The 57283-nt window shown below is 65.1% G+C and carries 51 protein-coding genes, 1 tRNA gene and 1 pseudogene (1 of these 53 cut by a window edge); 25 read left to right on the plus strand and 28 right to left on the minus strand.

Going from position 1 to position 57283, the window contains the following annotated elements:
* Window positions 1–322 precede the first annotated feature (322 nt).
* Both F1735_RS11365 and F1735_RS36475 read left to right on the plus strand, forming a co-directional pair.
* Window positions 323–520 (plus strand): hypothetical protein, encoded by a 198-nt coding sequence (locus tag F1735_RS11365; RefSeq protein ID WP_222852975.1) that lies wholly within the window; start codon window positions 323–325, stop codon window positions 518–520.
* A pseudogene (locus tag F1735_RS36475) lies at window positions 457–840 on the plus strand (IS481 family transposase); the annotation flags it as partial. The gene F1735_RS11365 and the pseudogene F1735_RS36475, both read left to right, overlap by 64 nt.
* Here the strand turns inward: F1735_RS36475 and F1735_RS11370 are convergent.
* Together F1735_RS11370 and pdxH are read right to left on the minus strand one after the other, a co-directional pair.
* Window positions 799–2055, minus strand: coding sequence for a class I SAM-dependent methyltransferase (locus F1735_RS11370; protein WP_167237028.1), 1257 nt, complete (start codon window positions 2053–2055; stop codon window positions 799–801). The pseudogene F1735_RS36475 and the gene F1735_RS11370 sit on opposite strands and share 42 nt — an antisense overlap.
* A 50-nt stretch (window positions 2056–2105) precedes the next feature.
* Complete coding sequence (pdxH, locus tag F1735_RS11375) at window positions 2106–3320, minus strand: pyridoxamine 5'-phosphate oxidase (protein WP_167237029.1); 1215 nt, start codon at window positions 3318–3320, stop codon at window positions 2106–2108.
* Window positions 3321–3570: 250 nt separating this feature from the next.
* Here pdxH and F1735_RS11380 point away from each other — a divergent pair, with 250 nt between their 5' ends.
* The 7 genes from F1735_RS11380 to F1735_RS11410 are packed head-to-tail and all read left to right on the plus strand — an operon-like array spanning window position 3571 to window position 8226.
* Window positions 3571–4422: a tRNA threonylcarbamoyladenosine dehydratase gene (locus F1735_RS11380; protein WP_167237030.1), complete on the plus strand. Its 852-nt coding sequence runs from the start codon at window positions 3571–3573 to the stop codon at window positions 4420–4422.
* Between the two features lie 60 nt (window positions 4423–4482).
* A complete protein-coding gene (locus tag F1735_RS11385; protein ID WP_167237031.1) occupies window positions 4483–5061 on the plus strand; it encodes an FKBP-type peptidyl-prolyl cis-trans isomerase in 579 nt (192 codons plus the stop codon).
* A gap of 28 nt (window positions 5062–5089) precedes the next feature.
* On the plus strand, window positions 5090–6022 hold the full coding sequence (cysK, locus tag F1735_RS11390) for a cysteine synthase A (RefSeq protein ID WP_167237032.1): 933 nt from the start codon (window positions 5090–5092) through the stop codon (window positions 6020–6022).
* A 1-nt stretch (window position 6023) separates the two neighbouring features.
* Entirely contained in the window at window positions 6024–6473 is a 450-nt protein-coding gene (locus tag F1735_RS11395; RefSeq protein ID WP_167237033.1) for a hypothetical protein, read from the plus strand.
* A gap of 15 nt (window positions 6474–6488) precedes the next feature.
* Window positions 6489–7088, plus strand: coding sequence for a hypothetical protein (locus F1735_RS11400; RefSeq protein ID WP_167237034.1), 600 nt, complete (start codon window positions 6489–6491; stop codon window positions 7086–7088).
* Window positions 7085–7738, plus strand: a complete 654-nt coding sequence (locus F1735_RS11405; RefSeq protein WP_167237035.1) for an SMI1/KNR4 family protein — start codon at window positions 7085–7087, stop codon at window positions 7736–7738. Before F1735_RS11400 ends, F1735_RS11405 begins: the two co-directional genes overlap by 4 nt.
* Entirely contained in the window at window positions 7735–8226 is a 492-nt protein-coding gene (locus F1735_RS11410) for a hypothetical protein (RefSeq protein WP_167237036.1), read from the plus strand. The genes F1735_RS11405 and F1735_RS11410 overlap by 4 nt, the downstream gene beginning before the upstream one ends.
* Before the next feature lie 68 nt (window positions 8227–8294).
* Here F1735_RS11410 and F1735_RS11415 read toward each other — a convergent pair whose 3' ends face one another.
* The 7 genes from F1735_RS11415 to F1735_RS11445 all read right to left on the minus strand — a co-directional run bounded on the left by F1735_RS11415 (window position 8295) and on the right by F1735_RS11445 (window position 18158).
* A complete protein-coding gene (locus F1735_RS11415) occupies window positions 8295–9230 on the minus strand; it encodes a GGDEF domain-containing protein (RefSeq protein WP_167237037.1) in 936 nt (311 codons plus the stop codon).
* The gene (locus tag F1735_RS11420) at window positions 9227–14653 is read right to left on the minus strand and encodes a PAS domain S-box protein (RefSeq protein ID WP_167237038.1); all 5427 of its coding nucleotides are present in this window, start codon (window positions 14651–14653) and stop codon (window positions 9227–9229) included. The genes F1735_RS11415 and F1735_RS11420 overlap by 4 nt, the downstream gene beginning before the upstream one ends.
* A gap of 224 nt (window positions 14654–14877) precedes the next feature.
* A complete protein-coding gene (locus tag F1735_RS11425) occupies window positions 14878–15903 on the minus strand; it encodes a cation diffusion facilitator family transporter (RefSeq protein ID WP_167237039.1) in 1026 nt (341 codons plus the stop codon).
* Entirely contained in the window at window positions 15900–16217 is a 318-nt protein-coding gene (locus F1735_RS11430) for an ArsR/SmtB family transcription factor (RefSeq protein WP_166898040.1), read from the minus strand. The genes F1735_RS11425 and F1735_RS11430 overlap by 4 nt, the downstream gene beginning before the upstream one ends.
* 68 nt (window positions 16218–16285) lie before the next feature.
* Window positions 16286–16801 (minus strand): hypothetical protein, encoded by a 516-nt coding sequence (locus tag F1735_RS11435; protein WP_167237040.1) that lies wholly within the window; start codon window positions 16799–16801, stop codon window positions 16286–16288.
* Window positions 16802–16807: 6 nt separating this feature from the next.
* Complete coding sequence (locus tag F1735_RS11440; protein WP_167230067.1) at window positions 16808–17539, minus strand: hypothetical protein; 732 nt, start codon at window positions 17537–17539, stop codon at window positions 16808–16810.
* Window positions 17540–17675: 136 nt separating this feature from the next.
* Window positions 17676–18158 (minus strand): CinA family protein, encoded by a 483-nt coding sequence (locus F1735_RS11445; protein ID WP_445081574.1) that lies wholly within the window; start codon window positions 18156–18158, stop codon window positions 17676–17678.
* 315 nt (window positions 18159–18473) lie between these two features.
* Between F1735_RS11445 and F1735_RS11450 the strand changes: the two genes are divergently transcribed.
* Genes F1735_RS11450 through F1735_RS11460 form a run of 3 tightly spaced genes read left to right on the plus strand, consistent with a single transcriptional unit; the run spans window position 18474 to window position 23661 of the window.
* Window positions 18474–19055, plus strand: coding sequence for a YfiR family protein (locus tag F1735_RS11450; RefSeq protein ID WP_167237042.1), 582 nt, complete (start codon window positions 18474–18476; stop codon window positions 19053–19055).
* Complete coding sequence (locus tag F1735_RS11455) at window positions 19052–21079, plus strand: hybrid sensor histidine kinase/response regulator (protein ID WP_167237043.1); 2028 nt, start codon at window positions 19052–19054, stop codon at window positions 21077–21079. Before F1735_RS11450 ends, F1735_RS11455 begins: the two co-directional genes overlap by 4 nt.
* Window positions 21076–23661, plus strand: coding sequence for an EAL domain-containing protein (locus F1735_RS11460; protein ID WP_167237044.1), 2586 nt, complete (start codon window positions 21076–21078; stop codon window positions 23659–23661). The genes F1735_RS11455 and F1735_RS11460 overlap by 4 nt, the downstream gene beginning before the upstream one ends.
* Before the next feature lie 6 nt (window positions 23662–23667).
* On the opposite strand, the gene thiL is transcribed toward F1735_RS11460, so the two are convergent.
* Together thiL and F1735_RS11470 are read right to left on the minus strand one after the other, a co-directional pair.
* Window positions 23668–24636, minus strand: a complete 969-nt coding sequence (gene thiL / locus F1735_RS11465; protein ID WP_167237045.1) for a thiamine-phosphate kinase — start codon at window positions 24634–24636, stop codon at window positions 23668–23670.
* A 307-nt stretch (window positions 24637–24943) separates the two neighbouring features.
* Window positions 24944–26149 carry a hypothetical protein gene (locus F1735_RS11470; protein WP_167237046.1) on the minus strand — a complete coding sequence of 402 codons (1206 nt, stop codon included), beginning with the start codon at window positions 26147–26149 and terminating at the stop codon, window positions 24944–24946.
* Window positions 26150–26460: 311 nt separating this feature from the next.
* On the opposite strand from F1735_RS11470, the gene F1735_RS11475 reads away from it, so the two are divergent.
* The 5 genes from F1735_RS11475 (at window position 26461) to F1735_RS11495 (ending at window position 33401) form a co-directional block, all read left to right on the plus strand.
* Window positions 26461–28773: an NADP-dependent malic enzyme gene (locus F1735_RS11475; RefSeq protein WP_167237047.1), complete on the plus strand. Its 2313-nt coding sequence runs from the start codon at window positions 26461–26463 to the stop codon at window positions 28771–28773.
* A gap of 328 nt (window positions 28774–29101) precedes the next feature.
* Window positions 29102–30148 carry a GDP-mannose 4,6-dehydratase gene (gene gmd / locus F1735_RS11480; RefSeq protein WP_167237048.1) on the plus strand — a complete coding sequence of 349 codons (1047 nt, stop codon included), beginning with the start codon at window positions 29102–29104 and terminating at the stop codon, window positions 30146–30148.
* 10 nt (window positions 30149–30158) lie between these two features.
* Window positions 30159–31094: a GDP-mannose 4,6-dehydratase gene (locus F1735_RS11485; protein ID WP_373888503.1), complete on the plus strand. Its 936-nt coding sequence runs from the start codon at window positions 30159–30161 to the stop codon at window positions 31092–31094.
* A complete protein-coding gene (locus tag F1735_RS11490; RefSeq protein ID WP_373888505.1) occupies window positions 31091–32224 on the plus strand; it encodes a glycosyltransferase family 4 protein in 1134 nt (377 codons plus the stop codon). The genes F1735_RS11485 and F1735_RS11490 overlap by 4 nt, the downstream gene beginning before the upstream one ends.
* 31 nt (window positions 32225–32255) lie before the next feature.
* On the plus strand, window positions 32256–33401 hold the full coding sequence (locus tag F1735_RS11495; RefSeq protein WP_166898025.1) for a glycosyltransferase family 4 protein: 1146 nt from the start codon (window positions 32256–32258) through the stop codon (window positions 33399–33401).
* 180 nt (window positions 33402–33581) lie between these two features.
* Here F1735_RS11495 and F1735_RS11500 read toward each other — a convergent pair whose 3' ends face one another.
* Both F1735_RS11500 and F1735_RS11505 read right to left on the minus strand, forming a co-directional pair.
* Complete coding sequence (locus tag F1735_RS11500; RefSeq protein ID WP_167237050.1) at window positions 33582–33872, minus strand: DUF4351 domain-containing protein; 291 nt, start codon at window positions 33870–33872, stop codon at window positions 33582–33584.
* A 92-nt stretch (window positions 33873–33964) separates the two neighbouring features.
* Window positions 33965–34588, minus strand: coding sequence for an Rpn family recombination-promoting nuclease/putative transposase (locus tag F1735_RS11505; RefSeq protein WP_167237051.1), 624 nt, complete (start codon window positions 34586–34588; stop codon window positions 33965–33967).
* Window positions 34589–34849: 261 nt separating this feature from the next.
* Here F1735_RS11505 and F1735_RS11510 point away from each other — a divergent pair, with 261 nt between their 5' ends.
* Complete coding sequence (locus F1735_RS11510; RefSeq protein ID WP_167237052.1) at window positions 34850–35635, plus strand: substrate-binding periplasmic protein; 786 nt, start codon at window positions 34850–34852, stop codon at window positions 35633–35635.
* Between the two features lie 4 nt (window positions 35636–35639).
* Here the strand turns inward: F1735_RS11510 and F1735_RS11515 are convergent, their stop codons facing one another.
* The 7 genes from F1735_RS11515 to F1735_RS11545 form a co-directional block, all read right to left on the minus strand.
* Window positions 35640–36680 carry an RNA methyltransferase gene (locus F1735_RS11515; protein WP_167237053.1) on the minus strand — a complete coding sequence of 347 codons (1041 nt, stop codon included), beginning with the start codon at window positions 36678–36680 and terminating at the stop codon, window positions 35640–35642.
* Between the two features lie 77 nt (window positions 36681–36757).
* Entirely contained in the window at window positions 36758–37720 is a 963-nt protein-coding gene (locus F1735_RS11520) for a hypothetical protein (RefSeq protein ID WP_167237054.1), read from the minus strand.
* Between the two features lie 78 nt (window positions 37721–37798).
* Window positions 37799–38563 (minus strand): hypothetical protein, encoded by a 765-nt coding sequence (locus F1735_RS11525; protein ID WP_167237055.1) that lies wholly within the window; start codon window positions 38561–38563, stop codon window positions 37799–37801.
* A 41-nt stretch (window positions 38564–38604) separates the two neighbouring features.
* Window positions 38605–39126 carry a curli fiber surface-exposed nucleator CsgB gene (locus tag F1735_RS11530; RefSeq protein ID WP_167237056.1) on the minus strand — a complete coding sequence of 174 codons (522 nt, stop codon included), beginning with the start codon at window positions 39124–39126 and terminating at the stop codon, window positions 38605–38607.
* A complete protein-coding gene (locus tag F1735_RS11535) occupies window positions 39123–40007 on the minus strand; it encodes a CsgG/HfaB family protein (protein WP_167237057.1) in 885 nt (294 codons plus the stop codon). The genes F1735_RS11530 and F1735_RS11535 overlap by 4 nt, the downstream gene beginning before the upstream one ends.
* On the minus strand, window positions 40004–40435 hold the full coding sequence (locus tag F1735_RS11540) for a curli assembly protein CsgF (protein ID WP_167237058.1): 432 nt from the start codon (window positions 40433–40435) through the stop codon (window positions 40004–40006). Before F1735_RS11540 ends, F1735_RS11535 begins: the two co-directional genes overlap by 4 nt.
* A 40-nt stretch (window positions 40436–40475) precedes the next feature.
* Window positions 40476–40934 carry a CsgE family curli-type amyloid fiber assembly protein gene (locus F1735_RS11545; protein WP_167237059.1) on the minus strand — a complete coding sequence of 153 codons (459 nt, stop codon included), beginning with the start codon at window positions 40932–40934 and terminating at the stop codon, window positions 40476–40478.
* Window positions 40935–41283: 349 nt separating this feature from the next.
* On the opposite strand from F1735_RS11545, the gene F1735_RS11550 reads away from it, so the two are divergent.
* The 5 genes from F1735_RS11550 to F1735_RS11570 all read left to right on the plus strand — a co-directional run bounded on the left by F1735_RS11550 (window position 41284) and on the right by F1735_RS11570 (window position 46886).
* Complete coding sequence (locus F1735_RS11550) at window positions 41284–41499, plus strand: hypothetical protein (RefSeq protein WP_167237060.1); 216 nt, start codon at window positions 41284–41286, stop codon at window positions 41497–41499.
* Window positions 41500–41829: 330 nt separating this feature from the next.
* The gene (locus F1735_RS11555; protein ID WP_167237061.1) at window positions 41830–42528 is read left to right on the plus strand and encodes a hypothetical protein; all 699 of its coding nucleotides are present in this window, start codon (window positions 41830–41832) and stop codon (window positions 42526–42528) included.
* Window positions 42529–42600: 72 nt separating this feature from the next.
* Complete coding sequence (locus tag F1735_RS11560; protein ID WP_167237062.1) at window positions 42601–45099, plus strand: hypothetical protein; 2499 nt, start codon at window positions 42601–42603, stop codon at window positions 45097–45099.
* A gap of 10 nt (window positions 45100–45109) precedes the next feature.
* Window positions 45110–46126 (plus strand): hypothetical protein, encoded by a 1017-nt coding sequence (locus F1735_RS11565; protein ID WP_167237063.1) that lies wholly within the window; start codon window positions 45110–45112, stop codon window positions 46124–46126.
* Window positions 46127–46163: 37 nt separating this feature from the next.
* On the plus strand, window positions 46164–46886 hold the full coding sequence (locus tag F1735_RS11570) for a hypothetical protein (protein ID WP_167237064.1): 723 nt from the start codon (window positions 46164–46166) through the stop codon (window positions 46884–46886).
* Between the two features lie 128 nt (window positions 46887–47014).
* On the opposite strand, the gene F1735_RS11575 is transcribed toward F1735_RS11570, so the two are convergent.
* Window positions 47015–47101 (minus strand) — tRNA-Leu (locus F1735_RS11575).
* Between the two features lie 425 nt (window positions 47102–47526).
* Between F1735_RS11575 and F1735_RS11580 the strand changes: the two genes are divergently transcribed.
* On the plus strand, window positions 47527–48591 hold the full coding sequence (locus F1735_RS11580) for a DUF418 domain-containing protein (protein WP_167237065.1): 1065 nt from the start codon (window positions 47527–47529) through the stop codon (window positions 48589–48591).
* A 12-nt stretch (window positions 48592–48603) separates the two neighbouring features.
* Here F1735_RS11580 and F1735_RS11585 read toward each other — a convergent pair whose 3' ends face one another.
* Window positions 48604–49347: an SDR family oxidoreductase gene (locus tag F1735_RS11585; protein ID WP_167237066.1), complete on the minus strand. Its 744-nt coding sequence runs from the start codon at window positions 49345–49347 to the stop codon at window positions 48604–48606.
* Window positions 49348–49455: 108 nt separating this feature from the next.
* Between F1735_RS11585 and F1735_RS11590 the strand changes: the two genes are divergently transcribed.
* Window positions 49456–50343 carry a LysR family transcriptional regulator gene (locus F1735_RS11590; protein WP_167237067.1) on the plus strand — a complete coding sequence of 296 codons (888 nt, stop codon included), beginning with the start codon at window positions 49456–49458 and terminating at the stop codon, window positions 50341–50343.
* A gap of 33 nt (window positions 50344–50376) precedes the next feature.
* Here the strand turns inward: F1735_RS11590 and F1735_RS11595 are convergent, their stop codons facing one another.
* The 6 genes from F1735_RS11595 to F1735_RS11620 all read right to left on the minus strand — a co-directional run.
* Window positions 50377–52098: an ArnT family glycosyltransferase gene (locus F1735_RS11595; RefSeq protein ID WP_167237068.1), complete on the minus strand. Its 1722-nt coding sequence runs from the start codon at window positions 52096–52098 to the stop codon at window positions 50377–50379.
* Between the two features lie 93 nt (window positions 52099–52191).
* Complete coding sequence (locus tag F1735_RS11600) at window positions 52192–52461, minus strand: type B 50S ribosomal protein L31 (RefSeq protein WP_054268338.1); 270 nt, start codon at window positions 52459–52461, stop codon at window positions 52192–52194.
* 431 nt (window positions 52462–52892) lie between these two features.
* Window positions 52893–54155: a transcription termination factor Rho gene (gene rho, locus F1735_RS11605; protein WP_054268339.1), complete on the minus strand. Its 1263-nt coding sequence runs from the start codon at window positions 54153–54155 to the stop codon at window positions 52893–52895.
* A gap of 144 nt (window positions 54156–54299) precedes the next feature.
* Window positions 54300–54626, minus strand: a complete 327-nt coding sequence (gene trxA / locus F1735_RS11610) for a thioredoxin TrxA (RefSeq protein WP_126076315.1) — start codon at window positions 54624–54626, stop codon at window positions 54300–54302.
* 188 nt (window positions 54627–54814) lie between these two features.
* Window positions 54815–55318 carry a response regulator gene (locus F1735_RS11615; RefSeq protein ID WP_167237069.1) on the minus strand — a complete coding sequence of 168 codons (504 nt, stop codon included), beginning with the start codon at window positions 55316–55318 and terminating at the stop codon, window positions 54815–54817.
* Between the two features lie 115 nt (window positions 55319–55433).
* Window positions 55434–57283, minus strand: the 3' portion of a protein-coding gene (locus F1735_RS11620) for an ABC transporter substrate-binding protein (RefSeq protein WP_167237070.1). 2026 nt of this gene lie beyond the right edge of the window; only the last 1850 of its 3876 coding nucleotides appear in the window; its start codon lies off the right edge, out of view — the gene reads right to left on this strand; its stop codon occupies window positions 55434–55436.

Consider the following 57283-nt stretch of genomic DNA (forward strand, 5'->3'; position numbering starts at 1 on the left):
GAATGTTTTAGCGCGAGGACATCGCGTCTTAGCCTGTGGAGAGTCGGCGCAGTCAGGCCGCTCGATGAAGCAGGAACCCACCGAAGCGACCCGTAGATCATCACGCGGCGCCGTAGGAATCCCCTTCTTTTAGGGCGGGGAGGATGTCAACAAACGGCGGAAATTGGCCGAAAGCGGGAGTTGCCTGTAGTCGATTGTACCGTACAGGTACACCCTGTCGAACCACGTGAGCGGGTCAATCTTTGCTGTCTCAACAGGGTTGTTTTATGTTTCCGAGATGCTAACTTTGAAGGGTCTACATCCTAACGGGACAAACCAAGCCATGGCGCTCTACGGAGATGCCCGCGGTTCCAGCAGCGACCAGGATTTCACCCTGCAGGAGCAGGCGCTGCGCGTCGCCGGTCGGGATGTCGCGAGGGCCGAGAAGGCGAGTGGCACCAGTCGCGCCGGCCGCACCGCGCCGGCCACGGCAAGCCGCGACTGTGGCCGCATGCCGAGCTGGAGCGCTATTGCGAGCTGATCGCGGCGCTTAAACTGCGCACCACCAACAAGGCCGGGCGCCACCTTTCCACCGGGCGGGCCACCGAGCTGATCGAGGACGACGGCGTGGAGACGGCGCAGGGCTTGGTCAAGGCGCCGAAGGGCCTGCTGCGGCGTCCGGCCGTCAATCGCCATCTTTCGCTCTTGCGCCTCGATCCGTCGAAGGGTGTGCCGACCTTGATGCTGTTGAGCGTGGTGGACGACCGTAGCGGCGTCTGCTGCCAAGAGTACCAGTGCGTGTACGGCGAGGACGCCGAGTCAACGCCACGTCGCCTGCGCGTACATGTAGCGCCGCGACCATGGCAGCGCGGCCGGATCGCGTCCCGCCCTGCCGCACACGATCTGGTACAAACTGATCCAGTCATGGGTGAACGCATGCGTGCATCCGGCCAGGTACACCTGCCAGATGCGAAAGCGGCGCGCGTCCGTCAAGCCTTTGATGCGCTCGGCATTGGCCTCGAAATTGTCGGTCCACAGGGCGCACGTGCGCGCGTAATGGCGCCGCAGGTTTTCCACATCGCGCACCTCCAGCCCGCCTTCCTGCATGGCCTTGACCACCGTGCCCAGGTGCGCCAGCTCGCCGTGCGGAAACACGTACCGGCGGATGAAGTCGCCGCCTCCGTGCGGCACCCCCTGGCCGTCCGGATTGGTCGTGGTCAGCCCGTGGTTCATCGCCACCCCGTCGGGCGTGAGCAGCGTTGCCATGCGCCGAAAGTAGGCGGGCAGCTGGCGCACGCCCACATGCTCGAACATGCCCACGCTGGTGATGCGGTCGAACTGGCCGCCGACATCGCGATAATCCTGCAGGCGGATCTCGACCTGCCCTGTCAGGCCGGCCCGCTCGACCCGCTCGCGGGCCAGGCGCGCCTGCTTATCGGACAGGGTGACGCCGACGCAGCGCGCCCCGTGCCGCTGGGCCGCGCGGATGGCCAGCGCGCCCCAGCCGCAACCGATGTCGAGCAGGCGGTGTCCCGGCCGCACGCCGATCTTGGTGAGGATATGGTCGATCTTCCTGAGCTGCGCCTCGGCCAGCGTTTCGTTGCCGTTCTCAAAATAGGCGCACGAATACACCATGTCCGGATCGAGCCAGGCGCCGTAGAATTCGTTGGACACATCGTAGTGATAGCGCACCGCCTGCGCATCGCGCTTGCGCGTGTGGCCGCCGCCCAGCGCACCGGCCAGCGCGTCGCCGAGCGCGCCGCGCAGGCGCTCCAGCCCGAGTGCGGGCAGCTTGTTGGCCAGTGCATTGCCGGCCAGCGCATTGACCACGGCAATCATGTCGCTGGCGCGCCCGCTGACGTCGATCGCGCCTTCCACATACGCGCGGCCGAGCTTGTACAGCGATGGCGCCAGCAGGTAGCGCAGCGAACTGGCGCGCGGCACATGCACGGTCACGCGCGGCGGATCGGGCGAAAAATCGAAGCGCTGGCCGTTCCACAGCTCTACCCGCAAAGGAAGCGATGGCTGGCTGCGCAGGCCTTCGCTCCAGGCCTTCAGTCTGATCTGCTTGAACACGCACACCTCCGGACGATGCTTGCCGGCCGCTGTGCGCGCACAGTGGCCGGTTAGGGTTGCAACCGTTCGCGCGCCCAGCTGCCGTCGCTTTGCAGCGTGTACACGATGCGGTCGTGAAAACGCGAGCGGCGTCCCTGCCAGAACTCGATGCGTTCAGGTAGCAGGCGGAAGCCGCCCCAGTTGTCGGGACGTGGCGGCTCCTCGCCGTATTGCTTGGCTACGGCGTCGTAGTGTTGTTCCAGCGCGCCACGATTGGCGATTGGCTCGCTTTGCGCGGACGCAATCGCGGCCAGCCGGCTTTTCAGCGGACGGCTGTGGAAATACTTGTCGCTTTCTTCCGCAGAAGTGCGCTCTACCCTTCCTTCGATCCGGATCTGGCGTTCGAGTTCCGTCCAAAAGAACAGTAATGCCGCATGCGGGTTGGCGGCCAGCTGGCGGCCCTTCTGGCTGTTGTAGTTGGTGTACCAGGTAAAGCCGCGCGGATCGAACTGCTTGATCAGCACGATGCGCGAGCTCGGCCGGCCCTGTTCGTCCACGGTCGCCACGCTCATCGCGTTCGGCTCGTTGACCTGGGCCTTGAGCGCTTCCTCGAACCAGGTGGTAAATTGCACGAACGGATCGTGCGCCACGTCGCTCTCGTTCAGGCTGGCCTGGCCGTAATCCTTGCGCAGGCTGGCCACGGCGTCGCCGGTCGATGCCGGCTGCGCCGCCAGCGTGGCGCCTGGGGCGCTCGGGGCGATGCCGCGCCGTTGCTGCATCGCCTGGCCCAGGGTCGCCATCTGCGCGGCGCTGAACAGGCGCTTGGCCATCGGCGCGATATGGCCTTCCTCGCGCTCCATGTGGGCGCGGTACATGGTGGCGAAGCGCTGCACCTCGTGCTCGCGCAGCAGCGCGGCGCTGCCGTCGGCGATGGCGGACAGTTGCTCGTGCAGGTCTTGCCACATGCCGTCCATCTGGCGGTGCTCGTCGAGGATGCCGGGCACGAGCTGGGCCAGCAGCTCGGCGTCCGCGCCGCTGGCCGTGCTGCGCAGCATCGGCACCAGGTTCTGTTCTTCGTCTTCGTGATGGAGCGGGGCGGCCTGGTCGAAATACTTCATCACCGCGCGCGCGGCCTGGCGCGCTTCGTCGTCGGCGCCGTGGCTGGCCAGGTGCGGCAACAATTTTTCCAGGGTGGCCAGCTGTTTGCGGATGCGGTCGTGACAGTGTTTCAGCACCGCGATCGGCTGGTCGAAACCGGGGGCGCTGTCGGGCAGGGCGTAGCTCATGGAGATTTCTCGCTTGTGGCTGTTGGCAAATACCTCATTGGCGCTGACATGAGCTCTTTCGAGCCGATCGTTACACTCAAAACCGTCGTTCCCGCGCAGGCGGGAACCCAAGCTTTATCGAACCGCCACTGGCTGCGCAACGAACTTGGGTTCCCGCCTGCGCGGGAACGACGCAGTGACGTCACCGCCATCGGGAACATATCGCTCATTCTAGAGCAGTCTGTTGGGCCGCGTCCGTTAAAATGGCGGCATGCATACCATTACTATCCCCTCACTTCCTTCCGAATCCGACGAGGTCGACTTCGGGCGCCGCTTCGGCGGCATCGGCCGCCTGTACGGCGATGCCGCGCTGGCGCGTTTCCGCTCCGCCCACGTATGCGTGATCGGCGTCGGCGGGGTCGGCTCCTGGATCGTCGAGGCGCTGGCCCGTTCCGCCATCGGCCAGCTCACCCTGATCGACCTCGACAACGTGGCCGAATCGAACATCAACCGCCAGATCCAGGCCCTCACCGATACCGTCGGCCAGGCCAAGATCGGCGCGCTGGCCGAGCGCATCGCCCAGATCAATCCCTTCTGCAAGGTCAAGCTGATCGAAGAGTTCATCGATCCCGGCAACCTCGACCAGATGATCGGCGCCCACCAGTACGACTACGTGGTCGACGCCATCGACAACGTCAAGGCCAAGGCCGCGCTGATCGCGTATTGTCGCGACCACCAGTTGCCGATGGTGATCATCGGCAGCGCCGGCGGCAAGACCGACCCCACCCGCATCGAACTGCGCGACCTGTCCAGGACCGAACAGGAGCCGCTGCTGAAACTGGTGCGCAAGCGCTTGCGCAACGATTACGGCTTTCCGCGCAGCCTGAAAACCAAGTTCAACGTCGATGCCGTGTTCTCGATGGAACCGCTGAGGATGCCCGAAGGCGAGAATTGCGAGCTCGATGGCGACGGCATCACCGGCCTCAATTGCGCCGGCTTCGGCTCGAGCATGGTGGTCACCGCGACCTTCGGCATGGTGGCTGCCGGCCACGTGCTGCGCCGTCTTGCCGACGGTGCAATTGACGCGCCTTCTGTGCAGGCGCCCGAGGCCTTGCTATCATAGCGTTGCAGAATTACCCAGTTTGACCGTTGTTCACTGAATCTTACTGAAAGAGATCACCTCATGCGTCGTCCTATTTCCGTATTCCTGATGTGCGCCGCTGCGGCATCGATGGCCCAGGCCGCCGGCCAGACGCCGCCCGCACCCGAGACGCCGCCGGCGGCGAGCCAGGCCACGCCGCCCGCCGCTGACGCGCCGCCGGCCCCGGTCACGCCGGCGCCAGCGGCCCAGCCGTCCGCGCAAGCCCAGCCTGCCACGCCGCCAGGCACCGTGCTGCTGGCCGAGCCGGTGCTCGATCCCCTGGTCGCCACCGACATCAAGGTCGGCAGCGGCGCCGAAGCGAGCGCCGGCAGCAAGGTGTTCGTGCATTACACCGGCTGGCTGTACAAGCCGATGGCGACGCGCCAGCGCGGCCGCCAGTTCGACTCTTCGCTCTCGCGCGGGGCGCCGCTCGAATTCGTGCTCGGCACCGGCCGCGTGATCAAGGGCTGGGATCAGGGCGTGCTCGGCATGAAAGTGGGCGGCAAGCGCACCCTGGTCATCCCGAGCTACCTGGCCTACGGCAAGCGCGGCGCGCCGGGCGGCGGCATTCCGCCGGATGCCGATCTGATCTTCGACGTGGAACTTGTCAACGTCAAGTAAGTCCAACCATGACAGCGGGAGAGTGAGCATGAGAATCGCAAACGACGTCACTGAGTTAATCGGTAACACCCCGCTGGTCCGGATCCGCAAACTGGCGCAGGGCGCCGGCGCGGACATCCTCGCCAAGCTGGAGTTCTACAACCCGGCCCACAGCGTCAAGGACCGCATCGGCCTGGCCATGGTCGAAGCGGCCGAGGCGGCCGGCAAGATCGGCCCGGACACCGTCATCGTCGAGCCGACCAGCGGCAACACCGGCATCGCGCTGGCCATGGTGTGCGCGGCGCGCGGCTATCGCTGCAAGCTGGTCATGCCCGAGACCATGAGCAGCGAGCGGCGCATGCTGTTGCGCGCCTACGGCGCCGAGCTGGTGCTCACGCCGGGTCCTGAAGGCATGCTAGGCGCCATCAAGGTGGCCGAGGAACTGGTGGCCGCCAATCCCAACTACTTCATGCCGCAGCAGTTCAACAATCCCGCCAATCCCGATGTGCATCGCCGCACCACGGCCGAAGAAATCTGGCGCGACACCGACGGCAAGGTCGATATTCTGGTGGCCGGGGTCGGCACCGGCGGCACCATCACCGGCGTGGGCGAAGTGCTCAAGGCGCGCAAGCCGGGCTTCCAGGCCATCGCGGTCGAGCCGGAAGCGTCGCCCATGCTGTCCAAAGGGACCAAAGGTCCGCACCCGATCCAGGGCATCGGCGCCGGTTTCGTGCCGCAGGTGCTCAAGCGCGCGGCCTTTGACGAAGTCATTTGCGTGAGCAACGACGCCGCCTTCGAGACCGCCCGCGCAGCCGCGCGCGAAGAAGGGCTGCTGGTCGGCATTTCGTCGGGCGCGGCGCTGTGGGCCGCGATCGCAGTGGCGCGCCGTCCAGAAAACGCGGGCAAGGTGATCGTGACGATGATTCCATCGTTCGGCGAACGCTATTTGTCCACGCCCTTGTTTGCCAACCTGGCGGGTTGAGGTGCCCAATGACAGCGGCGCGCTGCGCATGAGCGCCAGGCAGCGTGTTGCTGCCCAAGCGCTGACGCCTGTGTTGCTGCGCAAGGCACTGCGCACGCATTTTCCTGCAAAAAACGACTACTTTGAACCCGAGGCGGGGTATGCCGAAGAGATCGGCGAGTTGCGGCATTTCCGCGTCAACAACGTCGGCGGGCTGGGCAAGCTGCTCCGGCGGCACAGGAAACGCATACTGGCGATCGACCGCAGCCCTATGGATCAATGGCATCAGAAAATGTATCGAGAGGAAATGGGGGCCGCTGTCTTCGAGGACTTTCAGCGACGCCAGTTCTGGTTTGCCTACCCCGGTCTGTTGCGCCTGGCGCTCGAACTTGAGTTCGGCGAGCGTTACGAAGTCTTTGCAAATCGGCGCGACGGTATCGGTCAGCCCGAAGTCGCCGACGACGCTGGCTGATCCAGCGGACGCCGCGTGTTCTGGCTGTTTTTCTGCGTCCTGCTCGCTACGCCCTTGGCCAGCCCGGTGGCGGCGTGGTGGCTGTCGCGGCAAGCGCCGCTGGTGCAGCGCCGCACGCTGGCGCTGCTCGCCGCCAGCGTGGTCGTGGTCGTGGGGGCGCTGGCGCTCGGCCTGTCCACGGCGAGCGTCGCGCTCAATGCGCTCTTGTGGCTTGTGGCCTGGCTGGCCTTTGCGGTGCTCGGCATGTCGGCCTACCGCCTTCGCCCCAAGGTGCTCGCTTACCTGCTTGGCTCCGTTGCAGCGGTTCCCGGCATCGCCGAATTGCTGTTCGCCACCGTTGGCGTGATGGGACTGATGGGCGCCGTGGCCGAGATCACTGGGCGGCATGCCGAACAGCTGGCGCCGCGCCTGCGCTGCTACGTCGATGTCGTTGAAGACCGCGACACCAGCCAACCGGCCTACGAAGTCACGCTCAAGCGCCAGTCGCCCGTGCTGCCCTGGTTCGAATACAGCCCGCGCACGGTGTACCTGGACGACCTCGATATCGAGGCGACCCAAGCCTGCCGCCGCGCCTTTCCACCTTCCACGATCGAACCAACCGGAGCATCACAATGAATGAGCTGCTCGACCGCTTGCAAGCCTGCATCGCATCGCGCTTCCCCACGATGGCGGCGAACCTGAATCCGGGCGCCGGCGAGGCCGATATCGACGCCTTCGAGCGCGCCATCGGCAGGGCGCTGCCAGCATCCGTGTACGCGCTTTACCGTTGGCATGACGGCAGTGCCAACAAGGGCGGCCACTACGTGCCTGGTCTGTTCTTCGGGCTGCCATTCCTGAGCCTGGACGACGCCCTGCGTCACTGGAAAAGAGACACGGCTATCCTCGCTGAGTGTACGGATGAGCAACTCGCCAGTTTTGCCGCCGACTACACCTGCCTGCCGCCCGCCACCATTCGCCAGTGCGCCGCCAGCAGGGCCTGGATTCCGCTGGCCGACGATGGCGGCGGCGCGTATCTGGGCATCGACCTCGACCCGGATGCAGCCGGCAGCGCCGGCCAGGTGATCTCTTTCGGGGGCCGCGAATTCACGCGCGTGCAGGCGGGCGCGAGCCTGGAACAATTCCTGGAAGGCTTGCTCGGCTTGTACGACAACGGCGAGTACGAGATCGTGCAAGAAGATGACGAGGTGTATAGCCTCGCCAGCGTAGGGCCGTACGCCACCCACTTCCTCGACTACCTGCGCCTGAAGGCGGAAGGCGCGCGATGATCGCCGTGCAAGTCATCGACATCCGCTGGACTAAAGCCACCCGTGGCGCCCCGCGCGCCAACGAACGGGCGGTGCTGCCACGCGCCTTTGCGCTGTTGCAGGCCGGCGCGGCGTATTGCTACCAGTATTACCTGATGCATGAACGCGACGGTTTTGCCGCCGTCTTGAAGAAAAAAAAACAGGTCGATCATGCTCCGCTCAAGGAGCGCAGCCTGGTGCTGTCCCCGCGCGACGATGGCGCGCTGGCGCTCGGCCTGAAATGGGACCCGTCCGAAGGCCAGCCGCGCCGTTGCGCGTCCAACTCGGCCATCCGGCTTGCCCCCGGCCAGACCGCGCGCCTGGTGCTCAACGGCCGCCACGCGTCGTACATCGGCCAGGAGTATGCCGAAGTGGTCTACAACGTGGCCTATGGCGACAGCATTGCGCGCGACTGCTTCCTTGGTCGCGGGCCCGACCAGCAATTGCGCCTGGCCGCGGACCTGTTTTAGGCAATCAGCAGCTCGGAATGCAAAAGCGGCGCCATCAAGGTGCATTTTCGCCATTCGGAACGCGGTCTTCACCGTTCCGGTATCCCGTCATCGGGCGCCTGTTTTTCGGTCCCGGGCCAGGGTGCCGCGATGACGCAATTGCGTCCCTGCATCTTGGCCGCATACAAGGCGCTGTCGGCGCGATGCAGCAGTTCGGTCATGTCCATCGCATTGGCGGCGTTCACCGAGGCGATGCCGATGCTGACCGTGACGGCGATCACGCCATACGCGGTCGGCACGCTGGTGTCGGCCATGACGCTGCGCATCCGTTCGGCGACGAAGAGGGCGTGTTCGGGATCGCAGTCGGGCAGTACGGCGAGCAGTTCCTCGCCGCCGTAACGCCCGAACGCGTCGTAATTTCTCAGCGTGGAGGCCATGCGGCGCGTCGCTTCGCGCAGCACCTCGTCGCCCGCGAGGTGGCCGTAGCTGTCGTTGATGCGCTTGAAGTGATCGAGGTCGGCAAAGATCAGGGACAGGCAATTGGACGCCCTGGCCTGGCGCGCCATGTCCTTTTGCAGCAGGTCGAGGATCGCGCCACGGTTGAAGATGCCGGTCAGGGCGTCGCGCGTGGCCTGCCTGCGCAATTCATGTTCCAGGTCGACGATGCGGCGCCCCGCGCGTACCCGCACCCGCATTTCTTCGGCGATGAAGGGCTTGGCGATATAGTCGTCGGCCCCGGCGTTCATGGCCGCGACGATGAATTCGGTCTCCGTGCGCGAGGTCAGCATGATCATGTAGACATAGCGCGCCATGCCGGCCTGGCGGATGTTGTGGCAGACGTCGATGCCGTCCCGTCCCGGCATCATCCAGTCCAGCACCGCCAGCAAGGGGCCGTCCTCCTGGCGCAGGATCGCTTCGGCGGCCAGGCCGTCGGTGGCGACCACGACCTCGTAGCCCCATTCGGCGAGCACATCCTGCAGGTAGAAGACAGAGACCGGATCGTCATCGGCGACAAGTACTTTCATTGGTTCAGTTCCAGGGTCGTGGCAAGGGTGGCGGCCAGTTCATCGATGCACTGCGCCAGGCGGCGTGCCGCACTGTCGAGCTCCTCATGGCTGGCCTGCTTGCCGTGGCGCGCCAGCACTTCGAGCGCTCCCGCAGCCTGCGCTGTGGCCTCGCCGGCCAGGGTCGCGGCCGCACCCTTGACCCGGTGCGCCGCGCGTTCGAGCAGGAGGACATCGGGCCGGTCGCGGGCGCCGTGCAACTGGCGCACCAGTTCGGGTGCGGTATCGATGAAGGATCTTGCCATGAGAATCAGCAAATTGCGTTTCCCGCGTGCGCGTTCGAGCGCCAGGTCGTGGTTGAAGACCGATGCGGCGGGCGCCACGGCCGCTTGCGGGGGCGCCGTGTCCGGCGCCGCCGCAAGCGCCGACCAAGGGCGTTCCAGGCAGGCGTACAGGTCGAGCGGCTCGATCGGTTTCGACAGGTAGTCGTCCATGCCCGCGTCCAGGCAGGTCTGGCGGTCGCCCGACATCGCATGCGCGGTCACCGCAACGATGTGGATATGCGCGCCGCTCAGCGCTTCGCGGCGGCGGATTTCGGCGGTGGTCTGATAGCCGTCCATCTCCGGCATCTGGCCATCCATCAGAATGACATCGAAGTCTTCGCGCTCGAGTATGCGCAACACCTCGACGCCGTTGCCGACCACGCTGAAGGCGTGCCCCCGGCTGCGCAACAATTCGCTGATCAGCATCTGGTTGATGGGATGGTCGTCGGCCACCAGCACGCGCAAGCGCTGTTGCAGGGGCGGCGCGGGTGGCTGCGCGTTATGCGAGGCGCTATGCGAGGCGCTATGCGAGGCGCCATGCGACGCGCTAAGCGATCCCTGCGCCTGCACGGCGGCGCTCAGTGGGCCGCCAGCCTTGCCCTGGACGATCCCCAGCAGGGCGTTGAACAGCTCCGAGTGCCTGACGGGCTTTTTGATAAATTCCGTCACCCCCGCCGCCACGCAGGCTTGCAGCGCGCCGCCGCCGTCCTGCAGCGGCAGCATGACGATGACCGATGCCGGCGCCAGCCCGGCGGCGCCAAGTGCGCTGGCCAGGACTGCGCCGTCGTCGAGCAGCGCCGCGCTGCAGATGGCGGCGCAAAACGGTTGCGCCGCCGGCGCGCCGCCGGCTCCTTGCAGTTGGCCGGCCAGGGCGGCCTCGCCTTGCACCAGGGTGGGCAGCATTTTCCAGCTGCGCAGCAGGTTGACGATAATCTGGCCGGAGGTGGCGTTGTCATCGATCACCAGTACCGGCTTGTACCGCAGGCCGGCGTGGCCAGGACCGAGCTCCAGAGCTGCCGGGTGCTGCGCGAGCTGGACCGAGACCGTGAAATAGAATTGCGTGCCCATGCCCGGTTCGCTGTCGACCCACAGCCGGCCGTCCATCAGGTTCACCAGCTGGGAGACGATGGCCAGTCCCAGCCCGGTACCGCCGTACTGGCGGGTGGTGGAGGCGTCGGCCTGGACGAACGACTCGAAAATATGCTCCTGCTGCTGGCGTGAAATGCCGATACCCGTGTCGCGCACGCCGAGCAGCAGTTCGGCGCGCCCGCCATGCTGCGACTGCAAGGCGACCGTCAGCACGACTTCGCCGCGCGCGGTGAACTTGATCGCATTGCTGGTCAGGTTGATCAGGATCTGCGCCAGCCGGCCCTTGTCGGCGACGATGATGCGCGGTACCTCGGGGGCGACGTCGAAGGCCAGTTCCAGGCGCTTTTCCGCCGCGCCCGCCGCCAGGGTGCGGAATACATTGGCGATTTCTTCGCGCAGGTCGAACGCCGTTTTCTCCAGAACAAGTTTCTTGGCCTCCATCTTGGAAAAGTCGAGGATATCGTTTAACAGGCGCAGCAGGGAGTCGGCCGACGATTCGATCAGTGTCATGTACTCCCGCTGTTGCTCCGAGAGAGAGGTTTTCAGCACCAGCCGCGTGAAGCCGATAATGCAATTCATGGGCGTGCGGATTTCATGGCTCATGTTGGCCAAAAATTCGCTCTTCGCTTCATTCGCCGATTCCGCTTTGTGCTTGGCTTCCTGCAACTGGATTTCAAATTTCTTGATGGCGGTGACGTCGTGGTCGGTCCCGCGGTAGCCGAGGAAAGCGCCGTCGGGGTCGAACACCGGGACCGACGACGATTCCAGATAGCGATCGCTGCCGTCGCGGTGGCGCCAGCGTATCAGCCAGCTGTTCCACCCTTCGCCTTTCTGTTGCAGATGCAAGATCCTGGCGGCGACGCCGGCCCGTTCGTCGGGGTGGACGTAGCGCAGCATGCCCTTGCCGGTCAGTTCCTCGGGCGCGTGGCCGAGCATGGCCTCGACCGCCGGGTTGGAATAGAGGATGCGGCCGTCCCTGTCGAGCGACCATATCCAGTCTTTGGTGGTCTCCACGATCGAGCGGAACTTTTCCTCGCTTAACCTGAGCCGGTCTTCAGTCCGCTTGCGGTGGGTGATGTCGTTGTACAAACACAGCAGATGGGGCGCGCCGGACAGCTCCACCACGTCGGCCGACAGCAGCACGCTGATCACGGCGCCATCGGCGGTGCGCATGGCCGCTTCCACGTCGCTGAGCGAGCCTTCCCGGCGCAGCCGCTCCATCATGGCGGCATGGGCCGCAGGGGCGAACCAGTCATCGAGCGGCGCGGCGGGACGGGTCAGCAGCACCCTGCGTTCCTGTCCGATCAGTGCGCAAAACGCATCGTTGACTTCCAAAAAGGCGCCATCGGCGATGTTGCTGACGGTAATCGCAACCGGACTCATGCTAAAAATCTTGGAAAAACGTTCTTCCAGCTGGCGCATGCGTTCTTCGACATTCTTGCGCTCGCTAATGTCCATCATGGCGCCGATCATGCGCACCGCCGCGCCGTGCGCGTCGTGGATGATGTAGCCGCGATCGTGGACATAGGCAAACGTGCCGTTCGCCAGGCGGAAGCGGTACTCGCCGGTCCAGTACTGGCCGCCCGCCTGGATTTCATGCTCGACTTCGCGCGTGACCCGATCGCGGTCGTCCGGATGGATCTGGTCGACCCACCATTGGGCCGGCGTTGCCGTGCTGGCCAGCTCGTGACCGAAGGTGTGCGCAATGCCGGCATTCCACCAGATCTCGTCGGTCGTGAAGTCCCAGTCCCACACCGTATCGTTGGTGGCGCGCGCGACCAGGTTGAAACGCTCGAGCGTCTTGCGCAGGTCGTCTTCGGCGCGCTTGCGCTCGCTGACATCGACCCCCACCATCGCGTACGAACCGGCTTCGCCCTCCAGATGCTCGATACGCACCACCGAAAACAAGAAGGGGACCACGGCGCCGCTGCGCGTACACAAGGCAAATTCGCCGCGCCAGGCGGCCAGCGACGCTTCAAGAAAAACATCCTGCACATAGGCGCTGGCGCTCCCGGGGCAGGCGAATTGATCCATCGACAGGCTGCCGCAGTCTTCGTCCCCGGCAATGCCAAGCAGGCCGCGCCCGGCGCCGTTGAGATACAAAATCCTCCGCTCGGCGGACACGAAGGCCACCAGGTTGGGGGTGGCGTCGAGGAAGGCGCTAAAGCGCGAACTGACTTCGGACGCGCGGCGCTCATCGCTGATGTCGCGCAGGATCGCCACCGACAGGCGTCCCCCTTCGTGCAGCGCTTCGCGCACGGTCATGTGCAGGGGGAACAGGCTGCCATCCTTGCGTTTGCCATGCACTTGCATCCCGCGCGCGCTGTCCGGCTGTGGCGGGCCGGCCGGAATCAGCCCGGCGAGGGCGCTATCGAGCACCTCCGGCGCGGCATAGCCGAACATGGCGGCGGCGGCCGGATTGATCGACTTGATGCGGCCATGCTCGTCGATGGTCAGCAGACCCTCGGCCATATTGTCGAGCACAGCCTGGATCTTGCCCTCGCCCGCGCGCGCCTTTTGCTTGGCCGCCAGCAGCGCCGCGATCAGCGGCGACACTTGCCAGTGCAAAAGAAACATTCCGCACATAAACAGTGTGGCCAGCACCGCCACCATATACCGTATTTGCGTGCGGATCGGCTCGTACAATTCGACGGCGTCTTCTTTCACCACCAGGCCCAGGCCGGTGGCGCCGATCGGCCCGTAGGCGGCGACCACCATCCATCCCCGGTAATCTTTTGCCACGACCAGTCCGGTATGGCCATCGAGTGCCAGGCTCATCGGCAGGCTGCTTCCCTCGCGCATCCGGGGCGCCCCGGTAAAACTGCGCGGGTGCAGGCGGGTCGGCAGGCAATTCATGCGGCCGCTGCCGCTGGCCGCGCAAATCGCAATATCGCCGCTTTTTCCCAGCAGCGCGGCATCGGCCAGCAGGGTTTGTACGATGGGCAAATTGCGTTCGGCCCGGATGGTGCCGATGACGCTCGTTCCCGTGGTCACCGGCACCGTTATCTTCAATATGGGCAGGGTCGACCAGGAAAGTTCCTGCTCATTGTTCATGCGCAAGGTGACGGACGCGCTGGTCGCGGGCGCGCCGGCGCGCAGCAGCGCGGTGCCCTTGCCGGTGAGTGCGGCGAATGAAGAGTAGCCGTCGCTGAGCAAGTGACTCCCGAGCTCGGTCTCATCGGCCGCCGGCCCGGCGCCGGCGGCGCGCGCGTATTCCTTGAGCAGGGCAGGGTCGCTGGCAAGCGAACGGGCCTGCAAGCGGGTGTTTTCCAGCACGAAGTTCAACAGCTGGGCGCGATTCGAATGCGCCACCCGCATATTCAGGTGCAAGGCCGCCTCGGTGCGGTGGGCCGACAGGACCGAACTGATCATCCCGGCCGTCAGCGCCATCGAGAGCAGGATGATCGTGGCGATCGCGGTAATGCGCTGGTCGCCGCGCTCGCGCCTGAAGCCGCTCTCCTTGACGCTGCGGTACCAGCGCAGCCACAGCGCACTGCCCAGCAACAGAATGCCGAACGCCGTGTGCGGCGCCATCCCGACGAATTGATACCCTTCGTAGAGCAGCGCCAGCTTGAGCGAGTGGCCGGTCATGCCGATGATCCCGAGCGATACCAGCGCCAGGCACAGCAGCTGGACGGCCCAGCCGGCGGCGCGCGTCGCGCCTTGCCTGTCCTGCAGCAGGAGACAGGCGCCGGCCAGCCAGAAACCCACGCAGGCGAGCGGCGACATGCGTCCGGGATGGGGGTTGGGGTCGGTCAGCCAGACATGGACGAACAGCTGGTCGACATGCAGGTCGATGCCGATCAGGTTTTGCAGGCCGGCCACGCCGGCCACGCCCAGCATGGCCGCGCAGGCTGCGCCACGCACGGCGCGCGCCAGCGGCGCTTGCCGGTCGGAAATCGCGAGGGCGATACCGGCAAGTATGAAACACAGCGCCGTGTTGAACACCATCGCGACCGCGCCGGACAGCGGTTGCACCAGATCGCGCAGGCGCAGGCCCCAGCCGGCCATCACGACAGCGCCCAGCAGCATCAGCAATGCCCCAAGCGATCGTTGAAGTTGTGAGAATGTCAACACGGGAGCCTTTCCGACATGGATGGCCGCAAGCGGCCCCCAGCGTCCCTCGCCCCCGGCGGCATTCGGCAAAGATGTCTTTCACGAAATTGTTAGCCGACTATACAAGATCGCTGCCGGCTTTCGACCCGATTCGGACGGGTTCGGCAAAAAAACCACGTCGCCTCCGGCTGGCGTCGACGCTAGACTGGCCTGGCCGCTTCCCCATGCAGAACGCAGCTGTGCTCGCTCGTCCCCAGTTCCACCTGCAAGGTGCAGTGGGCAATCGCATAATCGGCCTTGAGCGCTGCCACGATGGCGTCCAGCGCGGCGTCGCCCGGGTAGCCGGCGGGCATGACCAGATGCGCGGTCAGGGCCGTTTCGGTCGTGCTCATGGCCCAGATATGCAGGTCGTGCATGCCGGCCACGCCCGGCTGCGCCAGCAGATAGTCGCCCACCGCGCCGGCATCGACATTGGCCGGCACCGCCGCCAGCACCAGGTCGAGCGATTCGCGCAGCAAGCCCCAGGTGGTGACCAGGATCAGCAGCACGATCACGATGCTGACCGCCGGGTCGAGCCAGGTCCAGCCGGTGAAGATGATCGCCACGCCCGACACCACCACGCCCAGCGAAATGGCGGCGTCGGCCGCCATGTGCTGGTAGGCGCCGCGGATGTTCAGGTCGTCCTTGCTGCCGGCCATGAACAGCCAGGCCGACAAGCCGTTGACCAGCACCCCGATACCGGCCACCACCGACATCGTCATGCCCTGCACCGGGGCCGGATTGGCGAAGCGGTGCACGGCTTCCCAGCCGATCGCGCCGCAGGCGAGCATCAGCAGCAGGGCGTTGAGCAGCGCCGCCAGGATCGAGGAACTGCGCAGGCCGTAGGTGTAGCGCCCGTTCGGCGCGCGCCGGGTGAGCATGGCCGCGCCCCAGGCCAGCATCAGGCCCAGCACATCCGACAGGTTGTGGCCGGCGTCGGCCATCAGCGCGGTCGAATTGGCCAGGAATCCATAAAAGAATTCGATGCCGACAAATACCGTGTTCAGGCCGATCGCCAGCGCAAAGGCGCGCCCGTTGCCGTTCGGATCGAGCTGGTGATGATGGTGGCCGTGCCCATGGTCGTGTCCGTGGTCGTGTTTGTGGTCGTGCTTGTCCGCCGCCTTGGCCGGCGCGTGCGCGTGGCCGTGTCCGGCGTGGTCATGGTCGTGGTCGTGGGCGCTGGTCATGGGTCGATTCCATTGGTGGGTTCGGCGATGTGTTCGAGCATGTCGGTCAGCACGCCGCTGATGTGGGCGTCCGCCGTCGAATAAAACACCTGCTTGCCCTGGCGCTCGGCCTTGACGATGCGCGCGGCGCGCAGCAGGCGCAGGTGGTGGCTGACCAGGGAGCTGCTCAATTGCAGGCCGGCGGCGATGTCGCCCACCGCAATCGGCCCTGGCAAGCACGACAATACGATGCGCAGCCGGGTCGGGTCGCCCAGCAGATGGAACAGGTCGGCCAGTTGGGCGATCGAGGCGTCGTTATCGGGAGAAGGTTTCATAGTCAACATGTGAAGATATGTAGATATGATAGCGCATATCTGGAACACCTGGCTGCGCTTGCCGGAAATTACGGCTTTTGCATCCCGGCGGCGATGGCGGCGCGGGTTTTGGGATCGAGTGTCGAGACGACCCTGGCCAGTTTTTCGCCATCGCGCAGGGCGGCGCTTTGCGCGGGCGTGAGTTCCTTGGCCACCATCACCGGGGCCTGGGCGGGGGCCGGCCGCAACAGCAGCGCCTGGCCGGCCAGCACCACGAACGCGCACAGCAGCGCGGCGCCCCCGGCGATGGCGATGAGGCGTTTTTCCTGCGCCGCAGCAGCCTGGACGGGGCCTGGCGCCGCCGTCGCCAGCGCCGCCGGACGCGCGGCGGGCGTGCCGCCGTTGCCCAGGTAGCCGGCGTCCTGCAGCGCCCGCACCTGGTCGGCCAGGTCGGCGCTCGCGTCGTCGAGCAATGCCACGTGGCGCTCGACCGCTTCGGCCAGCACCGCCTCGTTCAAGGCCACCAGCGCGAAAATCGGATCGTCGATATCGATCCGCACGCCGGTCTTTTCAAAGACGAGGGTGCGCAGTTTTTGCTGGTCCATGCCGGCTTACCACTGCACTTTGTCGAGTTGTTCGAACAGGTCGCGGAACACCACCTTGATGCGCTGCTTTTCCATCACGTTGAATTTGTCGCTTTCGCGCACTTCCTGGGCGGTCAGGCGCGCGATATTCATCTTTTTGATATCGGCGCCGAAGGTGTCGGCGTTGCGTTGCGACAGCACCACGCGCCCGCACACACGCGCCGCGTTGTCGGCGTAGGTCTGGGACTCGGTAAACACCTTGCCGGTGGCCGATTGCAAGGGGCCAAAGTGCTCGTTTTCCCACAGCACCAGCGGCACCGTGGTCGACTTGGCGGTCGAGACAAAACCCATGGCCGTATCGTGCAGCGTGTCGCCGCCGCCGACGATGGTGTGGATATACACCTTGCGCCCGGATTCCTTGAGCAGGTCGAAGCAATCGTTTTCCAGCAGGTAGCCCATCAGCGGCGAAAAGGTGTTGGCGCCGTTGTCGATGACGCAGTTGCCTTCTTCTTCCAGCAGGTCGATCATCAGCGCGTCGAAGCGCTTGGGGTCGATGTTGCGCGCATCGGTCATGACCGGCACGTGTTTCACGTCCATCGCCTTGTAGCGCGAAAAGGTGGCGTTTTCCTGGTCGGTGTCGTAGCAGCGCAGGGGCCGCTCCTCGTCCTTGCCCGCCAGCCACTGCGCGAGGATGGTCGAGACCAGGGTCTTGCCGATGCCGCCCTTGCCCTGCAAGATGAAATGAACCGTATTGTGCATCGAATTGCTCCAGAAAATGACTCACCCGTCATTCCCGCCTGCGCGGGAATGACGACGCTTAGGTTAGCGGCGTTTGCATCAGGCAAAGGGTTGAAAATGGCGATGGCGGCGCGGCGCCATCGGCGTCGTGTTCGCGCTATTCGATGATGCGCAGCAAGCCTTGCAGCGCATGCAGCACGGTCTGCTCGCGCACCGCCTGGCGGTCGCCGGCAAACACCAGGCGTTCGGTCTGGACCGTGTCGCCCCTGGCCCAGCCGAAGCAGACCGTGCCGACCGGTTTACCCGGCACCGCGCCGCTCGGGCCGGCGATGCCGGTGGTCGAGACCGCCACATGCGCGTTGCTGTTCGCCAACGCGCCTGTGGCCATGGCGGACGCCACTTCCTCGCTGACCGTGCCCAGCTGCGCGATCAGCGCGGCCGACACATCGAGCAGCTCGGTCTTGGACGCGTTCGAATAGCTCACGAAGCCGCAATCGAACCAGGCGGTCGAGCCGGCCACCTCGGTGACCGCTTGCGCCACCCCGCCGCCGGTGCATGATTCGGCGGTTACCAGCAGCAAACCTTTCGCTTGCAGCGCGCGGCCGACTTTGGCGGAAAGATCGAGAATGTCGTTCGTCACGTGTTGCTCCTTTTGGACGGTCATGGGGGGATCGGATTACAGATCGAAATACAGATCAGGGGAGGGAGCGCGACGGCGCGGCCCTGCGATTCTACTTTACCATGCCGTATGCAACACTGTTCGTCCACCCTGTTGCAATGTTTCACAAGGAATATCCAAGAGAGGTAAAAAAGCGTAGAGTAGATCTGGGGAAATCGTCCTGCCGTGCGCCACGGGCCTGTTGCTCTGATATGCTGGCCGTTACCGCTGAGTTTGCTTTTTGTCTGATCCGGATTGGAGTCCCATGTCCCCGATTCTCTTGCTGGCCGAACTGCCATGGCGGGCCTGAGCCGGTTCGCATTGCGCCGGCGCGCGGGGCGGGCGCTGGCGCTGCCCATCGTGCTGGCCCTGTTGGCCTGGAGCGGCCCTGGCGCGGCCCAGTCGCCGCCCAGCGTCGAAAACCAGGTCAAGGCGGCCTACCTGTTCAAATTCGCCGGCTTTGTCGAGTGGCCCGACGGCAGCTTCGCGCGCGCCGACAGCCCGCTCCAGATCGGCGTCTGCGGCAATGACGGCCTGGCCGACCAGCTCGAGCAAATGGTGGCCGGGCGCACCGTCGCCGGGCACGCCGTGCTGGTGCGCAGGCTGCGCCGCGGCGACCTGGTCGGCGGCATCCACATCCTGTTCATCGGCGCCGGCGAACGCGCCGCCGTGATCGACATGCTGGCCGCCGCGCGCGGCCAGTCGGTGCTGACCGTCTCCGACGCCGAGGACGGCATCGCGCTCGGCTGCATGATCGCCTTCGTCGTGGCCCAGGACCGGCTGCGTTTCGACGTCGCCCTCGGCCAGGTCAACTCCAGCCGCCTGCGCATCAGCGCCCGCATGCTGGCCGCCGCCAACCGTGTGCAGGGGGTCTCATGATCGTGCGCTCGATCCGCGAAAAACTGGTCACGGTGGTCATGCTCACCACCCTGGCGGCGCTGCTGGTGTCGATCGGCACCGTGATCGCCTACGACCTGCGCAACTACCACAAGGCCCTGCTGGGCGACATGGCGACCCAGGCCGAACTGCTCGGCCACATGACCTCGGCCGCGCTGACCTTTGATGACGCCCGCCTGGCCACCGAAAACCTGGCGCTGCTGCGCATCCGCCCGTCGGTGCGGGCCGGCGCCATCTACGACGCCAAGGGCGCCCTGTTCGCCTCCTACCGCGCGCCGGGCGAACAGCAGGCCTTCCCGGTCAGCCCGCAGACCGACGACCTGCGCGTCTCCGGCGACGACCTGCTGCTGTACCGGCGCGTGGTCGAAAACGGCGAACTGCTCGGCACCGTCTACCTGCGCGCCGAATATACCCTGGTCGCGCGCGCGGTCGACTACCTGAGCATCGCCGCCGGCGTGATCGCGCTGGCCATGCTGATCGCCTGGCTGATGACGCGCCGGCTCGGGCGCATCGTCACCGCGCCGATCGTGGCGCTCACCGAAACCGCGCGCGAAGTGGTCAGCACGCGCGACTACTCGCGGCGCGCCCCGCGCATCAGCGACGACGAAGCGGGCGAACTGGTGGACTCCTTCAACGCCATGCTGGGCGAAATCGAACAGCGCACCGGCGCGCTCGAAACGTCGCACCACGCGATTGCGCGCGAAGCCGAGGAACGCGCCCGCGCCCAGCAGGAAATCATGGACCTCAACGAGCGCCTGGAAGTGCGGGTGCATGAACGCACCATGCAGCTCGAACTGACCAACGCCGAACTGGAAGTGGCCATGTCCGCGGCCAAGAACGCCAACCAGGCCAAGTCGGCCTTCCTGTCGTCGATGAGCCACGAACTGCGCACGCCGCTCAACGCCATTCTCGGCTTCGCCCAGATTCTCACGTCCGAATCGCTGCCGTCCACACTGCCGCAAAAGAAGGAGTTCGCCGGCCACATTCTCAAGTCGGGGCGCCACCTGCTTACCCTGATCAACGAAATCCTCGACCTGGCCAAGGTCGAATCGGGCACCGTGACCTTGTCGATGGAACCGGTGGCGCTGGCCGACATGCTGGTCGAGTGCCGCAACATGACCGAACCGCTGGCGCAGCAGCGCAAGATCCGCATGCTGTTCCCGGACGCGCCGCTCGCCGTGGTGCAGGCCGACCGCACGCGCCTCAAGCAGGTGCTGCTCAATTTGCTGTCGAACGCGATCAAGTACAACCGCGAGATGGGCGCGGTGGTGTGCGACTGCAGCGTCGTCACCGCCAACCGGGTGCGCCTGTCGGTGCAGGATACCGGCATGGGCCTGCGCCCCGAGCAGATCGATTCGCTGTTCCAGCCGTTTAACCGCCTGGGCCAGGAAAACGGCAGCGAAGAAGGCACCGGCATCGGCCTGGTCGTCACGCGCCGCCTGGTCGAACTGATGGGCGGCGAAATCGGCGTCTCGAGCAGTGTCGGCGTGGGCACCGTGTTCTGGATCGAACTGGGACTGACCCAGCCGGTGCCGTCGGTGGTGGGCGAGGCGACCGTGATCGCGCTCGAACCCAAGGCAGCGAGCGCGCCGCGCGCCGACCACACCTTGCTGTACGTCGAAGACAACCCGGCCAACCTGAAGCTGGTGCAGGAGATCGTGCGCTACCGGCCCGACCTGCATCTGCTCACCGCGCCGGATGGCCACCTCGGCATCGAAATGGCCAAGGCGCACCTGCCGGACGTGATCTTGATGGACCTGAACCTGCCCTGCGTGAGCGGGGCCGACGCCCTCAAGGAATTGCGCAGCGACCCGCGCACGGCCCACATTCCGGTCATCGCGCTGACCGCCAGCGCCATGCCGCGCGACGTCGAGCGCGGGCTGGCCAGCGGCTTTGCGCGTTACCTCACCAAACCGATCAATATTGACGAATTCAACGAGGCGATCGACACCACCCTCGCATTCGCCGACACGCGGCAGCTTGCGCAGAAAGCGCGAAATCCATGACAGCCCTCGAAGACATCCACCACGCCGCCATCCTGATCGTCGACGACCAGATGGTCAACGTCCAGCTGCTCGAGTACCTGCTCACGACCACCGGCTACACCAACGTCAGCAGCACCACCGACCCGCGCGAGGTGGCGGCGCTGCACATGAAGCACCGCTACGACCTGATCATCCTCGACCTGCACATGCCGGGCATGAACGGCTTCCAGGTGATGGAGGCGCTGGCGCCCATGGAAACCGAAGCTTACCTGCCGGTGCTGGTGGTGACGGCCGAACCGGACAAGAAGCTGGCCGCGCTCGACGCCGGCGCGCGCGACTTTGTCGGTAAACCGTTCGACCCGGTCGAGGTGCTCACGCGCATCCGCAACATGCTCGAGGTGCGCCTGCTGCACCGCGAATCGAAGAACTACGGCGCCGTGCTGGAACAAACGGTGCGCGAGCGCACCGCCGAACTGCAGCGCTTTCGCAGCGCCATGGACGCCACCGACGACGCCATCTTCCTGATCGAGATCGGCGCCATGAAAGTGGTCGATGTCAACGGCGGCGCCTGCCGCATGCTCGGCTACCAGCGCGACGAACTGCTGCGGCTCGACCCCACCGCGTACGGCCTGGCCGCGCGCGGCCAGCTGGCCTGCCAGGCCGACCCCGCGCGCGACGCGCTGCGCTACCCGGACCTGGTGGAAGACCAGCTCACGCGCGCCGACCTGCGCGAAGTAGCGGTCGAAATCTACTGGCAGACCCAGAACGTGGGCGGCACGCGCATGCTGATCGCGGTCGCGCGCGACATCAGCGAACGGCTGGCCGCGCGCCAGCGCCTCAAGCACCTGGCCAGCTACGACAGCCTGACCGGCCTGCCCAACCGCACCCTGTTCTACCAGACCTTGCGCGAAGCGATCGAGCTGGCGCAGGACAAGCACTGGCGCATCGTGGTGCTGTTCATCGCGCTCGACCGCTTCAAGACCATCAACGATTCGCTCGGCTCGGCCCTGGGCGACGAATTGCTGCGCCAGTTCAGCACGCGCCTGGTGCAGTGCGTGCGCATCCGCGACACGGTCGGGCGCCTGGGCGGCGACGAATTCGCGCTGATCCTCACCATGACGCGCAACCAGCAGGACGCCGTCAACGTCGCCAACGAAGTGCGCGACACCCTGCGCGCGCCGTTCGACCTGCACGGCCGCCAGGCGGGTCTTACGGCCAGCATCGGCATCGCCATATATCCGGACGACGCCCTCGATCCCGAAACGCTGATCAAATATGCCGACACGGCCATGGGCCGCGCCAAGGAAGCGGGGCGCGACGGCTACCGCTTCTTCACCGCCGGGATGAATGTGCAGGTGCTGGCCCGGCTCGACCTCGAACTGGCGCTGCGCCACGCGCTCGAGCATGGCGAGTTTCTGCTGTACTACCAGCCCAAGGTCAATTTGCGCACCGGCCGCATCGCCGGCGCCGAAGCGCTGCTGCGCTGGAACCGGCCCGGCTTCGGCCTGGTGTTCCCGGCCGAATTCGTGCCGGTGATGGAAGAAACCGGCTTGATCGTGCGCGTCGGCGCATGGGTGATCGAAGAAGCCTGCCGCCAGATCGCGCAGTGGTCGGCCGGCGAGACCGGCGAGGTGCGGGTGGCGGTCAATGTGTCGAGCCGCCAGTTCGTCGAGGGCGACCTGGAAGGCGACATCCGCGCCGCCGTCGGCAAGCACGGGATCGACCCGTCGCTGCTGGAACTGGAGCTGACCGAAAGCGCGCTGATGTCCAACGCCGAGCATACGATCAAGGTGCTGGGCAACCTCAAGCAGCTGGGCATCACGATTGCCATCGACGACTTCGGGACCGGATATTCGAGCCTGGCGTACCTGAAGCGCTTCCCGATCGACAAACTCAAGATCGACATCGCCTTTGTGCGCGAGGTGACGGTCAACCCGGACGACGCGGCCATCGCGCTGGCCATCATCGGCATGGCGCACTCGCTGCACATGCAGGTCATCGCCGAAGGGGTGGAGACGGCGGCGCAGATGGCTTACCTGCGGCGCCATCGCTGCGACGAAGTGCAGGGCTTTCATTTCAGCCGCCCGTTGCCGGTCAAGGAGTTCGGCGCCATGGTGCTGGCCAACCTGGCGCAGCCGCAGGAGCCGGAGTCGCCCGACAATCACCGCCAGACCTTGTTGATCGTCGATGACGATGTGAATGTGCTCTCGGCGCTGCACCGCTTGTTCAAGCGCGATAACTACCGGATCTTGACGGCGGTGTCGCCGGCCGAAGGATTCGAGCAATTGGCGCTGCACACGGTGCAGGTGATCGTGTGCGACCAGCGCATGCCGGGGATGAGCGGGACCGAGTTCTTGAGCAAGGTCAAGGAACTCTATCCCGACACGATCCGGATTATCTTATCCGGCTACACCGGGCTCGAAGCGGTGCTCGACTCGATCAACCGGGGGGCGATTTACCGCTTCTACACCAAGCCGTGGGACGAGACGCAGTTGCGCGACAACGTGCGGCTGGCGTTTCATCATTACTGGCTGATGAACGGGCCGAAGGACGATCCGCATAATGCGCACTTTGCCGATGTGGGGCAGGTGGCGGCGCAGTAGGGATGCTCAGGCGCTGGCGAAGTGGTCGAATCCGGCCAATGGCAAGTCGAGCGCCTGGCCGCGCGCATCGACCAGGCGCAGGCCCGGCGCCGCATCGATCGTCCCCACGCGCGTGACGGCGGCGCCGCTGGCGAGGCCGGCGGCCAGGATCGCCTCGCGCTGCGCCGGCGCGGCGCTAAAACACAACTCGTAATCGTCACCGCCGGCGGCGCAGAAGCGGCGCCGCAGCGCTTGCGGCTGCGCGGCCAGGGCCGGCCCGGCCGGCAGGGCATCCACATCGAATGTGGCGCCGACCCTGGAAGCGGCCAGGATGTGTCCCAGATCGCCCACCAGCCCATCGGAGATATCGATCGCCGCGTGCGCCAGGCGCGCGCCGGCCAGGGCCAGGCCAAGCGCCACGCGCGGCGAGGGCGTATGCATGCGCGCGCCCGCCAGCAGCTGCGCGGCATCATCGAGTGCCACTTCCTTGCGGTACCCGGCCAGCGCCAGGCGGGCGTCGCCCAGGGTGCCCGAGATCCAGAGATCGTCGCCGGCGACGGCCGCGGCGCGCCGCAAGGCGTGACCGGGCGCCAGTTCGCCGAAGATGGTGATGCAGATCGTGAGCGGGCCTTTGGTGGTGTCGCCGCCGATCAGTTCACAGTCATGCAGGTCGGCCAGCGCAAACAGGCCGGCGGCAAATTCGCCGAGCCACGCCGGTTCGGCCGCCGGCAGCGCCAGCGCCAGCGTAAAGGCGACCGGCCGCGCGCCCATTGCCGCCAGGTCCGACAGATTCACGGCCAGGCATTTGTGGCCCAGCATGCGCGCATCGGCGCCGGCGAAAAAATGGCGGTTCTCGACCAGCATGTCGGACGAAATGGCCATCTGCATGCCTGGGGCGGGCGCCAGCAGCGCGCAATCGTCGCCGATGCCGAGCGCGGCCGTCCCTGGCCGGGAACGTTGAAAGAATTGCTTGATAAGGTCGAATTCTGAGAGCATGCGCAATTGTACTCCGGCATTCTCCGCCCCCGGTGTCCACCCACCCCGGTGTCAGGTCTGACATTCGGACACGAACCCAGCCATTACCCCGGTGTCAGGTCTGACATTCGGACACGAACCCAGCCATTGGTTTTCAGTAAAGTCCAGCTCGTGTCCGTTTGTCAGACCTGACACCGGGGGTAGTAAAGTCCAGCTCGTGTCCGTTTGTCAGACCTGACACCGGGGGTAGTAAAGTCCAGCTCGTGTCCGTTTGTCAGACCTGACACCGGGGGTGGCGCTGACACCGGGGGTGGCGCCGGGGTGGCGCTTACAGCTTGCCCAGGGTGACTTCCAGCAGGCGCCCCTTTTTCTTGAACTCTTCATTGACCGTGACCAGGATGCGTCCCTGGGCGTCTTCGGCGATCGAGCTCACTTCGCTGGTGGCGTCGGCCCCCGTGCGCTTGTACCCCGGCAGCAGGCTCGACAGGTCGGTCCATTTGTCGCCGTTGTCGTTCGACCACGCCAGGTAGGGCAGGCCATGCGCCTTGTCGAAACCGGCGGCGACGATCACGTTCGGCTTGCCCGCCGGCGAGAGCAGCTTGGTGATGTAGGGATAGCCGGTCCCGCCCGACAAGGGCTGCTTGAGCACGAACTTGTAGCTCTTGCCGCTGTCGTCGCTGCGCAACAGGCCGCCTTCGACGCCGATGAACACGCGCTCGCTCTTGCCCAAGCTGGTGATCAGATGCACATTGCGGTTTTCCAGCGCCGGCACGCTGATCGGCACCGGGACCATGGACGCCAGCGCGGAATGGTCGGCGTTCATGCTGTAGGCGCGCACGTAGGCCATGTCGAGCGGGCATTCGCCGCCGGTCAGCAGGCGTCCACCGGCCACCTCGAAGGCCTGGTGGGTGCAGCTCATGCTGTCCATGCTGCCCATGATGGGCTTCCAGCTCAGGCCCTGGTCGTTCGAGACCTGCACGTTCTGGCCGGCGCCGCCGTTGGCGAACCAGCGCTTGCCGACTGCCTTGACGTCATTGACCTCCATGCGTTCGCAATAGCTCGCGTAGCAGATGCGGAAGTCCTTGTCCTTGGGAACGAAGGTCATCTTGGCCTGGTCGAGCTCGCATAAAGTGTGTTCGTCGGCGCTGCCCCAGGCGGGCTGCACCAGCACGGTCTTGCCGTCCACCTGCTTCAGGTCGGCCGCGCGCCGCACTGCGACCTGCGCGCTGGCCGGCAGCTTGCATTCGCCCAGGGCCACGTTTTGCCAGGCCGACTTGGCGCTCACGCCGCGCGCGGTGGCGATCACCGCGGTGCCCTCGGCTTCGGTATTGGTCAGCGCGACATAGGCGTTCTTGTCGTCGATGGTGACGGCCTTCATGCCGCGCTCGTTACTCATCAGGATGTCGACCCGGGCCACCGGGTCGGGCGTCGGCAGCGGAGCCGGCTTGCCGGCGTCGCCACCGCCGCCGCCGCAGGCGGTAAGCAGGGTGGCGGCGATCAGGCCGGCGGGAAGGCATTTCTGGAAGTCGTTCATGGGCTTGGTCTCCGGACAGGTTGGGGCGCGCCGCGCGCGGACGGAGGTTCCGGCCGGCAGTGCCGCGATGTGGCATTCTCGGTCCGCGAGCGTGCCGGGGTCTATTGCGTTTATGTCTAGGATTTGTATCAACTGTCGGCAATCTGTACCGCCTTGTGACGCCGAGCGAACGTTCGCTTTGTTTTTCTTGCCGCAAAAAAGGCATGTTTTACGGCAATTGACCCGAGCTTGGTGAAAATACGTACCTTGTTGAAAGATCACGTCTGATAAAATCGTCAGTCCCCGACAGTACACAGGAAGGCCGTACCAGCATGGATTCGTCACCAGAGAAGAAGGAAGAACTGCGCCAGCAATTGCGCCTCGCCGCGCTCGAGTATCACGAGTGCCCCCGCCCCGGCAAGATCAGCGTCACCCCCACCAAGCAGTTACTCAACCAGCGCGACCTGGCCCTGGCGTATTCGCCGGGCGTGGCCGCGCCGTGCGAAGAGATCGTCAAGGATCCGGGCAACGCCTATAAATACACGGCGCGCGGCAATCTGGTGGCGGTCATCACCAACGGCACCGCCGTGCTGGGCTTGGGCAATATCGGTCCGCTGGCATCCAAACCGGTGATGGAAGGCAAGGGCGTGCTGTTCAAGAAGTTCGCCGGCATCGATGTCTTCGATATCGAGATCAACGAGCAAGACCCGGACAAGCTGGTCGACATCATCGCCTCGCTCGAGCCGACGTTCGGCGGCATCAACCTGGAAGATATCAAGGCGCCCGAGTGCTTCTATATCGAACGCCAGTTGCGCAGCCGCATGAAGATTCCCGTCTTCCACGATGACCAGCACGGTACCGCGATCATCGTCGGCGCCGCCATCCTGAACGGCATCAAGGTCGTCGGCAAGGATATCCGCGAGTGCAAGCTGGTGGTGTCGGGCGCGGGCGCGGCGGCGCTGGCCTGCCTGGAACTGATCGTCGACCTCGGTTTCCCGATCGAGAACATCTATGTGACCGACCTGGCCGGCGTGGTCTACAAGGGCCGCGTCGAACTGATGGACCCGGACAAGGAGCGTTTCGCCCAAGAGACCCCCTTGCGCACCCTGGCCGACGTCATGCCGGGCGCCGATATTTTCCTGGGCCTGTCCGCCGGCGGCGTGCTCAAGCAAGACATGGTCAAGGCCATGGCGGCCAATCCGCTGATCCTGGCGCTGGCCAACCCGAGCCCGGAAATCCTGCCGGAAGACGTGAAGGCCGTGCGCGGCGACGCCATCATCGCCACCGGGCGTTCGGACTATCCGAACCAGGTGAACAATGTGCTGTGCTTCCCGTACATTTTCCGCGGCGCCCTCGATTGCGGCGCCACCACCATCACGCGCGAGATGGAAATTGCGGTCGTGCATGCGATTGCCGACCTGGCCCACGCCGAGCAGTCGGACGTGGTGGCCACCACCTACGGCATCAGCAACCTGTCGTTCGGCCCGGAATACCTGATCCCGATGCCCTTCGATCCGCGCCTGTTGATCCACATCGCCCCGGCCGTGGCCAAGGCCGCGTTCGAGTCGGGCGTGGCGACGCGCCCGATCGCCAACCTGGAAGCCTACGCCGACAGCCTGCAGCAGTTCGTGTACCGCAGCGGCACGTTCATGAAGCCGCTGTTCGCGGTGGCCAAGGCGGCCCCGCCGGAACTCAAGCGCATCGTCTACGCCGAGGGCGAAGAAGAACGCGTGCTGCGCGCGGTGCAAGTGGTGGTCGACGAGAAACTGGCGCGTCCGATCCTGGTCGGCCGTCCGAGCGTGCTGGAGCAACGTATCGTCAAGTTCGGCCTGCGCTTGAAGCAGGGCGAGCATTTCGACGTGATCAACCCGGACCACGAAGACCGCTACCGCGATTACTGGCAGACGTATTACGCGATGACCATGCGGAAAGGCGTGACCCAGGAATACGCCAAGCTGGAAATGCGCCGCCGCCACAGCCTGATCGGCGCGATGATGATCCACAAGGGCGACGCCGACGGCATGATCTGCGGCACCTTCGGCACCACCAATTTGCACCTGCACTATATCGACCAGGTATTGGGCAAGCGCGACGGCGCCAATGTGTATGCGGCGATGAACTTCCTGATCCTGCCGGAACGCCAGATGGCCATCGTCGACACCCACGTCAACGAGAATCCGAGCGCCGAGCAACTGGCCGAGATCACCATCATGGCGGCCGACGAGATGAGCCGCTTCGGCCTGATTCCGCGCGCGGCCTTGTTGTCGCACTCGAACTTCGGTTCGGCCAACAGCGCCTCGGCGCAAAAGATGCGCGCGGCGCTGGCGCTGGTGCAGCAAAAGGCGCCGCAGCTGGAAGTCGATGGCGAGATGCACGGCGACGTCGCGCTCGACGCCAAGCTGCGCAAGCAGATGATGCCGCACTCGACCTTGCAGGGCGAAGCGAACCTGTTGGTAATGCCCAATATCGACAGCGCCAACATCGCCTACAACCTGCTCAAGACGGCGGCCGGCAGCGGCATCGCGATCGGCCCGGTGCTGCTCGGCTGCGCCAAGCCGGTGCATATCCTGACCCCCTCGGCCACCGTGCGCCGCATCGTCAACATGACCGCGCTGTGCGTGGTCGATGCGGTGTCGGAGCGCTGATCGCCCTGTAAAGAGCGCGACAGAGCGCCTTGTTGCACCGGAACGGCCGCCATCATTGCTGATCGCGGCCGTTTTTTTGTAGTAAGCATGGCGTGGAGTGCGGTGTATTACTACATTTCATGACAGTTCAAGACAGGCGTAACAATCCGTAAGGTGCTGCCCTTGTGCGTAGAAAACAGGCATAATATCCACGCAAGTTCTTGTTTATATTGCACGACTTTCTCTTGCGTAAAGAATAGTCAGGGCGGTTCTGTTACAATGCTGCGTTGTTAACTGCGAGTTGGACGTGCAGATTACCGCTATCGAACTACACACGAATATCACGAATATGCAAAAAACAACAAAAAAAGCCCTGATTACCGGAATCACCGGGCAAGACGGCGCCTACCTTGCGCAGTTGTTGCTAGAAAAGGGCTACCAGGTCACCGGGACCTATCGTCGCACGAGTTCGGTGAACTTCTGGCGTATCGAAGAGCTCGGCATCCAGGCGCATCCGCAGCTGCGCCTGGTCGAATATGACCTGACCGACTTGTCCTCCAGTATTCGCCTGATGCAGACCGCCGAGCCGGACGAGGTGTACAACCTCGCGGCCCAGAGTTTCGTCGGTGTGTCGTTCGAACAGCCAGTCGCTACCGCAACCATTACCGCCCTGGGCGCAGTTAACCTGCTCGAAGCGATCCGCATCGTCAACCCGAAAGCGCGCTTCTACCAGGCATCGACCTCCGAAATGTTCGGCAAGGTCCAGGCCATCCCGCAAGTCGAAGATACCCCGTTTTACCCGCGCAGCCCGTACGGTGTGGCCAAGCTGTACGCCCACTGGATGACGGTCAATTACCGCGAGTCGTATGGCATTTTCGGTTCCAGCGGGATCCTGTTCAATCACGAATCGCCACTGCGCGGCCGTGAATTCGTTACCCGCAAGATTACCGATTCGGTCGCCAAGATCGTCCTCAACAAGCTCGACGTGCTGGAACTGGGCAACCTCGACGCCAAGCGCGACTGGGGTTATGCCAAGGAATACGTGGAAGGCATGTGGCGCATCCTGCAGGCCGAACAGCCTGACACCTTCATCCTGGCCACCAACCGTACCGAAACCGTGCGCGACTTCGTCACCATGGCGTTCAAGGGCGCCGGCATCGATGTCGAGTACACGGGCAAGGGCGAAGCCGAGACCGGCCATTGCGCCCGCACCGGCAAGCTGCTGGTGCGCATCAGCCCCAAGTTCTATCGTCCGGCCGAAGTGGAATTGCTGATCGGCGATCCGGGCAAGGCCTTGCGCGAGCTCGGCTGGGCGCCGACAACCACCCTGGAGCAGTTGTGCCAGATGATGGTCGAGGCCGACATGCGCCGCAACGAACAGGGTTTTTCGTTCTGATATGACGGCCATGGTCACGGAAACGTCTCCCGCGCCCGGCGCCGAAGGGCAGGGCAAGCGTGCCCTGATCACCGGCCTGCACGGCTTCACGGGACGCTACGTGGCGCGCGAACTGGCCGCCGCCGGCTACCGCGTGTTCGGCACCGTGGTGCCCGGCCACGGCGAGAGCCTCCCTAACACCGATGTGTTCGCGGTCGACCTGCTCGACCGCGCCGGCGTGGCCGCCATGGTCGAACAGGTGCAGCCCGATGTCGTGGTACACCTGGCCGGCATCGCCTTCGTCGCGCATGCCAACGCCGAACTGATTTACCGCGTCAACATCGTCGGCACCCGCAACCTGCTTGAAGCGCTGGCCGCCCAGCGCCACCAGCCATCGGCGGTGCTGCTGGCCTCGTCGGCCAATGTCTACGGCAACGCCAGCGCCGGCCAGATCGACGAGTCGCTCGCGCCCGCGCCGGCCAACGATTACGCCGTCAGCAAGCTGGCCATGGAACACATGGCGCAGTTGTGGAGCGACAAGCTGCCGATCATCATCGCGCGGCCCTTCAACTATACCGGTGTCGGCCAGGACGAGAACTTCCTGCTGCCCAAGATCGTCTCGCATTTCCGCAAGGCCGCACCCGTCATCGAACTGGGCAACCAGGCCATCGCGCGCGATTTTTCCGATGTGCGCATGGTGGCCGACAGTTACCGCCGCCTGCTGGTGGCCGACGTGGCCGGCCAGGCCTTCAATATCTGCTCGGGCCAGGCGCATTCGCTGGGCGAGGTCATCGCGCTGATGGCGTCGATCGCCGGCTACCGGATCGAGGTCAAGGTCAATCCGGCCTTCGTGCGCGCCAAGGATGTGCTGGTCCTGATGGGCAACAATGAAAAACTGCGCGGCGCGATCGGCGGCCTGTCCCCGATTCCGCTGGCCGATACGCTGCGCTGGATGTACCAGGCGTGAGCCGCCTGCGCGTCGGCCTGGGAACGACCATGATCGAACCGGGCCTGACCGGCGGACGGCTGGACGGGATCGGCGTGTACACCCAGGCGCTGCTGCAGCACTTGCCGGGCGCCGGCTGCGATGTGGCCGCTTACTCGTATCCGCGTGCGCGCGGCGACGCCACGGACGTCAAGGTGGGCCGGCCCCTGCCGCAATCGTTCGAAGCGGCCAGCCTGACCGACCTGCTCACGCCGGCGGCGCACCGCATGCACATGCCGGCCGATCTGTTTCACGCGACCGATTACCGTATCGTGCGCATGGATTGCCCGGTGGTGGCGACCCTGCACGATGCGCTGCCGATCAAGTATCCGCACTGGTGCAGCCCCGGCATGCGGCGCGCCAAGAACTGGATGCAGCAAAAAGCGGCGCGCAAGGCACAACATGTGATCGCGGTGTCGAACTTTGCGATCGGTGAACTGGTCGAATGCTTCGGGGTCGATGAAAAGCGCATCAGCGTGGTACTCAACGGTGTCGACGCGGCATGGCTGCAAGCGCCCGACGCGGCCGCCGTGGCGCAGACCCTGCAGCGGAACGGCCTGCGTGCGGGCTATTTTTTGTTTGTCGGTACTTTGCAGCCGCGCAAGAACGTCGAGCGCTTGCTCAGTGCGTACTTGAGTTTGCCGGATGCGCTGCGCGCCGAACGCCAGCTGGTCATTGTGGGCGGCGCCGGCTGGCGCTGCGAAGAACTGATCGCGCGCATCGCCGCGGCGCAGCAGGATGGCGAGCAGGTGGTGTGGCTGAACCAGCTGACCGGCGCCGAGGGCTTGCGCCATGTGTATGCGGGCGCGGGGGTGTTTGTGTTTCCATCCTTGTACGAAGGTTTCGGTATCCCCGTGCTCGAGGCGTTTGCGTCGGGGGTGCCGGTGGTGGCCTCGAATAGCAGTTCCTTGCCGGAAGTAACCCGGGGCGCGGCGCTTGACGTCGATCCGGGCAACACTGGCGAGATCGCTGCGGCGATGCAGGCGCTGGCGCGCGACGACGCGCTGCGGCAGCAATGCATTGCGGCGGGCCGCGCTCGCGCAGCCCAGTTGACCTGGCACGACACCGCGCTGCAGACCGCCGCCGTGTATCGTGCCGTCCTTTCCCAATAATCTGACGTCGACCTTTGGCATTTGCGAAACTATGCGTGTCCTACATTTCTATAAAACCTATTTCCCGGAATCGGTGGGCGGCGTCGAGCAGGTCATCCGGCAAATGTGCGTCGGCACCGGGCGCCTGGGCGTGCGCAATGAAGTGCTGACCCTGACGCGCCAGAAAGAAAAGCGCGACGTCGAGTTCGAAGGTCACAAGGTGCGCCTGCTGCCGCTCGACTTCGAAATTTCATCGACCGGGTTTTCGGTGGCCGCTTTCCGCGAGCTGGCGCGCATGGCGGAAGATGCGGACGTGGTGCATTATCACTTTCCGTGGCCGTTCATGGACCTGGCGCACTTTATTTCGCGCATCAAGAAGCCGAGCCTGGTGACCTACCACTCCGACATCGTGCGCCAGAAACAATTGCTGCGCCTGTACCAGCCGCTCAAGCACCGCTTTTTGCAAAGTGTGGACACCATTGTCGCCACCTCGCCGAACTACATGGCCTCGTCCGCCGTGCTGGACCGTTATCGCGACAAGACACGCGTGATCACTTACGGGCTCGACAAGACTATTTATCCGGAGCCGGACCAGGCCCGCATGGACAAATGGCGCACCCGGATCGGCGAACGTTTCTTCTTGTTCGTCGGCGTGCTGCGCTATTACAAGGGCCTGCATATTTTGCTCGATGCGGTTGCCAATACCGATTATCCGGTGGTGATCGTTGGCGCCGGTCCGATCGAGAACGAGCTCAAGGCGCACGCCGAACGGCTCGGCTTGACGCATGTGCTGTTCGTCGGCGCGCTCGACGAGGCCGACAAAGTGGCGCTGCTGACCTTGTGCTACGCGCTGGTGTTCCCGTCGCATTTGCGCTCGGAAGCGTTTGGCATTTCGCTGCTGGAAGGGGCGATGTACGGTAAGCCCATGATTTCGAGCGAGATCGGCACGGGCACGACGTATATCAATATCGATGCCGAAACGGGCCTGGTGGTGCCGCCGAGCGATCCGCAAGCCTTTGGCGAGGCCATGCGCAAGCTGTGGGACAACCCGGAACTGGCGCAAGCGATGGGCAAGCGCGCCGAAGCGCGCTACTGGGAGTTGTTTACCGCCGAGCAGATGGCCAAGAGTTATACCGCGCTGTATCACGAACTGGTGGCGCGCCATGCCACGGTGGCGCTGGCCCAGGTGCAGGCCTAGCCTGTCGGACTTGGGATCGTCGGCTGCAAAAATACCTGGGACGGTCCATATTTCGCCGCTTTCTCGGCCAATAGCTCGCTATTGGCACTGCGACATCGTCAAAATCCGGCCTCGCCCAGCTATTTTTTCGCGTCGACTCCCCAAGTCCGACAGGCTGCCAGGGGCCGGCCAGGTGCGCAGCTAGCTTGATGCCGCACCGTTGCCGAATACCGCCTCCAGGCCAGGAGCGTCGAGGCTGCGCGCGAACCATTGTTCGAGTTGCGCCAGGCTGGCCTGGCCGATGCGCTGTTCCACCGGTTCCGGCAAGTTGCCGAAGCGCTTGCGCAACAGCTGCGTCAGCACGCCACGCAGGGCGCTGAGGTGTCCTTCTGTCCTGCCCTTGGCCCAGCCTTCAGCCTGCCCTTTTTCGGTTCCCTTCTGAAAACCGATGTCTTCGAACTCCTCGGCCCAGCTTGCAAATTTGCGTCCCATGTCGGCTATCTCCTCCGTACTGTCAAATGTGAACGATGCTGGTTCGCCGCGCCAGCTCGCCAGGCTCTCGATCCACGCTCCGACCGAGCGCATCAGGCTGGCCTGGGCGCGTCCTGGAACCAGGTTGCCAACGCCGGCAAGATAGTGTTTCTGACCTCGGAAGCGCTCGAAAGTTCCATCCGAAACAGCAGCGCCAGCAGGGTGGCATTCGCTTCCAGCGCCGCCGTGTCCAGGCGCTGCTGGTCGATCAGCACGTAACGCTGGGATGGCTGGAACGGCGCCAGTTCGGCCGGCGCTTCCATGAACAGGGTAGCCAGGTCGGTGCGGGCGCTCGAATGCGGCACGCCGTTGTAGAACACCAGCGGCAGCACCGGCGGCAACTGCAAAGACGGCGGCAATTGATGCTGCTTGACCAGGTTCTGGCACAGCAAACCCACATAATTCTGCATGCGCAAGGCCATCCAGCGGTCCACGCCGGACTGGAATTCGAGCAGGATGACCACGTACAGGAATTGCTCGCCGATCCGCACGCGCCAGACGATATCGTTCGGGCGCCCCGCCAGGCGCTCGCTCACATACACCGGATCGACCGCTTCGAAGGAGGACAGCGCGACATCGTCAAACAGCTTGAACGGCGTGAAGTCCGTAACCAGCTCGCGCACCAGTCCCGGATGGGCGAACAGCGAACGGTAGCCAAGGTCATGATGAGCGGACATGAGGCATTCCAGCCAGCGAACCCGCTTAAGCTTTGTGCTGCATCATTGGTGCGCGCGGCGAACCGCGCGCGGAAATTGTCATTCACGCGGACGACGGCCGGCGCGGCCGGCAGCGGCGCTTGCCTGTCCCAGGCGCGCTGCCCTATTTGTGCCGCAACATTGCTCTGCCATCAAAATGGCATCAATTCGTGCTCAGCAGCACGATTGCCGCCAAAAGCCGGGAACTGGTATGCTTGGTCGAGGGAATCGCAAAGGCCAGCCATGGTAAAGCAGTTATTACTTGTTGCGGGATTGCTGGCCGGCTCGCCTGGCCATGCGGGCTTGCCGGAGGTGCCGCCGCAGCTCTTCATCACGACCGAATATGCACCGCCGGCCATCATGGTGGAGGGCGAGCGCGTGGCGGGCTACTCATCCGACAAGATCCACGAGATCATGGCGCGTACCGGACTGAGCTATTCGATTGACGTGTTGCCCTGGAAACGCGCGCTTACCTCGGCCGTGCAGCGTCCCAACGGCTGCGTCTACGCCACCACGCGCACGCCCGAGCGTGAGCCATTGTTCAAATGGGTGGGACCGACCGACGAGGGCGCTTGGGTACTGCTGGGGCGGGCCGACCGCAACTATCAGCTGAGCACCCTGGACGATGCGCGCGGGCTGCGCATCGGTACCTACAATGGCGACGTGCGCGACGACTATCTGCGCTCGCGCGGTTTCAAGGTCGATCCGGCCCCGAACGACATGCTCAACCCGCAAAAACTGTTGATGAACCGGATCGACCTGTGGGCGACCGGCTTGCGTCCCGGCGGCGGCGTGCTCGAACGAGATGGCTTCGCCGGGAAGATCGTTCCTGTGCTGGTGTTTAACCAGGTCAAGGCTTATCTTGCCTGCAACCGCGCTGTGCCGGACGCCATCATCGACAAGATGAACGCCGCGCTCGACGCCATGAACCGCGACGGTACCTCGCGCCGGATCGAGCGCAAGTACGACAACTGGGCGCCGCGCAAGGCTGGCGAGGCTGACGCCGGACCAGCCGGGCCGGCGCGCTGAACTGTCAGGCCGGACCTGCGCGCTTGAGCGCAATCGTCCTGTGCGCCGGCGCCGCGGCGCGGGCGCGCAGTTGCCCGCAACCGCCATCGACATCTTGCCCGGCCGAATCGCGCAGCTTGGTCAGCACCCCGCGCCGATGCAAGCTGGCCGCAATCGCGCGCGCGCTCTCCCAACTGGGCCGCTTGAACGCCAGGTCCGGGATGGTGTTGTACGGGATCATGTTCAGCACCGCGTACTTGCCTTTTAACAGGCGTACGATGCCGTCGATCTCGTCGTCCCCATCATTGACGCCTTCAAGCAAGGTCCACTGATACTGCACCGGATAACCGGTCAGGCGCGCATATGTTTCCCCCGCCTCGACCAGTTGTTCGGGCGTGATGCGCGGCGCGCGCGGCAGCAACTGCTCGCGCAAGGCGGGCTTGGTGGTGTGCAGCGACAAGGCCAGTGCAGGTTTGACCACGCCCTGCGCCAAACGTTCAAACACGCGCGCATCGCCGACCGTCGAAAACACCAGGTTCTTGTGGCCGATATTGCCTTCCGTGCCCAGCAGATCGATGGCCTCAAGCACATTGTCGAGATTGTGGGCGGGCTCGCCCATGCCCATGAACACCACTTTCTTCACCACGCGCTGGGTGCGCGCCAGCACCACCTGGGCGATGATTTCGCCGCTGCTGACCTGGCGGATCAGTCCTTCGCGTCCGGTCATGCAGAACTGGCAGCCGACCGCGCAGCCGACCTGGCTCGACACGCACAGTCCGTCGCGCGGCAGCAGCACGCTTTCGACCGCCTGGCCGTCGGCCAGTCCGACCAGCAGGCGGGCCGAGCCATCTTGGCCGGGATGCGAGGAAATCAGGCGCGCCATGCCTTGCAGCTCGGCGTCGAGCGCGGGCAGGGCAGTACGTACGCCAAGAGGCAGGAAGTCGTTGGGGCGGCGCCGTCCCTGGTCGTAGGGGCGGCCCTGGACCCAGTCGCGCAGCACGCGCTGTTCGTGCAAGGGCAGGGCGCCCAGGGCGCGCAGGCGCTGGCGGATCGTTGTAAGTTGCATCGCGCTATTTTATTGCATAACGCGATGCGGACGGCAGGATGCGATGAAAACGGCGCGCTCAGCGCCGTCGTGCGCCCTTAGTACTGGACGATGCCGGAATGGTTGTTGCTGCCGTTCTGGGTCAGGCTGGCGGTATAGCCATTCCCGGTTTGCGTGATAAACGACACGTTGGCCAGGGAATTATTGGCGTTGGTGCCGGTCTGGCTGACCGTTGCCTTGTTGGCGATGCCGTTCTGCGTCACCAGCGACTGGCTGGCATTGGCGTTCTGGGTCAGGGTGGTGAGGTTGTTGCTGCCTTTCTGATTGATGGTGCTGAGGTTCTTGCTGCCGGCTTGTTCGGTCAGGGCATTGTTTCCCGTGCCGTCCTGGGCAATGGTCGAATTGACGTTGTTGGCGCTCTTTTGGATCGCCTTGACGTTGTTGCCGGTGCCGGCCTGGTTGACCGTCACGGTGGCGTAGTCGGTCTGCGTCTGCGCCACCGTCACCCCGTTAGCCACGCCGTTCTGGGTGACAAACGCGCCCTGGTGGCCGGAATTGAGCTGCTTGACCGCCAGCTTGTTGTCGCTGCCGGTCTGCTTGGCAATGATCTCGAAGTCGATCACGCCTTGCTGGTCGAGGGTGGCGCTGTTTTTCTGGCCGTTCTGCGACAAGGTGGCGTTCGCTTGCGTGGCGCTGTCCTGGCGTACCGTGGCACTGTTTTGATTGCCTGTTTGCAGCAGGGTTGCCGTCGTGCGCAGGGCTTTTTCCTGGCGGATGCCGGCATTGTTCTGGTTGCCCTGCTGGGTGATCGCGGCGCTGATATCCTTGTTGACCCCGATCTGGACAATGCCGCCGGTCTTGGCAACGGAGTCGCCCGCCTTGTTGTTGTCGCCCGTTTGCGTCATCGTGGCCTTGATCAGGCCAGTCGAATTTTGCTGCACCGTATAAGCGTTGTTGCCGGTGCCGTTTTGCGCGGTGATGGCATTGAGTTCAGCCTGAGCCGAGGTGGCGGCAAATGCCAGCGTCAGTGCGCTTGCCAGGGCGGATAAATGCAGTTTCATGAAATTCCTCCGTGAATGGACGAGGTCAGGATGGATTCAATTCAGCGACCCCGGTAGCTGAATGCTGTCGATGCTTCATCAGTACTGATGCACGCCGGCGCTGTTGGCGACACCGGTCTGCGCCAGCGCCGCCATGAATCTGTCGCCGTAGGGGGCTTGGCCGACCTGGCGCGCACCTGCCTTGTTGTTGCTGCCTGCCTGCCGGATGTCAAGCTCGTTCCCGCCCACGCCTTGGCTCTGCACGGCGACATTATTGGTGCCGTTCTGGACAACCGTGCTGTTGTTCTGGACGCCTCCCTGCTCGCTGCTGGCGCTGTTGCCGGCGCCGCTTTGCGACACTGCCAGGTCGGTTCGCTCGCTGTCGAACTGGCTTGCCGTTGCGCGATTGGCGTGGCCGGACTGCGCGATGCGGACCTGGGTCAATGCGAGGTAATGGTGCTGCTGCACCGACGCCGTATGGAACGTGCCGATTTGCGTCAGGCGTGCGCTGGAGTAATGGCAACCTTCCCGCTGAGTTATGTCGGCCTGGTTGGCGCTGCCGCTTTGCAGGGCGCTCACATGGATATGGCCGGTATGGCTTTGCGCGAGCCGCGCGCTGTTTGCGATGCCGTCCTGCTCGAGCCGCGCCACGCTGTAATACACCACATCCTGCATCAGCGCGCCGCTGTTCGCACTGCCGCGCTGGTGTACGCCGGCGTTGGTGAACGTTTCCGCATCCTGCCGGATCAGGCTGGAATTGGCGTTGCCGCTCTGGGTGGCGACGGCGCTGCGCTCGGCATGGGCCGGATGGGCCGGAAAAAACAGGCTGGTGCTGGCGGCGAGCGCCGCGAAAAAGGTTTTCATGGAGATGCTCCCGGAGAGGAAAGGGGCGGTGCAAGAGGCGTTCAGCGCCCCTGGTGCTGAATCAGCGTGGCAGTTTTTCCGCTGCCCGATTGGCTTATCCGCGCGTTGCCTTCGCGCCCGTATTGCGCGATGCGCGCCGTGTTCAGGCTGCCGAGCTGGTCGACATCGGCGCGGTGGCCGACGCCCTCCTGCACGATGCTGGCCTGGTTGTCCTGCCCCGCCTGGCCGACGCTGGCGTGGTTGCCCTCTCCGCTTTGCAGCAAGTCCAGGGTGTTGGCGCTGCCTTCCTGGCGCAGGGTGGCGCGCTGCAACGCGCCGCGCTGCGCCAGCGTGATCCGCTGGGCGGCCCCGGCCTGGACCCCCTCGAAAACGTGCTGCCGCCCGGCCTGCTCGATGGTGGCGCTATTGCCGGTGCCTTGCTGGCGCAGCGCCAGGGCATGCGCTGGCGGCGCCGCGCCGGCCAGTTCGGACGGCGCCAGGTCGCCCGCGCGCGCCAGGCCGGCCGCGCACAGGCTGGCCAGGGCCAGGGCGGCGCGCAGCCGCCTTGTCATCCGCGCTGTCATGGCTGCGCTCCCGCGCCGCTGGCGGCCTGGGTCGCCGGCGCAAAAGGCGCGCGTTCGGCGAGGTAACGTTGCAGCACCGGATTGCTCCACTGCGACTCGTCCTGCAGCGCCCAGCTGCCTTCGCGCAGGCCCTCGACGATCAGGTGGGCGACGCCGGCTTCGAGCGCTTCGCTGACGCACAGCTGGGTCGGCTCGTTGCGCGTCATCCCGCCTTCCAGCTCCAGTAAATTTTTCACATTCACGAACTTGAAGACGCTCGGATGGATCTCATAGGAGTAGATGGTTTTTGTGGTCGACACGCTCTGCAAGACTTGCCCACCGCGAATATCGATGCTGCGCAGGTTCACCGTGACCTGGTCGACCCGGTATTGCGTGCTCATGCCAATGCCCAGGAAACGTGCGCCCGCGCCGCCGGTGCGTACATTGCTTTCGTAGGCAACAATGCCGCCTTCGATCAGCAGCGACGCGGCCAGCAGCGGCGCAATCTGCACCGGCGCCGCGTCGGCCGGTTGCGGCATTTCCAGCGCGCGCACGATCTTGCGTTCGGTAAGCAGGTTTTGCAGGTTCTCGCGCTCGACCGGAATGAACCAGCCCGATTCCTTGAGCGCCTTGACCAGCATCGACGACGCGCCCTGCGTCACGGCGGTGGAGAACGAGCTGTCCGGGGACGGCTTGTACTGTCCGGTCTGGTCGCGGATGCCATACACGGCGACGGCGACCTTGCCTTTCGGGGCGGGCAGGTTCAGCAGGTCGCGCGTGACCGGCGTGGCGGGCGCCAGTTGCGCCCCGGCCGTCACGGCTGATGGCGGATGGCGGAATGTGCAACCGGCCAGCAGGCTCGCTCCGGCCGCGACGGCGATCGCCCAGCGCCGGGGGTTCATTGCGCCACCTCGAAGGTGGTGGTGGCGCCCGTGGACCTGTCGGTCGTGGTGATGCGCAACATGCCACCGCCGAGGTCGATGACGGTGATGGTGAAGTTGGCGGTGGAAAAAGTTCCCGGCACCAGCTTGCCATCCTGCCCCAGCAATTTGGAGGTGGCCGCGGAGGCGAGTTGACTCAGCACAGTGCGTTCGAGCGTTTGATTGAACTGTGCGAGCGGCGACTGGTCGAAGATAGAAGAACCGCCCAGGCCCGAGCTTTCCTTGTGCTTGCTCGTTGCGGTTGCGGCGGCCAGCAGGTTGGCGCCGTTGGCGGGGTAGCCGCCAAACGAGGGGTTCACTGCTTGGTACACGAGTTCGGTCGCGCTGGCACTGCCCGCCAGTACGGCGAGGCACAGCGTGGCTGCGCGAAAAATGGAAGGGCATGGCATGGTTGATTTCCTTACATAGATTGAGTCGGTGGAGACAGCGTCAGAATTCGTCGGGCGCCAGGTCGGCGTCGTGGGTGCTCTTGCGCTCGGCGTCGGCTTCCAGCACCGCTTGCCAGGTTCGTTCGGCGGCCTCTTCGCTGAGCGATTTGATGGCCGCGCGGGCGGCCGGCAGGCGCGTTTCGAACACGCGCCGCTGGGCGAAGTCGATGCGCACTTCGCTGCCGCGCCGTGCCGACGGGCGTTCGACGATGGCGAGGGTGAAGCGTTCACTGCCTTCTTTTTCGCGCCACGCGGCCATGAAATACTGGCAGAAATCATGGCCGCCGACGGTGATCGACTGGCTGGTGACAACGCCGCTGTCGGTGTCGGAGGCGAGGGCGGGCCGGCCCTGGTCCAGCGTGTCCCTTGCGTCTTGCGGCGCAGCTTGCCCGGCTGTCGCGCCGAGCATGCAGCCGAGCGACAGCGCGCACAGGGCAAGTAGCTTGGTGGTCTCGGGCATACGACCTCGCGGTTTGTTGTTCTTGTGTTGTCGCCAGAAAAATCGGCCACGGCGGTGCTGATGAGAGTCGAGTTTATCGAGCGAGACCCCGCTGGCTTTGATGGCTGTCAAAAATTCAAGGCCGGGATGTCAAGCGCTTCGGCTGGCTAAAAATCAATACTGGCGCGCGGAAATTTGACCGGGACAAGATCTGTCCCAAAAGAAAATCGCGCCGCCGTGAGGGGCGGCGCGATCACGCTGCGGAGAGGAGGAGACTGACGCTATCCAAGTAGCGCGGGCAGCGGACCGGTGTGTTGGGCGCGCATGGTCGCGTGTTGGCGATGCGCGCCATGCAACGCGGATCAGCGCCGTGCGCGAGGTGGTGCTCGCGGGCCTGAGGTGGGATACCGATTACCGGCCCCCGCTGGCTGTGTCCTGGATCGAACAGGGGCTGCCCCTGGATCAGGAACTGGTCGACTTGCTGATCGGGAGCGGCAATAACAATGGCTGGCCGCAGCAGCGCCGTCATCAGGCCAAGGCCCTGGTGCGCCGCTGGTGGCGTGAAGGGCGCCAGCCGGTTGGCTGAGCATTCGACGGCGCATGTGCAACGCATGCGTTGATGACGCGCGCCTTGCCCTGGTTGACCTTGTCGGGGCGCCATGTTCCAGTCGTCGGCGCTGCCCCGCCGCGAGATGGCAAGTGCAACCTTCCCATGTGTGTGTGAAGCGTCCGGCTGTGTCGCGGGTTGACATGTGAAGCACCTTGGCTTGACGCGTAATGCGCGTCGCCGCAAGCGCTTGCGGACCGTCCGCGCCCCGCAAGCGGCCCCGGCCTGTGTTGGCACGCCGCTTGCTCAAGCAGCTTGTAGCGGTACTCGTTCCGCCGCCCGCGTCGCCCCACACTCAAGGAGATTCTCATGACACAAGCAAGCACGCCAACCGGCATCAGCAGCGCCATCGACGGCGCCAATTCCGCCATCCTGAACGTCACCTGGGACGGCCCGATCACGGACGGCAACGGCGCCTTCCTGATCCAGTTCGTCTCTCGGGCCAACCCGTCCGCCACCCCGGTGCCGGCGCCCAACCAGCCTGCCGGCGGCTTTCCCGTCAGCGCTGCCGGCAATAACTACAGTGTGCCGCTGACCTTCCCCTCGGCCGATGCGGCGAAGAACTACAGCGAGAATTTCCAGGCCCAGGTGCAGGCCAACGCGACCGCGCCGACTACGCCGAGCGCATGGGGCCTGCAAGTGTGGTGGAATATTGGTTTCGCCATCACGGTGACGATCGGCAGCACCTCGCTCACGCTCAGGGAGCTGCCCAACGGTATCTACTCGCTGCCGGTGTCGGTCGACAATCCGCTGACGGTCACCTACGCCGACCTCAAAAGTTTTGTCGCTAAATTACCCGGCGCCATCAGCTTGCCGACCAATTTCCCGAATAATCAACCGATCAGCAGCTCTCTGCAGGTCACCGCGTTCGCCATCGACGTCAAGCGCGCCACGTTCGAATTCGATTTCACCGCCCTCATCAAATGGGAAATTTTCACCGGGCTGACGGTCGACAGCATCGGCTTTGACATCCAGCGCACCAACGGCGTCAATTTGCTCGCTGCTTGAGCGAGTCCACGGGCCGCCGCACAGTCGGCGCGGCGGCCTGTCCCGCATCCCTGATCTTTATCCGGAGCCCTCATGCCTGCGCCTCCCGTGCCGCCCCTGCACACCGTGGTCCAGTTCGCGGCCTGTCTCGACATCGGTCAACGCAGGCTGCTGCTGGTCGGCGGCAATGCGCTCGCCGGGCAGCCACAAGTCTATGCCGGCCGCTTGCTGCCGGGCGGCGCGCCGTTTGACCTGAGGGCGTTGGTCAACACGATCCTGGGCGCCCTGTTTGACTTGAGCCTGCCGGCCGGCTTCCCCGCGCTGCCGATCGACACCCTGGACGCCACCATCACGCGCGCCGCCGCGCCGGCGCAGTCGAGCTATCGGTTCGACGCCAGCTCCAGCGTCGTGGTCGGCAATCCGTTCCAGGCCGTGCTGCCGATTCCCGTGCAGTTCAACGGCTTCCAGATCGCACTGCGCTCGCACGCCGGCGCCGCCGGCAAGCAACTGCGCCTGAGCACCGTGGTCACGTCCAGCAGCGGGGCGCTGGCCGGCCTCGGCGAGGTCAGCGGCAGCGTGGTGCTGGGCCAGGGTAGGTATGCGCTCGGGGTGAGCATCGCGCATGAGGTCAGCATCTCAGGCTTACTCGGCTCCTTGCTCGATTGCCAGATCCCGCCCGCACTGGCGCTGTTCCTGCCGACCTTCAAGCCGCTGGCCCCCGGCATGCCGCTGCGCATCTATTACGCCAACGCCGATGTCGAGGGCGGCACGCCGGCGCAGCCCGACAGCTATCTGCGCGGACTGCATGTCGACCAATGCGTGGTCGAGATCCTGGATCAGCAGTTCTCGATCGCCATGGACTGGCGCGGCGCCGCCGACTACAGCTTCGGCGCCAGCGTCGCACCGCTCGACTTTGGCTTCTTCAAGTTGAGCGGGCCAGCCGTGCCGCTGCTGCCGTCGCCCGGCCTGGGCGGCCCGCAGGTCACGGTGGGGCGCTCGGCGGCCGGCCTGGCGATCAGCCTGGGCGCGACGCTCGGTTTCCCCGACCTGGCGCCACTGTCGCTGACGCTGACGGCGCAGGACCAGGGCAGCGCCGGCCAGGTGTTTTCCGGCACCATCACCTACCAGGGCACGGTGCTTGGTGTGAGCAACCCGACCCTGGGCATCGCCTGGAGCAAGGCCGATGGTTTCCAGCTGGGTCCCTTTCCCGAGCCCTCAGGCCTCGACAGCTTCATCGATTTCGCCAAGCAATTGCAGGCGCTGTCGCAGCAACCGCGCAGCGGCTGCCAGGCGCTCACGTCATTTGTGTTCAAGCGCGCCATCACCACCACATTCCATTTCAATGCCGGCCTCGGCAGCGGCACGGCGGCGCTTCCATCGACGGCGGGTGTCCAGGTGTACATCGGCGGCAGCTATGACATCTATATTCTCGGCCAACTGATCTGCACCATCCCCATTGGCCCGATTCCGCTGACGATCGCCGTGCCGGGCAGCCTGGGTGAGCTGGGCGACGCCATCGTCGCCACCCTGCTCGGCAGCGCGGAAGCGCTGGTGCGCGGCTTGTGGAACAAGCAGGACGCGTTCTTCAAGTTACTGGCGGCGCAAGCGCTGATCAAGGGCGGCCAGGAGCTCATCGACCAACTGATCTGCAACGCCGGCGGCGAGGCGGTCGGCAAGCCGGTCGTCGACGAGACCGCCGCCGAACTGGTGGCGGCGGCCGAGGCGGGAGCCATGGACACGCTGCTGGCGGCGGCCACGGTGCTGGCGGCGGCGACCGCGGCGCTCAGTTTCTTCGCCAGCATCTGGAAGTGCATCAGCGGCGAGCAGAAAAGAGAGAACGCCGCGGCGCAACGGCGCCATGACCAGGCCGTGCAGCGCATCGAGCAACTGCTGGCGATTAACAATTTTGCGGTCATATATGTGTTCGACGGCAGCCAGTGCCGCGCCCAAGCCCGCTGGGATGGGCTCGATATCAGCGATCCGAACGCCACGCTGGCGGCCACCTTGGTGGACTTGACGGGCGGCGGCGGCTCGCACGATTTCCCTGTCGCTATCAACGCCGACAGCTTTACGGCGCCGATGGCGCTGCTGCCCGGCCGCAGCTACAAGCTGATGTTATGCGGCAGCTATTCCTTTAACGACTCTCCCTGCTCCGGCATCCCGGTGGACGACGATATCAGCGTCGACATCCTGACACCGACGCTGACGGCCGCCTACCAGCCGGCCGCCAACCAGGTCGTCGCCAACTGGCCGCCGACAGCGGGGTTCAGCACGCCGGACGGCACGCCGGTGTCGGCCGTGCTGTATCTGCTCAGCCTGTGGGACACGGTGGCCGGGCAGCCGGTGGCCGGCATCGCGGCATCGGTCCCGGTGAGCGGCCCGGCGCCCGCCGGCGGCTACCGCGCCAGCTTGTCGCTGCTGCCGGCGCAGCCGCCGTATTTCCAGCCCCAGGCCGGCACACGCTACCAGCTGCAACTGCAGGCCTGCGCCAACCATGCACTGTTTGACAGTGCCGGCGTGCGCGGCGACGCCTTCGCAGCCGGCCGCGGCATCGACCACACGCTGATCGGCATCAGCTTTGACGTTCAATAGGGAGGACAGCATGTCCAAGCAGACCGCAGCGGCCTTGAAGTTGTATTTTCTGACGGGAAGTATTCCGACCCAGGATCATTTTGCCGCACTGATCGACTCCGGCGTCAACCTGCTTGACGCCAAGCTGACGATCGACGCGCGCCAGCGGCTCGGCATCGGCTGCACGCCGACCAGCACGCTGAGCGTGCAATCGCAATACAACCTGGCGCTGTCGGGCAGCGTGAGCACCACCAACGGCTCGGCCACGGTGCTGGGCACCCAGACCCGCTTCACGGCCGAGACCACGGTCGGCGCCGTGCTGAGCATCGCGGGCGGCCTGTACACGGTGAGCGCGATCGCCAGCGATACCAGCCTGAGCATCGATCCGGCGTTCCCGCCGGCGCCAGTGCCGGTGGCCAGCCAGGCGCCGGCGCTGGCCGACGCCGGCGTCTCGCTCAAGTGCGCCGATGCGGCCGGCCGGACGCGGCTGGAACTGCGGCCGGACGGCGCCTTGCAGGTCGGCGCTTTGCAGGTCGGGGCCGTAACGGCCGCCGGCAGCGTCAGCGCGGCCGCTTTCAGCGGCGATGGCGCCGGCTTGCGCAATATTCCGGTCGGCGCGCTGACGGGCACCTTCAGCGCGGCGCAGATTCCCGATATTCCGATGAGCAAAGTGGTCGGCAACCTGGCGGCGGCGCGCATCGGCGGCGTGCTGAGCGCGGCGCAATTGCCGCCCATCCCCGCCGCCACCATCAGCGGCCAGTTGGCCGTGGCCCAGATTCCCGACCTCTCCAGCCGCGAGGTGTTGCTGTATGCGTCGGCGCCGCTGGTACCCAAGGGGACGCGCACCAGCGTCAGCTGGCTGGCCGACTACGGCTACCAGCTGACGCTGGTGTTCCTTGGCGCCAATGGCCCCAGCACCTTGCCCGTGGGTCCCGGCCCCGGCAGCTACACCCTGCTGGTTAACCAACGCACCCTGTTCACACTGACCGCCACCAGCGCCACTGGCGTGCTGAAGACGCAACGCCAGATCTGGATCGACACGTATTAACCCGCAGTACCCTTTCAACCACAGCAAGGAGATCATCATGACACTGCTCGAAGCGCTGCAAGAAAAAAGCCAGATCCTGCCCGCCAACCCCGGCTGGCAAGAATGCCTGCAGGACGTCTACACCGTGTATCAGCCAAGCGTGGCCGATTTCGCCCAGGCGATCTACACCACCTGGACCGCCGCTGGCGTGGCGCCGGCGTCGCGCGTCAGTTTCGTGCAATTGACGGCCGGACTGAACGCCATAAGCAACACGGCCGGCAACCCGGTCTACGGCATGGCCGCCATCGGGCCGGTCGTCAACGGTTTTTATATGGAAGTGATGATCTACGTCGATACGGTGACCCTGCGCAATGAAATCGGGACCAGCACACAGCAGCCGGGCAATACCAGCGCGCTGATTTCGATGTCGGACAACCACCCCAACGATGACCACTATCAGGGCGGCACCTGCGAACTGGACGACGAGGGGCTGGTGGGCAATATGACGATCCACTGGCGCGCCGCCAGCAGTTCCGCCGCCACCGACTCGGTGATGCTGATGGCCTTCCGGGTCAGCAACGGCAACTGGAGCGACCTGGCGTCGATGCCGCTCAAGCTGGCCGACGGCAGCTGGGTAGCCTATGCCAACCCGGTGCCGACGCCGGACACCACCGTCACGTATGCCTTCGATTTCATGATCAACAACTGTACGGTGACGTTCTGGTTCGATCCCTTCATGGGCGATCACGACAAGGACAAGCAAGCCCCGGCGCGCGCCTGACGACACACGCCGGCCGGCGGGCCGGCGTGTGTCGATGGACGCCCTTGCAGGGCGACGGACAACAAAAAACCCGCTCTCCATGACTGGGGCGGGTTGTAGGCGCTGTTCGACTTCAACTTGCTGTTTTGTGGTGCCGGGAGCCGGAATCGAACCGGCACGCTGTTTCCAGCGCGGGATTTTGAGTCCCGTGCGTCTACCTATTCCGCCATCCCGGCAACGCGACCCGCATTATGGCCCATTTGTCCGGTTCAGGCAACTATTTCGCATTTGGCGCCCGCCTGGCCGCCCCTTGGACGACCGGGGCACGCCAGGCCGGCGTGGGTTTCGGACCTCGACCAGCCCGCATCGCCCCAGTCTTGGCGGAGGACGGTGTGCGCCAATTTCAGCCGCTGTTGGCGTTGCGTTGTTGAGTACGAAGGTCATCATGCTGATGGCGGCGATCGCAGTGAGCATCCCGACGGCTGCCTTCACCTTGTCATCGCCTTGTTCAGGCACGCGCCGCTGTCGTCGCTTGCGCAACTTGCGGGACCTGATGGGCCGTCGGAAAAGACGACGACCGATAAGCCATGCTGATCGAAGCGCCGTTTCCAACAGGCGCCAAGCCCCGTGCTACATTGTGGTTTTTTCAATGTGGCCATCCATGAAACAACGCATCGTCGGCTTCGACCTGGCCCGTGCCCTTGCCGTGATCGGCATGGTGATCGTCAATTTCAAGGTCGTCATGCACGCCAGCGCGCCCGACGCGCCTTGGTGGCTGGCGATCTTCGATGCGCTCGACGGACGCGCCTCGGCCCTGTTCGTGGTCCTGGCCGGGATCGGCCTGTCGCTGCTGTCGAAGCGGGCGCGCGAGTCCGGCGACGCGGCCGCACTGCGCGCCGCCCGCGGCGGCATCCTGAAACGCGCCGCCTTCCTGTTCGTCGCCGGCCTGCTGTACGTGCAGGTCTGGCCGGCCGACATCCTCCACTACTACGGCGCCTACATGCTCATCGGCGCGCTCGCGCTGTCGTGGCGCAGCGGCGCCGTGCTGGCCGCCGCCGCCGCCATGCTGGCCGGCTTCGTCCTGCTGGCCGCGCTGTTTGACTACGGCGCCGGATGGAACTGGGACACGCTCGCCTACGCCGGCTTCTGGACGCCAACCGGCTTTCTGCGCAACCTGTTCTTCAACGGCTTTCACCCGGTGTTCCCGTGGGCCGGTTTCCTGTTGCTGGGAATGGCCCTTGGCCGGGTCGACCTGCAGTCGCCCACGGCGCTGCGGCGGGTGTTCATCGGCGGCCTCGCGATGGGTGTCGCGGCCGAATCGGCGATGGCGATCGGCGCCCTGTTTGCCGCGCCGGCCGGCGGCATCTGGCAGCACCTGTGGTCATCCGGCCCGCTGCCGCCGCTGCCGCTGTACTGGATCGCCGCCGCCGGCGACGCCATGGCGGTGCTCGCGGCCTGCGTCTGGATCGGCCAGCGCTGGCCCCACGCGCGGCTGCTCACGCCCCTGGTGCATACCGGCCAGCTCGCGCTCACCCTGTACATCGCCCACGTCGTCATCGGCATGGGCGTGCTCGAAGCGCTTGGCCTGCTCAATGGCCGCACGCTCGCCTTCGCGATCGGCAGTGCGCTGGTCTTTTCGGCCGCCGCGATCCTGGGCGCGCACCTGTGGCGCCGCCGCTTCGCGCTTGGACCGGTGGAGTGGCTGATGCGGCGCTGTACCGGGTAAGCGCGCTTACTTCTACGCCACGCCGCCGTTGGCGCGCAGCACCTGGCCGTTGACCCAGCCACCATCGGGTCCTGCCAGGAAGCTGACCACCCTGGCGATATCGTCCGGCTGTCCGAGGCGTCCGAGCGGCGCCAGGCTGGCCAGCTGCGCGACCAGCGCCTCGTTCTTCCCATGCAAGAACAGCTCGGTCTCCACCGGTCCGGGCGCGACCGCATTGACGGTGATATCGCGTCCGCGCAGCTCCTTGGCCAATACGCGGGTAAACGCTTCCACCGCCGCCTTGCTGCCGTTGTAGATCGCATAGCCCGGCATATTGAGCGCCAGCGCCGTGCTCGAAAAATTGACGATGCGGCCACCCTGGCGCAAGCGCTGTCCCGCTTCGCGCAGCATGTTGAAGGTGCCCTTGGTGTTGACCGCGAAATGGCGTTCGAACTGCCCGTCTGTCGCATCGACGAGCGGCACCGCCGTCATGATGCCGGCGTTGTTCACCAGGATGTCGACCTTGCCGAAAGCGTGCTCGGTTTCCTCGAACATGCGGCGCGCGTCGTCTGGCTTGGATACATCGCCCTGCACCGCGATGGCGCGCGCGCCCTGCGCCCGCAGGGCCTGCGCCAGCGCGTTCGCGTCGCCGGCATTGCTGGCGTAGTTGAGCGCGACCGCGCAGCCGTCGCTGGCCAGGCGCCGCGCGATATCGGCGCCGATGCCGCGCGAGGCGCCGGTGACGATGGCGACTTTGGTGTGATTGCTTGGGTTCATGCTGTTCTCCGTGTTGCTCAAGTGCTTGCATGATGAGCTAAATTGGCCACGGGATAATCAGGCTAAACTTGGCATGACTATTCGATCAGCTACAACAAAGAGGTGCAGATGGACCGATTCGACGACATGCGCATTTTCGTGCGCATCCTGGAGCGGCGCAGTTTTACGGCGGCCGCCGACGACCTGCAGCTTCCGCGCGCCAGCGTCACCAATGCGCTCCAGCGGCTCGAAGCGCGTCTCGGCACGCGCCTGCTGGAGCGCACCACGCGCCAGGTCGCGCCCACGCTCGACGGCGAAGCGCACTACCAGCGCTGCGTGCGGCTGCTGGCCGACATGGAGGAAGCCGAAGGCGCCTTTCGCAGCGCCGCGCCCAAGGGCCTGCTGCGGGTGAACCTGCAGGCCACCCTGACGCGCCACTTCGTGCTGCCCGGGCTGCCGGATTTTTTGCGGCGCTACCCGGACATCGAACTGCAGATCGGCGAAGGCGACCGCCTGGTCGAGCTGGTGCGCGAGGGGGTGGACTGCGTGCTGCGCGCGGGCGAACTGCAGGATTCGACGATGGTCGCGCGCCGCGTGGCGCTGCTCGAGCAGGTCACGGTGGCCAGCCCGGCCTACCTGGCGCGCCACGGCCAGCCGCGCACCCTGGCCGACCTGGCCGGGCACAAGGCGGTCGATTACCTCTCGAGCGTGACCGGCAAGCCCTACCCGCTCGACTTCACCGTGGACGGGCAGTCGCGGGTGGTCAAGCTGGCGGCGCAGGTGTCGGTGACGGGGGCGGAGATGTACAAGGGCGCCTGCCTGGCGGGCCTGGGGCTGGTGCAGGTGCCGCGCTACGGGGTGGCGCAGCACCTGGCCGATGGCGCGCTCGAGCTGGTCTTGCCGGGCATGGCGCCGCGGCCGATGCCGGTCAGCGTGTTGTATCCGCACAAGCGGCAGTTGTCGGCGCGCGTGCGCACCTTTGCCGGCTGGCTGCGGGAGGTGTTCGCCGCCGCCTGAACCTGCCAGGCCATTGGCTTCAGGCCCTCGGGCTCAGGGCGCGCGCTGGTACAGGCGGAAGCGCTCGTCGCGGTCGGCGGCGCGCCGGCCTTCCCACAGCAAGCGCCACTCGGCGCCCGGCGGCGGCTTGGCCAGCTCGCGCTCGTCGTGTACCTTCACGCTGTCCTGCAGCAGGATCAGGTCGCACTTGCCGGCGCCGATGTGATCGAACGGCAGCTTGCCGTAAAACGCCAGCGACGCGCGCTGCGGCGCACCCACGTTCGAATTGATGCAGCCCGCGTCAAGCGGCAGCGAGGCGGCGATCTGGCGCGCCACGACCGCGTAGCTCTTGCTGTAATTGAAGTCGGGCAGGAACAGCGTCATGAGCAGCACCCACAGCAAAATCAGGCCGCCCGAGGACAGCACCACGGCGCGCCACAGCACCGCCGGCTGGCGCGAGATGCGCCAGTGGACCAGCGCGATCCAGCCGATGGTCGCGCCCAGCGCCACCACGAACGCCAGCACCTCGACTTCCGGGCGGAAGCCCGGCAGCAGCTTGAGCGCGTTCTTGGCCAGCTGCGCCGGCCAGCCGGTCAGCTTGGCGATCCAGAACAGCCAGACGATCGCGCCGAGCATGGTCAGCACCATCACCGAGAACCAGTCGATGGCGTTGATGGCGCCGCGCTTCATGGTCGGCAGCCCGAACGCGGCCATGATGGCCAGCGGCGGCAGCAACTTGAGCAGGTCGCCGTTTTCCGGCAGCGGATCGCACAGGATCAGCAAGGTGAGCGCGCCGACGAAAAACAGCGGCAGCACGATATGCAGCAGGTGGTCCTGGCGGCGCCACGCGTAAATGGCCCAGCCGGCGAACGGCCAGGCCGGCCAGAAGAACCAGATCCCGACCCGGAAGAAGGTCTTGATCGAGATCCAGCCCGGCAGGCCGATCTGGTTCGCGGTCCAGGCCAGCCAGCCGCTCACGGGATTGACGCCGTACGGCTGCATCGACACGGCCGGCAGCACCCAAAGCATGGCGATCGCCAGCGCCGTCAGCACCGCCAGAGCGAGGTGGCGCAGGGTCGGGGTCAAGGGGACGGACAAGAAGCGGGTGCAGGCGAACAGGGCCAGCAGCAGGGTGATCGGGGTCAGCAGGCCGCGCGTGAGCACCAGCGCGCCCAGCGACAGGCCGATCAGGACGGCATTGCGCACCGTCTGCGCTTCCACATAGCGCACCGCGCGGTACAGGAAATAGGCGACCAGGCCGCCCTGCAGGGTAACGGCCAGGGTTTCGTGGCTGAACATCAGCAGGCCCAGGCAACCGAGATAGATCAGGGCGGCGGTGTCGGCCAGGGTGCGGCCATAGTCGTCCGGTTCGGGCTGGCCGCCGAAGGCCAGGCGCAGCGGCTGCGCATCCTGGCGCCGGCCCAGGTGGAAGGCGGTCCACCAGACCGAGGCCGTGCCGGCCAAAAAAATGCCGATGGTCGACATGCGCGCCGCCATCATGTCGCCCATGAGGCCGCCGAACAGCTTGATGCACAGCGCCCCCAGCCAGAAGGCCAGCGGGCCGTCGTCCGGCACGCGCATGCCGGCGATATTGGGCAGCAGCCAGTCGGCCAGGCCGCCGTGGGCCATGGTCCACATGATGCCGAAACTGCCGGCATCATCTTTCCAGTCGGCACGTCCGATCAGGCCGGGCAAGATGTACAGCAGGCCCAGCGCAAACAAGGCCCAGCGCGGCAGGGCCAGGGTGGCGGCGGCGGAAAGACGGACGGGTTTCATCGATAACGGGGGCATCGGCAATGGGGAAAAGACGTAGTATCAACGAAAAAAAAGCAGCCGGGGGCTGCTTTTTTAGGTATGCACGGCAAAAACTTAGCCGTTTGCAACCGCGGTTTTGGAGCCGACGGCGCCAAATTTCTGACGGAACTTCTCGACGCGACCAGCGGTGTCGACGATTTTGTGCTTGCCGGTGTAGAAGGGGTGCGATTCAGCCGAGACCTCGATCTTCACCAGTGGGTATTCTGCGCCCTCGTGGGTGATTTTTTCGCGGGTCTGGATGGTCGAACGGGTAACGAATTTGAAATCGCACGACAGGTCGTGGAAAACAACGTCGCGGTATTCTGGATGGATATCTTTACGCATGGTCTTGCCTCGGTTAGTTTGGTAGCCAAACTGCACTTCGTCGGTCGTCTTGCCTCGTGACCCGATTGCCGCTCACTTGCCAGGGGTTAAATACTGCAACCGGCGATTATACAGCTTTTTAGGGGGAGGGGTCAGACCCCGGTTCTTCTTTTAGTAGGGGGAGGGGTCAGACCCCGGTTCTTCTTTTAGGGGTCTGACCCCGGTGTCACCGAAGCCACCATCCTCGCGTATCCCCAGCGCAACACCGGGGTCTGACCCCCAGCGCAACACCGGGGTCTGACCCCCAGCGCAACACCGGGGTCTGACCCCCAACAGAACAACCGGGGTCAGACCCCGGTGTTGCGCTGGGGATACGCCTCATCCGCCGCCGCCGTTCCCGGAAACGAAAAAGGACAGCCGCAGCTGTCCTTTGTTGATGCTACGCGCAGGAATTACCCGCCCCGGCGCATCATGTCGAAGAACTCATTGTTGTTCTTCGTGGCCTTCATCTTGTCGAGGATGAACTCCATCGCTTCGATCTCGTCCATCGAGTACAGCAACTTGCGCAGGATCCAGATTTTCTGCAACTGGTCGGCCTTGATCAGCAACTCTTCGCGGCGGGTGCCCGATTTGTTCAGGTTAATCGCCGGATACACGCGCTTCTCGGCCAGGCGGCGCTCGAGGTGGACTTCCATGTTGCCGGTGCCCTTGAATTCCTCGTAAATCACGTCATCCATGCGCGAACCGGTTTCGATCAGGGCGGTCGCGATGATGGTCAGCGAGCCGCCTTCTTCGATATTGCGCGCCGCACCGAAGAAACGCTTCGGACGCTGCAGCGCGTTGGCGTCCACACCACCGGTCAAGACCTTGCCCGAGGCAGGGATGACGGTGTTGTAGGCGCGCGCCAGGCGGGTGATCGAGTCGAGCAGGATGATCACGTCTTTTTTCATTTCGACCAGGCGCTTGGCCTTTTCGAGCACCATCTCGGCCACTTGCACGTGGCGCGTGGCCGGTTCGTCGAAGGTCGAGGCAACCACTTCGCCGCGCACCGAGCGCTGCATCTCGGTCACTTCTTCAGGACGTTCGTCGATCAGCAGCACGATCAGGGTGCAGTCCGGGTGGTTGGCCGTGATCGCATGCGCGATGTGCTGCAGGATCACCGATTTACCCGACTTGGGCGAGGCCACCAGCAAGCCGCGCTGGCCCTTGCCGATCGGGGCGATCAGGTCGATGATGCGGCCGGTGATGTTTTCCTGGCCATTCATTTCGCGCTCGAGGCGCAGCGGCTCGTTCGGGTGCAGCGGGGTCAGGTTCTCGAACAGAATGCGGTGCTTGCTCGCTTCCGGAGATTCGCCATTGACCTTGTCGACCTTGACCAGCGCGAAATAGCGCTCGCCGTCTTTCGGGGTGCGCACTTCGCCTTCGATCGAATCGCCCGTATGCAGGTTGAAACGGCGGATTTGCGACGGCGAGATATAGATATCGTCGGTCGAGGCCATGTAGCTGGCGTCCGGCGAGCGCAGGAAGCCGAAGCCATCCGGCAGCACTTCGAGCGCGCCGTCGCCAAAAATTTGTTCGCCCGATTTCGCGCGCTTCTTGAGAATGGCGAACATCAGTTCTTGTTTGCGCAGGCGGGCTGCGTTGTCGATATCGAGGCCAATCGCCATCTCCAAGAGTGCGGAGACGTGCATGGCCTTCAGTTCAGATAAGTGCATGAGTTGAGTCCCGTGACGGGAAGTAAAGGTAGGGGAGGGAACTGCGTGGGTTAATCATCTGGGAAGAAGTCAGTCGAGGCCAACTCGCTTCCCGGCCGGACAAGACGGCAGCGCGGGCGCGCCGACGTCACATTGTACTAACAATCAGATATTGCTGTCGAGGAAAGCGGTCAGCTTGCCTTTGCCGTTGTTGCCGACCATGCGGGCCGCTTCAACACCGTTCTTGAAAAGAACCAGGGTTGGAATGCCGCGAATGGCGAATTTGGCGGGAACTTGCTGGTTGGCGTCAACGTCCATCTTGGCAATGACAACCTTGCCATCGTATTCCTGGCTGATCTCTTCGAGGATCGGAGCGATTTGCTTGCACGGACCGCACCATTCAGCCCAGAAGTCGACCAGCACGGGACGGTCCGACTTGAGGACGTCCGCTTCGAAAGATGCATCGCTAATGTATTTAATATTTTCGCTCATGTTTTCCTCTAAATGAGGTAGGGGGTCAATAACGCCTGGAGGATAAGCCGACCCTGCTTCGGGGACCATCGCTATCACCAGCCAGTTCCTTTTTATCTTGCAACACTATGGTGGTGACGGTGTGCACAAATTCAATATAGGGAAGGGCGGCAGAGGGTATCAGGCGGGGATTTAGCCGAAATAATAACCTATTTTCCCGAAACGGGAGAGGGATTGTACAAATTCTCGTGTCCGGGCGCATTCGGGTCCTGCGCCGGCCCCCTCAGCGGGCCCAGCGCGGACTGCAATTCCAGGGCGCTGATCGGCTTCTTGAAGGCGCCCAGCACGTTCAGCCCGTGCGCCTTGGCCAGCCGTTCGGCCGCCTTGCGCACGCCGCTGTCCATGCCCGAGAGCAGCATCACGCCACCGCCGAAACCGGCTGCGGCGGCCGCCTGCATGAACTCGATGCCATCCATGTCCGGCATCGACAGGTCGCAGATCAACAGGGCCGGGGGATCGAGCGCCAGGCTGGCCAGGGCGCGCCGCGCATCCGATTCGGTGCGCACCTCGAAGGCGGCCACCCCGCCGCCGGCGCCGCCGCTGTTGCCCAGATCGGCCAGCATGTCGGTCAGCAGTTCCAGCATGAAATGATCATCGTCCAGCAGCAGCACGCGGATGCGTGGCGGCGTGGCCTGTGTTACGGGCTCGTCCATGGTTATCTTTAGCGGCTGTTATTGTCGTTATCGGCAGCGCTGCGTCAATTTTGTAGCGCCTGCGCCACTATTATCACGGAGAACGCCCGCCAACGGCAGCCTTGCGCACATATTTTTAGGCGTCGCTGGCAAAAGTGGTGTTTTGCATGATTTGCTCGGTGATGCGCGCCAGCAGCGGCCACAGCTGCGCGACCAGGGCTTTCGCCTCGGCCCGTTCGGTGGCCGGGCTGCCGGGCGCCAGGTTTTCCAGCCGCAGGCACAGCTCGCCCATGCCCATCGCCCCCACCGTGCGCGCCGACGACTTGATGCGGTGCCCCAGTTCGCGCACGCGGGCGATGTCGCCGGCCGCCAGCGCCGCTTCCATTTCCTCGAAGCCGGCCTGGGTGGTTTGCAGGAACTTGAAGGCGAACTTGCGCACCTTGTCCTGGTTATAGCTGAGCAGCTTGGCCAGCACCGTCAGGTCGATCACTTCCGGGTCGCCGGCCACCGTGCGAAAGCCCGGCTGGGCCGGCAGCGCCGGCGCCGGCGCGGCGGCCGGCGCGCGCGCCGGCAGCCAGCGCGCCACCATCTCGCACAGCAGCGCCGGCTGGGTTGGTTTACTGATGAAATCATCCATGCCCGCCTCCATGCAGCGCGCCCGGTCCTCGCTGGTGGCCGTGGCCGTCATGGCCAGCACGCGCAGGCCGGCCAGGCGCGGGTCGAGGCGGATCAGGCGCGTGGCCTGCAAACCGTCCATGACCGGCATCTGCACATCCATCAACACCACGTCGAAACCGGTCTTGGCCAGCAGGTCGAGCGCTTCCAGGCCGTTTTGCGCCAGGCACACCACACAGCCGGCTTCCTCCAGCATTTCGAGGGCGATCTGCTGGTTGAAGGTATTGTCCTCGACCAGCAGGATGCGCGCGCCGCGCAGCAGCGCATCCTGGCCGGGCGCACGCGCGCCGGCGCTCGCCTGCGGCTCCTGGCCGCGGCCCGCGCCGACGGCGGCCGATTGCACGGCGCCCGGATCGAGCTTGCCCACGCGCGCGGTGAACCAGAAGCAGCTGCCGCTGCCCGGATGGCTGTCGACGCCGACATCGCCCCCCATCAGCTGCGCCAGCTGCTTGCAGATCGCCAGGCCCAGGCCGGTGCCGCCGTACTCGCGCGTGGTCGAGGTGTCGGCCTGCTGGAACGACTGGAACAGCTTGGCCGTCTGCTCGGGCGTCAGGCCGATGCCGTTGTCGCGCACCTGGAAGCGCAGCAGGCAATCGTCCGCGCGGTCCTCGATATTGTCGATCCGGATCGTGATGCTGCCGCTGTCGGAAAACTTGATCGCATTGTGGGTGTAGTTGATCAGCACCTGGCCCAGGCGCAGCGGATCGCCCTGCAGCGCGGGCGGCAGCGCCGGATCGAGCTCGAACACCAGCGCCAGGTCCTTGGTGGCGGCCTTGGGCGCGACCACGGTCGACAGGGTCTGGATCACATGGTCGAGCGTAAACGCGACCATCTCCACTTCCAGCTTGCCCGCCTCGATCTTGGAAAAATCGAGGATATCGTCGATGATGCCCAGCAGGTGCTCGCCGGCGAAGCGGATTTTTTCGATGTAGTCGCGCTGGCGCGGATTGAGGTCGGTCTTGAGCGCCAGATAAGCCATGCCGATCACGCCATTCATCGGCGTGCGGATCTCGTGGCTCATATTGGCCAGGAACTGGCCCTTGGCCATGCTCGCTTCCTCGGCCACCTTCTTGGCCTGGTCCAGCTGCGCGGTGCGCTGCTGCACGCGCTCTTCCAGGTGCTCGTTCAATTCGCGCAGCTGCTGCTCGGTGCCGATGCTGGCGCTGATATCGACCATCATCGTGATCAGGTACTCGCACAGCCCCTGCTCGTTGCACACGGTTTTGCGGATGGTGCGCACATGCAGCTCGCGTCCGAGGCGCGCGTTGTACACCGTCTCCACATCGTCCAGCATGACGCCGCCGGCAAAGG

Source organism: Massilia genomosp. 1 (assembly GCF_011682185.1).
Lineage (GTDB): Bacteria > Pseudomonadota > Gammaproteobacteria > Burkholderiales > Burkholderiaceae_D > Telluria_A > Telluria_A rubra.

Coding starts and splice junctions, on each gene's coding strand:
- F1735_RS11520 (WP_167237054.1), bottom strand. CDS start 37,720: ATGAAACTGCATTTATCCGCCCTGGCAAGCGCACTGACGCTGGCATTT.
- thiL (WP_167237045.1), bottom strand. CDS start 24,636: ATGCTCTCAGAATTCGACCTTATCAAGCAATTCTTTCAACGTTCCCGG.
- cysK (WP_167237032.1), top strand. CDS start 5,090: ATGAGAATCGCAAACGACGTCACTGAGTTAATCGGTAACACCCCGCTG.
- F1735_RS11565 (WP_167237063.1), top strand. CDS start 45,110: ATGTCCAAGCAGACCGCAGCGGCCTTGAAGTTGTATTTTCTGACGGGA.
- F1735_RS11560 (WP_167237062.1), top strand. CDS start 42,601: ATGCCTGCGCCTCCCGTGCCGCCCCTGCACACCGTGGTCCAGTTCGCG.
- F1735_RS11430 (WP_166898040.1), bottom strand. CDS start 16,217: ATGAAACCTTCTCCCGATAACGACGCCTCGATCGCCCAACTGGCCGAC.
- F1735_RS11365 (WP_222852975.1), top strand. CDS start 323: ATGGCGCTCTACGGAGATGCCCGCGGTTCCAGCAGCGACCAGGATTTC.
- F1735_RS11450 (WP_167237042.1), top strand. CDS start 18,474: ATGGCGGGCCTGAGCCGGTTCGCATTGCGCCGGCGCGCGGGGCGGGCG.
- F1735_RS11585 (WP_167237066.1), bottom strand. CDS start 49,347: ATGAACCCAAGCAATCACACCAAAGTCGCCATCGTCACCGGCGCCTCG.
- F1735_RS11525 (WP_167237055.1), bottom strand. CDS start 38,563: ATGAAAACCTTTTTCGCGGCGCTCGCCGCCAGCACCAGCCTGTTTTTT.
- F1735_RS11475 (WP_167237047.1), top strand. CDS start 26,461: ATGGATTCGTCACCAGAGAAGAAGGAAGAACTGCGCCAGCAATTGCGC.
- F1735_RS11580 (WP_167237065.1), top strand. CDS start 47,527: ATGAAACAACGCATCGTCGGCTTCGACCTGGCCCGTGCCCTTGCCGTG.
- F1735_RS11600 (WP_054268338.1), bottom strand. CDS start 52,461: ATGCGTAAAGATATCCATCCAGAATACCGCGACGTTGTTTTCCACGAC.
- F1735_RS11440 (WP_167230067.1), bottom strand. CDS start 17,539: ATGCACAATACGGTTCATTTCATCTTGCAGGGCAAGGGCGGCATCGGC.
- F1735_RS11505 (WP_167237051.1), bottom strand. CDS start 34,588: ATGTCCGCTCATCATGACCTTGGCTACCGTTCGCTGTTCGCCCATCCG.
- F1735_RS11405 (WP_167237035.1), top strand. CDS start 7,085: ATGAATGAGCTGCTCGACCGCTTGCAAGCCTGCATCGCATCGCGCTTC.
- F1735_RS11555 (WP_167237061.1), top strand. CDS start 41,830: ATGACACAAGCAAGCACGCCAACCGGCATCAGCAGCGCCATCGACGGC.
- F1735_RS11515 (WP_167237053.1), bottom strand. CDS start 36,680: ATGCAACTTACAACGATCCGCCAGCGCCTGCGCGCCCTGGGCGCCCTG.
- F1735_RS11545 (WP_167237059.1), bottom strand. CDS start 40,934: ATGCCCGAGACCACCAAGCTACTTGCCCTGTGCGCGCTGTCGCTCGGC.
- F1735_RS11420 (WP_167237038.1), bottom strand. CDS start 14,653: ATGCTGCTGGGCGCTGTCGTGATGGCCGGCTGGGGCCTGCGCCTGCGC.
- F1735_RS11410 (WP_167237036.1), top strand. CDS start 7,735: ATGATCGCCGTGCAAGTCATCGACATCCGCTGGACTAAAGCCACCCGT.
- F1735_RS11540 (WP_167237058.1), bottom strand. CDS start 40,435: ATGCCATGCCCTTCCATTTTTCGCGCAGCCACGCTGTGCCTCGCCGTA.
- F1735_RS11530 (WP_167237056.1), bottom strand. CDS start 39,126: ATGACAGCGCGGATGACAAGGCGGCTGCGCGCCGCCCTGGCCCTGGCC.
- F1735_RS11460 (WP_167237044.1), top strand. CDS start 21,076: ATGACAGCCCTCGAAGACATCCACCACGCCGCCATCCTGATCGTCGAC.
- gmd (WP_167237048.1), top strand. CDS start 29,102: ATGCAAAAAACAACAAAAAAAGCCCTGATTACCGGAATCACCGGGCAA.
- F1735_RS11470 (WP_167237046.1), bottom strand. CDS start 26,149: ATGAACGACTTCCAGAAATGCCTTCCCGCCGGCCTGATCGCCGCCACC.
- F1735_RS11615 (WP_167237069.1), bottom strand. CDS start 55,318: ATGGACGAGCCCGTAACACAGGCCACGCCGCCACGCATCCGCGTGCTG.
- F1735_RS11590 (WP_167237067.1), top strand. CDS start 49,456: ATGGACCGATTCGACGACATGCGCATTTTCGTGCGCATCCTGGAGCGG.
- F1735_RS11380 (WP_167237030.1), top strand. CDS start 3,571: ATGCATACCATTACTATCCCCTCACTTCCTTCCGAATCCGACGAGGTC.
- F1735_RS11485 (WP_373888503.1), top strand. CDS start 30,159: ATGGTCACGGAAACGTCTCCCGCGCCCGGCGCCGAAGGGCAGGGCAAG.
- F1735_RS11595 (WP_167237068.1), bottom strand. CDS start 52,098: ATGAAACCCGTCCGTCTTTCCGCCGCCGCCACCCTGGCCCTGCCGCGC.
- rho (WP_054268339.1), bottom strand. CDS start 54,155: ATGCACTTATCTGAACTGAAGGCCATGCACGTCTCCGCACTCTTGGAG.
- F1735_RS11435 (WP_167237040.1), bottom strand. CDS start 16,801: ATGGACCAGCAAAAACTGCGCACCCTCGTCTTTGAAAAGACCGGCGTG.
- F1735_RS11500 (WP_167237050.1), bottom strand. CDS start 33,872: ATGGGACGCAAATTTGCAAGCTGGGCCGAGGAGTTCGAAGACATCGGT.
- F1735_RS11425 (WP_167237039.1), bottom strand. CDS start 15,903: ATGACCAGCGCCCACGACCACGACCATGACCACGCCGGACACGGCCAC.
- F1735_RS11385 (WP_167237031.1), top strand. CDS start 4,483: ATGCGTCGTCCTATTTCCGTATTCCTGATGTGCGCCGCTGCGGCATCG.
- F1735_RS11570 (WP_167237064.1), top strand. CDS start 46,164: ATGACACTGCTCGAAGCGCTGCAAGAAAAAAGCCAGATCCTGCCCGCC.
- F1735_RS11535 (WP_167237057.1), bottom strand. CDS start 40,007: ATGAACCCCCGGCGCTGGGCGATCGCCGTCGCGGCCGGAGCGAGCCTG.
- pdxH (WP_167237029.1), bottom strand. CDS start 3,320: ATGAGCTACGCCCTGCCCGACAGCGCCCCCGGTTTCGACCAGCCGATC.
- F1735_RS11415 (WP_167237037.1), bottom strand. CDS start 9,230: ATGAAAGTACTTGTCGCCGATGACGATCCGGTCTCTGTCTTCTACCTG.
- trxA (WP_126076315.1), bottom strand. CDS start 54,626: ATGAGCGAAAATATTAAATACATTAGCGATGCATCTTTCGAAGCGGAC.
- F1735_RS11455 (WP_167237043.1), top strand. CDS start 19,052: ATGATCGTGCGCTCGATCCGCGAAAAACTGGTCACGGTGGTCATGCTC.
- F1735_RS11510 (WP_167237052.1), top strand. CDS start 34,850: ATGGTAAAGCAGTTATTACTTGTTGCGGGATTGCTGGCCGGCTCGCCT.
- F1735_RS11495 (WP_166898025.1), top strand. CDS start 32,256: ATGCGTGTCCTACATTTCTATAAAACCTATTTCCCGGAATCGGTGGGC.